The 43,648-nt window shown below is 70.0% G+C and carries 42 protein-coding genes and 1 tRNA gene; 35 read left to right on the top strand and 8 right to left on the bottom strand.

Annotation, left to right across the window (positions count from 1 at the left end; all coding sequences use genetic code 11):
* A partial coding sequence (locus EYW49_RS18985) for a D-alanyl-D-alanine carboxypeptidase family protein (RefSeq protein ID WP_165498334.1) occupies positions 1-1,439 on the bottom strand: 1,439 nt, incomplete at its 3' end.
* Positions 1,440-1,705: 266 nt separating this feature from the next.
* Here EYW49_RS18985 and EYW49_RS18990 point away from each other — a divergent pair.
* From EYW49_RS18990 to ureC, 7 genes are all read left to right on the top strand, one after another.
* Positions 1,706-2,563 (top strand): urease accessory protein UreD, encoded by an 858-nt coding sequence (locus tag EYW49_RS18990; protein WP_131311209.1) that lies wholly within the window; start codon positions 1,706-1,708, stop codon positions 2,561-2,563.
* A 97-nt stretch (positions 2,564-2,660) separates the two neighbouring features.
* Entirely contained in the window at positions 2,661-2,963 is a 303-nt protein-coding gene (locus EYW49_RS18995) for an urease subunit gamma (protein ID WP_131311210.1), read from the top strand.
* A 12-nt stretch (positions 2,964-2,975) separates the two neighbouring features.
* Positions 2,976-3,227, top strand: a complete 252-nt coding sequence (locus EYW49_RS19000; RefSeq protein ID WP_131311211.1) for a DUF1272 domain-containing protein — start codon at positions 2,976-2,978, stop codon at positions 3,225-3,227.
* An 18-nt stretch (positions 3,228-3,245) separates the two neighbouring features.
* On the top strand, positions 3,246-3,551 hold the full coding sequence (locus EYW49_RS19005) for an urease subunit beta (protein ID WP_131311212.1): 306 nt from the start codon (positions 3,246-3,248) through the stop codon (positions 3,549-3,551).
* 55 nt (positions 3,552-3,606) lie between these two features.
* Positions 3,607-3,879 carry an AbrB/MazE/SpoVT family DNA-binding domain-containing protein gene (locus tag EYW49_RS19010; RefSeq protein WP_131311213.1) on the top strand — a complete coding sequence of 91 codons (273 nt, stop codon included), beginning with the start codon at positions 3,607-3,609 and terminating at the stop codon, positions 3,877-3,879.
* On the top strand, positions 3,876-4,271 hold the full coding sequence (locus EYW49_RS19015; RefSeq protein WP_131311214.1) for a PIN domain-containing protein: 396 nt from the start codon (positions 3,876-3,878) through the stop codon (positions 4,269-4,271). The genes EYW49_RS19010 and EYW49_RS19015 overlap by 4 nt, the downstream gene beginning before the upstream one ends.
* Positions 4,272-4,295: 24 nt before the next feature.
* Positions 4,296-6,008, top strand: coding sequence for an urease subunit alpha (gene ureC, locus EYW49_RS19020; protein WP_131311215.1), 1,713 nt, complete (start codon positions 4,296-4,298; stop codon positions 6,006-6,008).
* Between the two features lie 7 nt (positions 6,009-6,015).
* Here ureC and EYW49_RS23630 read toward each other — a convergent pair whose 3' ends face one another.
* Positions 6,016-7,740 carry a methyl-accepting chemotaxis protein gene (locus tag EYW49_RS23630; RefSeq protein ID WP_131311216.1) on the bottom strand — a complete coding sequence of 575 codons (1,725 nt, stop codon included), beginning with the start codon at positions 7,738-7,740 and terminating at the stop codon, positions 6,016-6,018.
* 225 nt (positions 7,741-7,965) lie between these two features.
* On the opposite strand from EYW49_RS23630, the gene EYW49_RS19030 reads away from it, so the two are divergent.
* The 4 genes from EYW49_RS19030 (at position 7,966) to EYW49_RS19045 (ending at position 10,562) form a co-directional block, all read left to right on the top strand.
* Positions 7,966-8,793, top strand: coding sequence for an urease accessory protein UreE (locus EYW49_RS19030; protein ID WP_131311217.1), 828 nt, complete (start codon positions 7,966-7,968; stop codon positions 8,791-8,793).
* Positions 8,786-9,520, top strand: coding sequence for an urease accessory protein UreF (locus tag EYW49_RS19035; RefSeq protein WP_131311218.1), 735 nt, complete (start codon positions 8,786-8,788; stop codon positions 9,518-9,520). The genes EYW49_RS19030 and EYW49_RS19035 overlap by 8 nt, the downstream gene beginning before the upstream one ends.
* Positions 9,517-10,152 (top strand): urease accessory protein UreG, encoded by a 636-nt coding sequence (gene ureG, locus EYW49_RS19040; RefSeq protein WP_131311219.1) that lies wholly within the window; start codon positions 9,517-9,519, stop codon positions 10,150-10,152. Before EYW49_RS19035 ends, ureG begins: the two co-directional genes overlap by 4 nt.
* A 140-nt stretch (positions 10,153-10,292) precedes the next feature.
* Positions 10,293-10,562, top strand: a complete 270-nt coding sequence (locus EYW49_RS19045) for a hypothetical protein (protein WP_131311220.1) — start codon at positions 10,293-10,295, stop codon at positions 10,560-10,562.
* A gap of 25 nt (positions 10,563-10,587) precedes the next feature.
* Here EYW49_RS19045 and tlpA read toward each other — a convergent pair whose 3' ends face one another.
* Positions 10,588-11,265 (bottom strand): thiol:disulfide interchange protein TlpA, encoded by a 678-nt coding sequence (tlpA, locus tag EYW49_RS19050; RefSeq protein WP_131311221.1) that lies wholly within the window; start codon positions 11,263-11,265, stop codon positions 10,588-10,590.
* A 50-nt stretch (positions 11,266-11,315) separates the two neighbouring features.
* On the opposite strand from tlpA, the gene argH reads away from it, so the two are divergent.
* The 3 genes from argH to EYW49_RS19065 all read left to right on the top strand — a co-directional run bounded on the left by argH (position 11,316) and on the right by EYW49_RS19065 (position 15,590).
* Positions 11,316-12,713, top strand: a complete 1,398-nt coding sequence (gene argH, locus EYW49_RS19055) for an argininosuccinate lyase (RefSeq protein ID WP_131311222.1) — start codon at positions 11,316-11,318, stop codon at positions 12,711-12,713.
* A gap of 65 nt (positions 12,714-12,778) precedes the next feature.
* On the top strand, positions 12,779-13,006 hold the full coding sequence (locus EYW49_RS19060; protein ID WP_131311223.1) for a lipoprotein: 228 nt from the start codon (positions 12,779-12,781) through the stop codon (positions 13,004-13,006).
* Between the two features lie 100 nt (positions 13,007-13,106).
* A complete protein-coding gene (locus EYW49_RS19065; RefSeq protein ID WP_131311224.1) occupies positions 13,107-15,590 on the top strand; it encodes a TIGR02302 family protein in 2,484 nt (827 codons plus the stop codon).
* 12 nt (positions 15,591-15,602) lie between these two features.
* Here EYW49_RS19065 and EYW49_RS19070 read toward each other — a convergent pair whose 3' ends face one another.
* The 3 genes from EYW49_RS19070 to EYW49_RS19080 are packed head-to-tail and all read right to left on the bottom strand — an operon-like array spanning position 15,603 to position 17,567.
* Positions 15,603-15,992 carry a response regulator gene (locus tag EYW49_RS19070; RefSeq protein WP_131311225.1) on the bottom strand — a complete coding sequence of 130 codons (390 nt, stop codon included), beginning with the start codon at positions 15,990-15,992 and terminating at the stop codon, positions 15,603-15,605.
* Between the two features lie 4 nt (positions 15,993-15,996).
* A complete protein-coding gene (gene hpt / locus EYW49_RS19075; RefSeq protein WP_131311226.1) occupies positions 15,997-16,572 on the bottom strand; it encodes a hypoxanthine phosphoribosyltransferase in 576 nt (191 codons plus the stop codon).
* Positions 16,569-17,567 carry a zinc-ribbon domain-containing protein gene (locus EYW49_RS19080; RefSeq protein WP_131311227.1) on the bottom strand — a complete coding sequence of 333 codons (999 nt, stop codon included), beginning with the start codon at positions 17,565-17,567 and terminating at the stop codon, positions 16,569-16,571. Before EYW49_RS19080 ends, hpt begins: the two co-directional genes overlap by 4 nt.
* Positions 17,568-17,765: 198 nt before the next feature.
* Between EYW49_RS19080 and ftsE the strand changes: the two genes are divergently transcribed.
* From ftsE to EYW49_RS19120, 8 genes are all read left to right on the top strand, one after another.
* Positions 17,766-18,425: a cell division ATP-binding protein FtsE gene (ftsE, locus tag EYW49_RS19085; RefSeq protein WP_131311228.1), complete on the top strand. Its 660-nt coding sequence runs from the start codon at positions 17,766-17,768 to the stop codon at positions 18,423-18,425.
* 8 nt (positions 18,426-18,433) lie between these two features.
* Entirely contained in the window at positions 18,434-19,687 is a 1,254-nt protein-coding gene (locus tag EYW49_RS19090) for a cell division protein FtsX (protein WP_131311229.1), read from the top strand.
* Positions 19,688-19,751: 64 nt separating this feature from the next.
* Positions 19,752-20,486: a YdcF family protein gene (locus EYW49_RS19095; protein WP_131311230.1), complete on the top strand. Its 735-nt coding sequence runs from the start codon at positions 19,752-19,754 to the stop codon at positions 20,484-20,486.
* Between the two features lie 36 nt (positions 20,487-20,522).
* The gene (locus tag EYW49_RS19100; protein WP_131311231.1) at positions 20,523-21,335 is read left to right on the top strand and encodes a lysophospholipid acyltransferase family protein; all 813 of its coding nucleotides are present in this window, start codon (positions 20,523-20,525) and stop codon (positions 21,333-21,335) included.
* Between the two features lie 43 nt (positions 21,336-21,378).
* Positions 21,379-21,735, top strand: a complete 357-nt coding sequence (locus EYW49_RS19105; RefSeq protein WP_131311232.1) for a hypothetical protein — start codon at positions 21,379-21,381, stop codon at positions 21,733-21,735.
* A gap of 109 nt (positions 21,736-21,844) precedes the next feature.
* Entirely contained in the window at positions 21,845-22,885 is a 1,041-nt protein-coding gene (locus EYW49_RS19110) for a DUF2125 domain-containing protein (RefSeq protein WP_131311233.1), read from the top strand.
* Positions 22,886-23,035: 150 nt separating this feature from the next.
* Entirely contained in the window at positions 23,036-23,920 is an 885-nt protein-coding gene (locus EYW49_RS19115) for a pirin family protein (protein WP_228259682.1), read from the top strand.
* Between the two features lie 235 nt (positions 23,921-24,155).
* The gene (locus tag EYW49_RS19120; RefSeq protein ID WP_165498335.1) at positions 24,156-24,617 is read left to right on the top strand and encodes a MerR family transcriptional regulator; all 462 of its coding nucleotides are present in this window, start codon (positions 24,156-24,158) and stop codon (positions 24,615-24,617) included.
* 9 nt (positions 24,618-24,626) lie between these two features.
* On the opposite strand, the gene EYW49_RS19125 is transcribed toward EYW49_RS19120, so the two are convergent.
* Complete coding sequence (locus EYW49_RS19125; RefSeq protein WP_131311235.1) at positions 24,627-26,606, bottom strand: protein meaA; 1,980 nt, start codon at positions 26,604-26,606, stop codon at positions 24,627-24,629.
* Between the two features lie 312 nt (positions 26,607-26,918).
* On the opposite strand from EYW49_RS19125, the gene ccrA reads away from it, so the two are divergent.
* Both ccrA and EYW49_RS19135 read left to right on the top strand, forming a co-directional pair.
* The gene (gene ccrA, locus EYW49_RS19130; protein WP_131311236.1) at positions 26,919-28,199 is read left to right on the top strand and encodes a crotonyl-CoA carboxylase/reductase; all 1,281 of its coding nucleotides are present in this window, start codon (positions 26,919-26,921) and stop codon (positions 28,197-28,199) included.
* 152 nt (positions 28,200-28,351) lie between these two features.
* Complete coding sequence (locus EYW49_RS19135) at positions 28,352-29,269, top strand: glycosyltransferase family 8 protein (RefSeq protein ID WP_165498336.1); 918 nt, start codon at positions 28,352-28,354, stop codon at positions 29,267-29,269.
* Positions 29,270-29,273: 4 nt separating this feature from the next.
* On the opposite strand, the gene EYW49_RS19140 is transcribed toward EYW49_RS19135, so the two are convergent.
* The gene (locus EYW49_RS19140) at positions 29,274-30,212 is read right to left on the bottom strand and encodes a YihY/virulence factor BrkB family protein (protein ID WP_131311238.1); all 939 of its coding nucleotides are present in this window, start codon (positions 30,210-30,212) and stop codon (positions 29,274-29,276) included.
* A 193-nt stretch (positions 30,213-30,405) separates the two neighbouring features.
* On the opposite strand from EYW49_RS19140, the gene EYW49_RS19145 reads away from it, so the two are divergent.
* From EYW49_RS19145 to EYW49_RS19195, 11 genes are all read left to right on the top strand, one after another.
* The gene (locus tag EYW49_RS19145; protein ID WP_131311239.1) at positions 30,406-32,940 is read left to right on the top strand and encodes a DUF3772 domain-containing protein; all 2,535 of its coding nucleotides are present in this window, start codon (positions 30,406-30,408) and stop codon (positions 32,938-32,940) included.
* 33 nt (positions 32,941-32,973) lie between these two features.
* A complete protein-coding gene (locus EYW49_RS19150) occupies positions 32,974-33,492 on the top strand; it encodes a CAP domain-containing protein (protein WP_131311240.1) in 519 nt (172 codons plus the stop codon).
* 85 nt (positions 33,493-33,577) lie between these two features.
* Positions 33,578-33,652 (top strand) — tRNA-Val (locus tag EYW49_RS19155).
* 661 nt (positions 33,653-34,313) lie between these two features.
* The gene (locus EYW49_RS19160; protein ID WP_228259683.1) at positions 34,314-35,519 is read left to right on the top strand and encodes a LacI family DNA-binding transcriptional regulator; all 1,206 of its coding nucleotides are present in this window, start codon (positions 34,314-34,316) and stop codon (positions 35,517-35,519) included.
* Between the two features lies 1 nt (position 35,520).
* A complete protein-coding gene (locus tag EYW49_RS19165) occupies positions 35,521-37,008 on the top strand; it encodes a sugar ABC transporter ATP-binding protein (protein WP_131311241.1) in 1,488 nt (495 codons plus the stop codon).
* A gap of 14 nt (positions 37,009-37,022) precedes the next feature.
* Complete coding sequence (locus EYW49_RS19170; protein ID WP_131311242.1) at positions 37,023-37,955, top strand: ABC transporter permease; 933 nt, start codon at positions 37,023-37,025, stop codon at positions 37,953-37,955.
* A 25-nt stretch (positions 37,956-37,980) separates the two neighbouring features.
* Positions 37,981-38,982: a substrate-binding domain-containing protein gene (locus EYW49_RS19175; protein ID WP_131311243.1), complete on the top strand. Its 1,002-nt coding sequence runs from the start codon at positions 37,981-37,983 to the stop codon at positions 38,980-38,982.
* Between the two features lie 395 nt (positions 38,983-39,377).
* A complete protein-coding gene (locus tag EYW49_RS19180; RefSeq protein ID WP_228259685.1) occupies positions 39,378-40,595 on the top strand; it encodes a lytic murein transglycosylase in 1,218 nt (405 codons plus the stop codon).
* A 60-nt stretch (positions 40,596-40,655) separates the two neighbouring features.
* The gene (locus EYW49_RS23675) at positions 40,656-41,543 is read left to right on the top strand and encodes a LuxR C-terminal-related transcriptional regulator (protein WP_131311245.1); all 888 of its coding nucleotides are present in this window, start codon (positions 40,656-40,658) and stop codon (positions 41,541-41,543) included.
* Between the two features lie 307 nt (positions 41,544-41,850).
* Positions 41,851-42,972, top strand: a complete 1,122-nt coding sequence (locus EYW49_RS19190; RefSeq protein ID WP_165498337.1) for an acyltransferase family protein — start codon at positions 41,851-41,853, stop codon at positions 42,970-42,972.
* A gap of 344 nt (positions 42,973-43,316) precedes the next feature.
* Positions 43,317-43,648: FGGY family carbohydrate kinase (locus tag EYW49_RS19195; RefSeq protein WP_265937404.1), on the top strand; the 332-nt coding region annotated here is incomplete at its 3' end.

The raw sequence follows: 43,648 nt of genomic DNA on the forward strand, positions 1-43,648 counted from the left end.
GGGGGCATGCCGGCGGCGGCGGGCACGCCGATGATCATCGGGGCGCCGTCGGCGGGGGGCAGGGAGGCGGCGACGCCGGCCCCGGCGCCCGGACCGGTCGGCGGCATCGCGCGGGCGCCGCCGTCGGCATCGCTGCGGAACAGCGCGAAATTCTGCGGATGGCCGACCGCGCCGGGGGCGGGGGCGCGCAGGGTGCCGGCCGGCAAGGGCGGGACCACCGCCGGCGCCGGGGCGGCGTCGGGACCCAGCGCCAACATGCCGCCGGCATCGGGCGGCGCGGCTTCGACGCCGCCGAGCCAGATGCGCACCGGCGGACCGATGTCGAAGCGCGGCGACAGCCAGGAGACCCGGCGTTCCCCGGCTTGCGCGGCCCCGGGCGGGACGACACGGCCGGCGCTGCGGGCCTCCGGCACGGTGCCGGGCTCGTCGCCGAGATCCTCGACGTCGGGCGCCTCGCCGCGCTTGCGGCCGCAGATCTCCTGCTTGACGTCGCGCACCGGGTTGCTCGCCTCGGGGCCGAGGGGCAGCTGATCGAGGGTCGCCGGTGCCGAAAAGGCGGCGAACAATCCGCCGCCGCCGCTGTGGTCGAAGCCACGGGTGAACAGTTCGGCGGCGAGCTCGGCACGTTGGCGGGCGGAGCGCGAGCCGAGCACCACCGCCACCAACCGCCGCGAGCCGCGGCTCGCCGTGGCGACCACGTTGAAGCCCGAGGAACAGATGAAGCCGGTCTTCATGCCGTCGCTGCCGGGGTAGTGGTCGATCAGATGATTGTGATTGCGGATGACTTCGTTGCCGTACTGGATGCCCGGCAGATGCCAGAGTTCGTCGGCTTCGGGGTATTTGCGCAACAGGGCGCGCGCCAACAGGCCGAGATCGCGGGCGGTGGTGACCTGGGTCGGATCGGGCAGGCCGTTGGGATTGCCCCAATGGGTGCGGGTCATGCCGAGGCGGGCGGCCTCGGCGTTCATCCTCTCGACGAAGGCCTCCTTGGAGCCGCCGACCGTCTCGCCCAGCGCCCAGGCGACGTCGTTGGCCGACTTCACCATGATGATCTTCAGGGCGTTGTCGACGGTCACCACCTGCCCGGGGGCGAAACCCATCTTGCTCGGCGGCTCGCGGGCGGCCCGCGCGCTCATGGTCACCGGCGACGACAGGCTGAGACGCCCGGCACGGATCGCCTCGAGCGTCACCCAGGCGGTCATCAGCTTGGTGATCGAGGCCGGATACCAGCGCTGGTCGGCGTTGCGGTTGGCGACGACTTCGCCGGTGCGGGCGTCGAACACCAGATAGGCGCCGGCGGCGGGGGCCGCGGCGGCGGGCACGGCCGAGATCCAGGGCAGGAGCGCGGCGAGGACGACCAGCGCCGTGAGGCGTCGCGGCGTCCGGGCCGCGGAAGGGGCGGCGAGCGTGGCCGGCAGGGTCGGAGCTTGCGAGGTCACTGTCCGGCTTGTCTCCGATGGATCGGTCGTCGGGCTTCGGTGCAGCGCGACGACGACGTCATTCGATACCCCATTTCGGGGGGCGAGGCCAAGTCCGGCTTCGGCGGCGCAAGGGGGTGCGCGCGGGCTCGGCCCGGCTTCGCGGCGGACTTCGTCCGCGCCCGACCTTGCTCGAGCCCGACCTTGCTCGAGAATGAGTCGACATCGCGGCGGGGGCTTGGCACGGCGCGGCGCGACCGTGTAGCGATGACGGCGGAGATCCCGCCATGACGCCCGTCGACGCCCCGCCCTTCGCTTCCGTCCCGCTCGTCCTGGAGCGGGCGCGCGGTCGCGCCGAGATCGGCTTCGCGCAAACCGACGGCGTGACGCGGCTCGATCGGCTCTACCAGGAGGGCCAGGCCAAGATCCGGCTGCCCAAGAGCCACGGCGGCGTGCCACCGACCGCGGTGTTCATCAACACCGGCGGCGGCATCGCCGGCGGCGACCGGCTCGCCTGGAGCGCCGATTTCGGGCCCGGCACCCGGGCGGTGGTGACCAGCCAGGCGGCCGAGCGGGTCTATCGCTCCTCCAAGACCGACGGATCGCTGGCCGGCGAGATCGACAACCGCATCACCGTGGCCGCCGGCGCCGAAGCCGAGTGGTTGCCCCAGGAGACCATTCTGTTCGAGGGTGCGGCGCTGACCCGCCGGCTGGAGGTCGACGTGGCCGCCGACGCGCGGCTGCTCGCGGTCGAATCGACGGTGTTCGGGCGCAGCGCGATGGGCGAGGAGGTGACGGCCTGCCGGCTCGTCGACCGCTGGCGGCTGCGTCGCGCCGGGCGGCTGGTGTGGGCCGACACGTTTCGGGTCGAAGGGGCGGCGCGCGACATCCTGGCGGGGACGGCGACCGGCGCGGGGGCGCGGGCCTTCGCGACCATCGTGATGGTCGCGCCCGACGCCGAGGCGCGGCTCGACGGGGTGCGCGAAGTGCTCGAGACCGAGACCTGCGGCGCCGGCGCCAGCGCCTTCGACGGGCTCCTGCTGGTGCGGATGGCCGATCCGTCGGCGCGGGTGTTGCGTGACGCGCTGATTCGCACCGTCGTGCATATTCGGCAGGCAGAAATGCCGCGTGTCTGGTCTTGCTGACGGCGGATCTTCTCGACAGACTGCGGCGGATCGTATCCGATACCGACGTCGCCGCATCGGCCGACCGGTCGATCGGATCTCTCGGGGACAGACCGCGATGAACCTCACGCCGCGTGAAAAAGACAAGTTGCTGATCGCCATGGCGGCGATCGTCGCCCGCCGTCGACTGGAGCGCGGGGTCAAGCTCAACCACCCGGAAGCGATCGCGCTGATCACCGATTTCGTCGTCGAAGGGGCCCGCGACGGCCGCACCGTCGCCGACCTGATGGAGGCGGGGGCCCATGTGATCACCCGCGATCAGGTGATGGAGGGGATCTCGGAGATGATCTACGACATCCAGGTCGAGGCGACCTTTCCCGACGGCACCAAGCTCGTGACCGTGCATCATCCGATAAGGTGAAGGAGGCACGTCGTGCTCGAGCTGCGGCCCAACTGCGAATGCTGCGACGTCGATCTGGCCCCGAGCGCGCGGGCCTTCATCTGCTCGTTCGAATGCACCTATTGCGAGGCCTGCGCCACCGACACGCTGAAAGGTGTCTGCCCCAACTGCGGCGGCGAGCTGGTGCGTCGTCCGGTGCGGCCGGCGGGCAAACTCGCCAAGAATCCGCCGTCGACGGTGCGCGTCGTCAAGGCCGAGGGCTGCGCGCCGCGCAGCGCCGCCTGAACCCATCTGGAGGAAGCGATGATCCCCGGGGAAGTCTTCGCCGCCGACGGCGACATCGAACTGAACGCCGGCCTCGCCGTCACCGAGCTCGAGGTCGCCAATACCGGCGATCGGCCGATCCAGGTCGGCAGCCATTATCACTTCGCCGAGACCAATCCCGGCCTCGCCTTCGATCGGGTGGCGGCGCGCGGCCAGCGCCTCGACATCCCGGCCGGCACCGCGGTGCGCTTCGAGCCGGGGCAGACCCGCGCGGTGCGGCTGGTGCCGTTCCGCGGCCTCAGGGTCGTCCACGGCTTCCGCGGCGAGGTCGAGGGGGCGCTGTGATCGCCTTACCTTTCGTGGTATCGTAAGGAGCCTTCGGGTTCGGTAAGGAGATGCCATGAACCACTTCATTCTGACGGTGTCGTCGAAGGGGCAGGTGACGCTGCCCGCCGAACTGCGCCAGAAGCTCGGAATCGAAACGGGGACGAAGCTGACCCTGGCGGTCGACGACGCCGGCGAGGTGCGACTGCGCAAGAGCAAGTCGTTGCTCGAGCTGGCGGGATCGATGGCCCACGTCGGTCGCGAGCTCGGACGACCCTTGACCCAGGACGACATCGACGCGGCGATCACCGTGGCGGTCGGCGAGAAGGAGGCGCGGTCGCGCCGATGATCGGGATCGACACCAACGTCCTGCTGCGCCTGTTGATCCGCGACGACGAGGTGCAATTCGCGCGTCTGGTGGCGCATATCGAGGCGGGCGCCTGGGCGGGCGGCGTGGTGGTCAATCTGGTGGTTCTGGTCGAAGCCGTGTGGGTGCTGACCAAGCAGCTCCGGCGGCCGAAGCCGGAGGTGATCGGCTTCATCGAGGACCTGCTCGCCACCGACGGCCTGTCCCTCCAGCAGGAATCGCTGGTGGTGCGGGCGCTGGCGATCTGGCGCACGGCGAAATGCGACTTCGCCGATTGCCTGATCGCCGAACTCGACAGGGAGGCGGGGGCCACCACCACGCTGACCTACGACGAAGATGCTCTGCTGCTGCCGGCCTTTTCGCCGGTTCCCTGAAGTCCCGAGGTCGATGAGGGTTCGATGTCCACCAAGATCAGCCGCGCCGCCTATGCCGACATGTTCGGGCCGACCACCGGCGACAAGGTCCGGCTCGCCGACACCGATCTGATCGTCGAGGTGGAGAAGGACTTCACCATCTACGGCGAGGAGGTGAAGTTCGGCGGCGGCAAGGTGATCCGCGACGGCATGGGGCAGGCCCAGACCACCCGGGCGCAAGGGGCGGTCGACACGGTGATCACCAACGCCCTGATCATCGACGCCAAGCTCGGCATCGTGAAGGCCGACGTCGGCCTCAAGGACGGGCGCATCGTCGGCATCGGCAAGGCCGGCAACCCGGACGTCCAGCCGGGCGTCACCATCATCATCGGACCGGGCACCGAGGCGATCGCCGGCGAGGGCAAGATCCTCACCGCCGGGGCGCTCGACACCCACATCCATTTCATCTGTCCGCAGCAGATCGACGACGCGCTGATGTCGGGGGTCACGACCATGCTCGGCGGCGGCACGGGACCGGCGACCGGCACCGCGGCGACCACCTGCACCCCCGGCGCCTGGCATCTCGCCCGGATGTTGCAGGCGGCGGAAGCCTTCCCGATGAACCTCGCCTTCACCGGCAAGGGCAACGCGGCGCTGCCCGGCGCGCTGGTCGAGCAGGTGCTCGGCGGGGCGGCCGGGCTCAAGCTGCACGAAGACTGGGGGACGACACCGCAGGCGATCCGCAACTGCCTCGACGTCGCCGACCAGTACGACGTCCAGGTGGCGATCCACACCGACACGCTCAACGAATCGGGCTTCGTCGAAGACACCATCGCCGCCTTCGGGGGGCGGACGATCCACGCCTATCACACCGAAGGCGCCGGCGGCGGCCATGCCCCGGACATCATCCGGATCGCCGGCCTGCCCAACGTCATCCCGTCGTCGACCAATCCGACCCGGCCCTACACCCGCAACACGCTCGACGAACATCTCGACATGCTGATGGTCTGCCATCACCTCGACGGCTCGATCCCCGAGGACGTGGCCTTCGCCGAGAGCCGCATCCGCCGCGAAACGATCGCCGCGGAGGACATCCTGCACGACATCGGCGCCTTCTCGATCATCTCGTCGGACAGTCAGGCGATGGGCCGGGTCGGCGAGGTGATCATCCGCACGCTGCAGACCGCCCACAAGATGAAGGTCCAGCGCGGCCGTCTGCCGGGCGAGAGCGGCGACAACGACAACCTGCGGGTCCGCCGCTACATCGCCAAGGTGACGATCAATCCGGCGATCGCCCATGGGCTGTCGAAGCACATCGGCTCGGTCGAGGTCGGCAAGTTCGCCGATCTGGTGCTGTGGTCGCCGGCCTTCTTCGGGGTCAAGCCGGACCTCGTCCTGAAGCTCGGGACGATCGCCGCGGCGCCGATGGGCGATCCCAACGCCTCGATCCCGACGCCGCAGCCGGTCCACTACCGGCCGATGTTCGGGGCCTTCGGCAAGGCGCTGTCGGCGTCGTCGATCACCTTCGTGTCGAAGGCGGCCTTCGAGGGCGGCATCGCCGACCGGCTCGGCCTCGACCGCGTCGTGCTGCCGGTGGAGAACTGCCGGACGATCGGCAAGGCCGACATGGTGCTGAACGACGCGACGCCGTTGATCGAGGTCGATCCCGAGACCTACGAGGTGCGCGCCGACGGCGAGCTGCTGACCTGCGAACCCGCCGACGTCCTGCCGATGGCGCAGCGGTACTTCCTGTTCTGAGGGGTCCTCACGCCCGGATGCGGGCGACGAAGGCGCCGGAGTCCTCGCGCAGGCGGCCGGCGACGGCGGTCAGGCGATCGGAGGCGCCGACCATCGACACCACCGCAGCGGTGGTGCGGTGGGTGCTGTCGTCGACCGCGGCGATGTCGGCGACGACGCCGCGGGTGTCGCGGCTGGCCTCGCCGATCGAGCGGGAGATCTCGCGGGTCGCGGCGCCCTGCTCCTCGACCGCCGCCATGATCGCCCGGGTGATCTCGGTGATCTCGGCGACGGTGCGGCCGATCTCGTCGATCGCCGTCACCGCGCTGCCGGTGATGGTCTGGACCGAGCCGATCTGGGCGGCGATCTGTTCGGTGGCGTGCGCGGTCTGCGACGCCAGCGCCTTGACCTCCGAGGCGACCACCGCGAAGCCGCGACCGCTCTCGCCGGCGCGGGCCGCTTCGATGGTGGCGTTGAGCGCCAGGAGATTGGTCTGCGCGGCGACGGCGTTGATCAGGCCGACGATCTCGCCGATACGGGCGGTGCTGGCCGACAGGGCGCGGACGATCTCCTGGGTGCGCCCCGCCTGGGCGCCGGCGACGCCCGAGATCTCCTCGGCGCGCTGCATGCGGCGTTCGACCTCGCCGATCGCCCCGGACAGGGTGTCGGCGGCGGCGGCGACGGCGGCGACGTTGCCGTCGGTGCGGCCGACCGCGGCGGCGGCCTCGCCGGCCCGGGTGGCGGCGGTGCGGGCGATGGTGTCGACCGCCCGGGCGTCGCGGCCGATGTGCAGGGCGGCTTCGTCGAGGGATTCGACGGCGGTGGTGATCGTGGCGGCGAAGCCGTCGGCCAGCGTCTGACGGTCGCGGCGACGCTCGGCGCGATTGCGCTCGTCCTCGGCGGCGCGTTCGTGCTGCAAGGCCTCGCGCTGTTCGATCGCCTCGCGGAACACGTCGGTGGCGCGGGCGATGGCGCCGATCTCGCCGCTGGCGCCCGTGAAGGGCACGGCGAGGCCGCGGCGGCCGGCGGCCAGCCCCTCCATCACCGCGGCGAGGGCGGTGATCGGCCGGACGATGTTGCGCAGCGCCACCAAGGCCCAGGCGAAGGACACAAGCACGACGATGCCGGCGGTGGCGGCGGAGGCGAAGGTCGCCGCCGAGAAACCGGCGTCGAGGTCGTCGAGCTCGCGCGCCACGGTCGCCGAGGCTTCGGCGAGCAAGTGGTCGCGGATCTCCAGCAGAGCGGCGACATGGCCCTGGAGGGCGTCGGCGCGTTCGTCGAAGCCGGCCATCATGGCGTTGCCGGCCTTGGTGCCGCCCTCGGCATAGGTGGTGGCCATGCGGCGGCCGGTCTCGAAATAGGGGCCGAAGGCGGAGGCGGCCTCGGCGAGTTTGGCGGCGAGGTCGCGGCGGTGGATGGCCTCGGCGATGGCGGTGGCGGCGGCGACGTCGACGCGGAACTTGGCGGCGGACTTGCCGGCCTCTTCCAGGCCGTCGCCGAGACCGTCCTCGCCGCGGGTGGCCGAATAGTCCTGGAGAAACTGCTGAACCTGGATCACGTCGATGTGGATGTCCTTGATCAGCCCTCCGAGCGGGGCGATCTGCTTGGTCAGCAGTTCGTTGCTGGCCGACACCGTGTCGATCCGCGTCTTGTTGTGGCTTGCCGAGGTCATCAGGAAACCGAGCGCCGCAACATTACTCAACGTAAGCAGGGATGCGAAAATTATAGTGGTCAGTTTGATCGAACGAAACATGCCGGCCCCCGCGTTCTACGCTCCTGAACAGCTGGACATGATTTGGTCAACGAAAGCTTAACGGTGCCCCATCCGACCGCCGCGACCCCGCGCCCGGCGCGGCGCGGGCGCCGAGCGGCGCGGCGCGGGCTTGCCCTGGCCGGCGATCGGGGCGAATGTCGGCACCCACCGCACCACGGGCGGCCGTCGGTCGCGGACGGCGTCCCCTGCTTTCGAGGTCGATCGATGATCCGTGCCACCCGCGTTCTTCCCGCCGGCTCCTATCCCGCCCAGGTCGTGCGCGACCGGGTGATCCTCGACTTCGACGACCGCCGGCGGCGGCGCGGGGTGGTGATGGGCGAGGCCGGTGTGGAGTTCCTGGTCGATCTCGCCGAGACCCCGGCGCTCGCCGACGGCGACGCCTTCGAGCTCGAGGACGGGCGGCTGGTGGCGATCGCCGCCGCGACCGAGCGGCTGGTCGAGTTCCGGGTCGCCGACCCCGACGCCTTCGTGCGGCTGGCCTGGCACCTCGGCAATCGCCACACGCCGACCCAGATCCTCGCCGGCGCCCTGCGCATCCGCGACGACCACGTCCTGGTCGAGATGGTCAAGAAGCGCGGCGGCGCCGAGATCGCCTTCGTCGAAGCGCCGTTCGATCCCGAGGGCGGGGCCTATGGCCACGGCGCCACGACGGGGCACGATCACGGTCCTGCTGCCGCCGAGGATCCGGCGATCGCCGCGGCGGCGGCGCGACGGGCCAAGCGGCGGGCGGAGCGCGAAGCGGTGCCGCACGTCCACGGCCCCGGCTGCGGCCACGATCACGATCATGGGCACGATCACGGCCATGATCACGACCATGGCCACGACCACGGGCACGATCATTCTCACGACCATGAGCACGGTCCCGGGCATGCCCAAGTCCACGGCCATGACCACGGTCATGCCCATGCCGACCCGCACGACCATGATCACGGCCATTCCCACGATCACGATCACGATCACGATCACGACCATGGGCATGACCATGGACACGAGCACGGCGCGCCCCATCGTCACGGATCCGGGCATGACTGATTCCGGCGGATCGGCGGCGACCGACGACGGGGTCGACGATCTCCTGACCCTGCAGGTGTGGCTGTCGCCGGCCTTTCCGGTCGGCGGCTTCTCCTACAGTCACGGCCTGGAATGGGCGATCGAGGCCGGCGCGGTGACCACCGCGGCGGGCCTCGCGGCCTGGCTCGGCGACGTGCTGGTGCATGGTGCGGGGCGCAACGACGCGATCCTGCTCGCCGCCGCCCATCGCGCCACGGTCGCCGACGACGTCGAGCGCCTGGCGGAGGTGGTCGAACTCGCCGCCGCCTCCCAGCCGTCGCGCGAACGCCGGCTCGAGGCCACCGCCCAGGGCGCCGCCTTCGTCCGCGCCATCGCCGACACCTGGCAGACCCCGCGATTTGCGGAGCTCCTCGACCGCCTCGCCGCGCGGATGGCGCCGGCGACGCCGACCTGGACCCATGCGGTGGCGGTCGGCACGGCGGCGGGCGCCCACGGTCTGGCGCTCGATCGGGTGCTGCCGGCCTTCCTGCAGGGCTTTGCGGCGAGCGTGATCTCGGCCGGGGTGCGGGCGGTGCCGCTCGGCCAGAGCGACGGGCTCCGGGTGCTGCGTTCGCTCGGGCCGACGCTGCGAGCGGTGGCGGCGGCCGGCGCCGGCGGTGATCTCGATCTCCTGGGCGGTGCGGCAGTTCTCGCCGACATCGCCTCGATGCGTCACGAAACCCAGTACACGAGGCTGTTCCGCTCATGACCACCGCCGCTTCCGCCAAGTCTCCCAACGGTCCCCTGCGGCTCGGCGTCGGCGGGCCGGTCGGCTCGGGCAAGACGGCGCTGATGGACGTGCTGTGCAAGGCGCTGCGCGAGCGCCACCAGCTGGCGGCGATCACCAACGACATCTACACTCGCTGGGACGCCGACTATCTGGTGCGCTCCGGGGCGCTGCCGGCCGATCGCATCGTCGGGGTCGAGACCGGCGGCTGTCCGCACACGGCGATCCGCGAGGACGCCTCGATCAATCTGGCGGCGGTCGCCGATCTGCGCGCGACCTTCCCCGATCTCGACCTGATCCTGATCGAATCGGGCGGCGACAATCTCGCCGCGACCTTCTCGCCGGAACTCGCCGACCTGACGATCTATGTGATCGACGTGGCGGCCGGCGAGAAGATCCCGTCCAAGGGCGGGCCGGGCATCACCCGCTCCGACCTGCTGGTGATCAACAAGATCGATCTGGCGCCGCTGGTCGGGGCGAGCCTCGAGGTGATGGCCCGCGACGCGGCGCGGATGCGTGGGGCGCGGCCCTTCGTCTTCACCAACCTGAAATCCGGCGAGGGAACGCAGGCGGTGATCGACTTCGTCGAGCGGCGCGGCGGTCTCGTCGACTGAGCGGCGACGATTTCGGCGCCGCCGCGCGGGGTCGCAAGACTTCCTTTACCCTGGCGGTGGCATGGTCGTCCCGCGGGGTTCGACAGTGCCGAGTGCCCCCGCCCCCACCTCCCTTCCGGGAGGGGACGAGGAGCGGTGACATGGTCGGTTCCATCTCGAAGTCGAAGTCCGGTACCGCCCATCACGCGGCGCCGCAGACCCTGATCAACCGTCGGGCCATCTCCGGCGCGCCCAGTGCCGCCAAGGCGACCGCGGCGATCGGCCTGTCCGGTGCGGCGATCCTCGGCGACGGCATGTCGAACATGGCCCAGATCACCGCGACGACGTCCACGTCCGATCCAACCGATCTGTTCGCGACCGGCGGCGCCGACCTGTTCGGCAACGGCACGTCGGTCAACATCTTCGCCTGACCGGTTCGGCGCGATCGACGACGGATCAGCGCTTCAGTGCCTCGCCGATCAGCGCCCGCGCGTCGGCGCCGTCCCATTCGGCGGGACCGGCCATCGATCCCAGTTCACATCCCTCCCGCGACACCAGCACGGTGGTCGGCAGACCATGGGCGAGCCCGATCTTCTGCATCTCGCGGAAGATGCCGAGGCTCGGATCGGCGTAGGCGGCGAGCGCCCGGATCCCGGTCTCGTCGCGGAAGCGGCGCGGCTTGTCGGGATCGCGCTGATCGAGATTGACCGCCACCACCTCGAAGTCGGGCGATCCCACGGCGCTCTGGAGCCGGTCGAGGGCCGGCATCTCCTTGCGACAGGGCACGCACCAGGTGGCCCACAGGTTGAGCAGCACGACCCGACCGCGCCGGGCGGCCAGCGTGGTCGGGCGGCCGTCGGGCTCGGCGAAGGCGAGATCGCCGAGGGCGTGCGACGGGGCGGCCGGGGCGAAGGCGGCGACCTCGCCGATCGACCGTGCCGTCAGCCGATCGACCAGGGCGCGGTCGAGGGCGCATTTTCCGGCGTCTTGCGCGTTGCCTCCGAACCCGCCGACCGCGTATACCGCGCCGACGCCGAGGATCACGCCGGCGACCAGGGCGACGGCTGCGAGCCGGCGACGGTCGCGCGGGGCGGGCTCGGGCTGAGAAGCGGTGAGGGGCTCGGGCTCGGTCACCGGTAAACTCCGTGGGTCATTCGCGGGCACTGTCGTCGAGGATCGTCATCATGTCCAATCGCATGTGGGGGGGACGTTTCGCCACCGGCCCCGCCGCCATCATGGAGGAGATCAACGCCTCCATCGGCTTCGACCGCAAATTGTGGGCCCAGGACATCGCCGGGTCCAAGGCCCATGCGGCGATGCTGGCGGCGCGCGGCATCCTCTCGGCCGAGGACGAGGCGGCGATCCGCACCGGGCTCGACGAGATCGCCGCCGACATCGAAGAGGGGCGTTTCGTCTTCGAACGCTCGCTCGAAGACATCCACATGAACATCGAGGCGCGGCTCGGCGAGAAGATCGGCCAGGCGGCGCGGCGGCTGCACACCGCCCGCTCGCGCAACGATCAGGTGGCGCTCGACGTCAAGCTGTGGGTGCGCGACACGATCGATCATCTCGACGGCCAGTTCCTCGATCTGATGCGGGCGCTCGCCGACAAGGCGGGATCCCACGCCGGCGCGGTGATGCCCGGCTTCACCCATCTGCAATCGGCGCAGCCGGTGACCTTCGGCCATCATCTCCTCGCTTATGTCGAGATGTTGGCGCGCGACCGCGGCCGCTTCCGCGACGCCCGCGCCCGGCTCAACGAATGCCCGCTGGGAGCGGCGGCGCTGGCCGGCACGTCCTTCCCGATCGATCGCGAGATGACCGCCAAGGCGCTGGGCTTCGACCGGCCGACCGCCAATTCGATGGATTCGGTGGCCGATCGCGACTATGCGCTGGAAGCCCTGGCGGCGGCGTCGATCGCTGCGGTGCATCTGTCGCGGCTGGCCGAAGAGATCGTGATCTGGACCTCGGCGCAGTTCCGCTTCGTGCGCCTGTCGGATGCCTTCACCACCGGCTCGTCGATCATGCCGCAGAAGCGCAATCCCGACGCCGCCGAGCTGGTGCGGGCCAAGACCGGGCGCATCGCCGGGTCGCTGCTGGCGCTCACGATGGTGATGAAGGGCCTGCCGCTGACCTACCAGAAGGACATGCAGGAGGACAAGGAACAGATCTTCGACGGTCTCGAGTCCCTGTCGCTGGTGCTGGCCGCCACCACCGGCATGGTGCGCGATCTCGAACCCGACCTCGCGGTGCTGAAGCGGGCGGCCGGATCGGGCTTCTCGACCGCCACCGACCTCGCCGACTGGCTGGTGCGGCGGCTCGGCATCCCGTTCCGCGACGCCCATCACGTGACCGGATCGATCGTGGCGATCGCCGCGGCCAAGGGCATCACCCTCGATCGCGTCCCGCTCGCCGAGATGCAGGCGGTGCATGCCGGCATCACCGAGGAGGTGTTCTCGGTGCTGTCGGTGGCCAAGTCGGTGGCCAGCCGGGTCAGCTACGGCGGCACCGCGCCGAAGAACGTCCGCGCCCAGGCCAAGCGCTGGCAGAGCCGTCTCGCCCGGGAAAAATCCCCCGAGTGAGGCGGGCGCGCCACGCGATTTCCGCTATGATTCAGACCGTCGTTCCGCAACCGGTGGGCCCTGCCTTGAATCGCAAGTCGAACTCGTCTTCTCGCGTGGCGGCGGCGGTGGCCGTCGGGGTCCTGCTGCTGGCGGTCGCCGGCTGCGGCCGCAAGGCCGATCCGGAGGTGCCGGTGGTCGGTGCGGCGCCGGCGGCGAGCGTACGGCCGATCGGCATTCCGATGGGGCCGACCCCGGTGGCGCCGGCGCCGAAGCCGCCGTCGCGGCCCTTCGTGCTCGATCCGATCCTCTGAGCCGCGGATTGAACCGGGCACGCGCTCGTGCGTTGCCGGGACGGCGCCGGCGTGGGACAGTCGGTGAACCGCGATCGGCGGGCGGGAGACGCGGCCGAGGATGACCGACGGCGATCATCACCAGGAACGGCAGACGGCGTCGGCGACGCCGGAGCGTCGCATCGCGCGGGTGATTGGCCGCGCCCGCCTCGTCGCCTTCCTCGAACATCTGTGGCTGCGCCTGTGGATCGTCGGCGGGGTCGCCGGCGTCTTCGTCGCGGCGGCCTGGCTCGGATTGTGGGCGGCGCTGCCCGACGGGTGGCGCCTCGCCGGGGTCGGGCTGTTCGCCCTCGCCGGGGTCGCGGCGACGGTCCACGGCGCCCTGGCGCTCTCCCGCGAGCGTGCGGCGTGGTCGCGGACGGCGGCGCTGCGGCGCATCGAACAATCTTCCGATCTCCACGAACGGGAATTGACCGGCTGGGTCGACCGGCCGGCGAGCGACGGCGACGGCCGCACCGCGGCGCTGTGGGCGGCCCATCGGGCCCGGCTCGCGGTGCGGCTCGGCCGCCTGTCGGCCGGGGTGCCGCACCCCGATCTCGGACGCCGGGACACGTGGGCGCTGCGGCCGGCGCTCGGCCTCGTGCTGTTCGTCGCGTGGTTTGCCGCCGACGGCCAACACGGCAGCCGCCTCGCCGAGACGCTGCGTGGGCCGACGGCGGTCGCGACGGCGGAGGATCGGCTCGACCTGTGGATCGATCCGCCAGCCCATACCGGACGACCGCCGATCGTCCTCGGGGTCGAAGGCCGATCGCCGAGCCCGGAGTCCGGCCCGGTGGTGGTGCCGGCGGGCTCGCGGCTGGTGGCCCGCGCGGCGAGCGGGACGAGCGAATCGCCGCCGCCGACGCTCGATCTCGCCCTGCGGCGCGCCGACGGGACGGTGGTCGCGGCGAGCGGGACGGAGCCCGAGGCGTCGGCGGGAGTTGCGCCGGCGCGGGTGCGCGAACGCCGTCTGACCCTCGACGGCGACGGCATCGCGACCGCGACGGTGGCCGGCCGGGTGCGGCTGAGCCGCGCGATCAGCGTGGTCGCCGACCGGCCGCCGACGGTGCGGCTGATCGGCGTGCCGGAGGCGACGCCGGCCGGGGCCCTGCGGCTGACCTACGAGGTCGGCGACGACTGGGGGGTCAGCGACGCCGAGGCGCGGCTCGCCAGACCGCCCGAATCGACCGCGCGACCGCTCTATGCGGCCCCGAGCTTCCCGCTGGTGCTGCCGCCGGGCCGCGCCGAGGTCGGGCGGGCGCGCACCCTCCGTGATCTCTCGGCCCATCCCTTTGCGGGTGCGAAACTGCAACTGCAGCTGGTGGTGCACGACGCGATCGGTCAGGAGGGGGCGAGCGAACCGCTCGATCTGGTGCTGCCGCAACGCCGCTTCACCGATCCGCTCGCCCGGGCCCTGATCGAACTGCGGCGGCGCCTGGCGCTCGACGCCGGGGCGGCGCCGGTGGTGGTCCAGGCGCTGCGCGCCCTGACTCTGCAGCCGGACCGTTTCGCGGTCGCCGCCTCGACGCACCTCGGCCTGCGCTTCGCCCTGCGCCGGGCGGCGGCGGCGCGTAGCGACGACGATCTGCGCGAGGTCGTCGATCTGCTGTGGACCGCGGCGACGACCATCGACGCCGGCCTCGCCTCCGACACCGAGAAGGCGTTGCGCGACGCCGAAGAGGCCCTGCGCGCGGCGCTGGCGGCCGGCGCGCCGGACGCGGAGATCGCCCGGCTGGTCCAGGAATTACGGGCCGCGATGGCTCGCCATCTGGCGGCGCTCGCCGAAGAAGCCCGCCGCGATCCGCAGCGCCGCGCGCCGCCCGGTCGCGAGCGGCGGCGGATCGGCGAACGCGATCTGGCGAAGATGCTCGACCGGATCGAATCGCTCGCCCGCACCGGCGCGCGCGACGCCGCCGAACAGCTGCTGTCGGAGTTGCGCGACGTGATGGCGGCGCTCAAGGCCGGGCGTTCGGGCGAACCGGGCGAAGGCGGCGGCGACGACCCCACCGCGGCGCTCGGCGACATGATCCGCCGCCAACAGAAACTGATGGACGAGACCCATCGTGCCGGCCGCGGCGGCGATCCCGGCGCCCTGAAGGGCCAGCAGAAGGCCCTGCGCGACGCGCTGCGCGGGCTCGGTCAGGGGGGGCGTGGGCGCGAGCCCGGGCCGGGCGGTGGTGAGGGCTCGAGCGAGGATCTCGACGCCGCCGGCGAGGCGATGGACCGAGCCGGCGAGGCCCTGGGATCGGGCGCGACCGAGGAGGCGCTCGACGCCCAGGCGCGGGCGATCGAGGCGCTGAGGTCGGAAGCGCGTCGGCTCGACGGTCAGGCGGCCAAGCCCGGCGGGCGCGGCGAACCCGGCGAGGGCGACGAATACGGCGACGAGGATCCGGCCGGACGGCGTCGCAACGGCGCCGATCTGGGGCGCGGCGGGGTCAAGGTGCCCGGCGAGATCGAGGTCGAGCGAGCCCGGCGGATCCTCGACGACATCCGGCGGCGTCTGGCCGAGCCGGAGCGGCCGCGCATCGAGCACGACTATCTCGATCGTCTGCAGAGACTCGATTGACCGAAGGCTCGTTCAGCCGGCGAGACGCGGGGCGGGGGCGAGCCCCAGGGCGGCGGCGACGGCGCGGCGGATGTCGGCGAGGGTGAAGGGCTTCAGCACCACGTCGCGGACGATCTGGTCGAGGCCGTGGGCGCGTTCGCGCTGGTCGGCATAGCCGGTCATCAGCAGGATCGGCAGGCTCGGGCGGTCGCGGGCGACGTTGAGGGCCAACGCGATGCCGTCCATCACCGGCATCTTGATGTCGGAGACCAGGAGATCGAAGGGCACTTCGTCTTCGCCCAGGACCTCGAGGGCGATCGACCCGTCTTCGACCGCGACGATGGTGTGGCCGTCGAGCTCGAGCGCCCGGCGCACGAAGGCACGAACCGAATCGTCGTCTTCAGCGATGAGGATACGCGCCATCGGGTTACTCTCCCTGGGGGCCCGGGGCGGCCGGACCGCGGTCGTCGCCCGCGACCACATGGCCGATATAGGGCAACTCGCGGTAGGCGTGACCCATGTCCATGCCGTAGCCTACCACGAACAGGTCGGGACAGACGAAACCGACGAAATCGCCCTCGAAGGGCACGGCGCGGCGGCCATGCTTGTCGAGCAGCACGGCGATGCCGACCCGGGCGGCGCCGCGATCGATCATCAATTGCCGGGCGAAAGCCAGCGTCCGGCCGGACTCGAGGATGTCGTCGACCAACAGCACGTTGCGGCCGACCACGTCGGTCTCGAGATCGCGCAGCACGGTGACGTGGCCGCTCGATTCGGTGCCGGCGCGATAGCTCGACAGCGACATGAAGTCGACTTCCGGCGAGATGCCGGCGCCGTGCAGCGCGCGGATCAGATCGGCGGCGAAGACGAATCCGCCCTTGAGGACCGCCACCACCAGCACGTCGTCGCGAAATCCGGCGTCGCGGATCTCGGCGGCGAGCGTTCGGTTGCGCTCGGCGATCGCCTCGGCGCTGAAGAGAATGTCGATTCGTCGAGCGGTCATGGAAGTCCTGCCTGGAGATTGCGTCGTTCGACGAAACGGACCTGCACGTCGGTCGCCTGATCGGGCGGGGCGGCGAGTCGGGTGCGGAAACGGATGCTGTCGCCGGCGGCCAGCGCCGTGGCCTTGGGTTCGACCGACCACGCGTAGAGTTCCTGCGAATCGCCGCCGCGCAGCGCGAAGCGCAGGGCGGGGACGTCGCGGGTGTCGCGGGTGGTGTTGGTGACCGAGCCCTCGACCACCAGCACGGTCTGGCCGTTCTCGATCTCGCGCAGGGTCGAGATGCGGTCGAAGGCGAGGCCGCGCAGATTGACCTCGAGGCCGAGGGTCGCATAGAGGCCGGCGAGATCGGGGCGGGCGGCGACGATCGCGCCGCGGAAGGTCACCAGCCCGGCGATCACCAGACAGGCGGAGACGAAGATCAGCGGCCCGACGAAGGGCGAGAGCCGGGCGAACAGGCGCGACGGATCGGGCCAGGCGATGGACGGCAGCTTCAGGCGCGGCAGTCGCGAGGTCTTCGACTTCGATTTGACCCTGACGCGCGGCGGCTCGGCCGGATGGACCGGGGCGGTCGGTTCGTCGGGTTCGTCGAAGGCGTCGAACGCGGGCGATGCGGCGGCCGCCGCGAGGGGTGGGGCTGCGGCGGGTGCCGGGGGCGCCGGTTCGGGATCCCGCGACGCGGCGGTGACGGGTTCTCCGAAGAGATCGTCCACCTCGACGCGGGCGGCGGCCGAGGGCGGGGCGACCGGTTCGGCGGGCGGCGCGGCGCCGGCGCGCGGCGCCGGGCGCTCGAAGTCGGGTTCGGGTTCGGGCGTGGGCACCGCCGCGTCCGGTTCGGCCAGGGTCACGCGCCATTCGTCGCCGCACTTGGTGCAACGGACCTTGCGACCCTTCGGACCGATGCGGTCGTCGGGGATCGTGTAACCGGTGTCGCAGGTCGGGCAATGGGCGCGCATGATCACTTCGCGGGTGGCGGGGCGGGAACCACCATCGGTCATCCGTCTGAACGGCACGTAAACCCCCGGGGCGAGGACCGACGCCCCGGGGGCGGACGATGACGGCGATGGTCAACACATCCTAAACTCGACAAGGTGCAGAATCGCAGAGAATCACGTCCGTCGCATCCCCGATCTCGAGATCGCCGGCGGCGCGGACCAGAGGCCGGGTGCGGACGCCGGATCGGAAAGCACAAAGGCTTGATCAAGTTCGAGAATGTCGGCCTCAGATACGGCATGGGACCGGAGGTGCTGCGCGACCTCACCTTCGAGATCGCGCCGAGCTCCTTCCAGTTTCTGACCGGCCCTTCGGGGGCGGGCAAGACCAGTCTGATTCGGCTGCTGTTCATGTCGCTGAAGCCGACGCGCGGGCTGATCTCGGTGTTCGGCCGCGACACGGCGCGGGTCGGGCGCAGCGACCTGCCGTCGCTCCGGCGGCGAATCGGCGTGGTGTTCCAGGACTTCCGGCTGCTCGACCACCTCACCACCTACGAGAACGTGGCGCTGCCGCTGCGGGTGCTCGGCAAGTCGGAAGCCGGCTACCGCGCCGACGTGGTCGATCTCTTGCAGTGGGTGGGGCTCGGCGAGCGCATGCACGTGCTGCCGCCGGTCCTGTCGGGCGGCGAGAAGCAGCGCGCGGCGATCGCCCGGGCGCTGATCACCAAGCCGGAGATCCTGCTCGCCGACGAACCGACCGGCAACGTCGATCCGCCGCTCGCCCGCCGGCTGCTGCGCCTGTTCATCGAACTCAATCGCCTGGGCACCTCGGTGCTCATCGCCACCCACGATCTCGCGCTGATGGATCAGGTCGATGCCCGTCGCATCGTCCTGGCCGACGGCCGGATCGAGATCTACGAGTGAGGGGAGCGATGACCGCCGACGACCGCCTCGAACCGCCGCCGCTCGATCCGCCGCCGTCCTTCGGGCCGCGGCGGATGCGGGCGTCGCTGTCGTCGTCGCTGGGGCGCCCGACGGCGGCCCGCGATCTCGACGGCGCGGGACGGCGCGAGCCGACCATCGCCCCGTCCGCGCCGGAGGTCACGGTGTCCGTCGCCGCACCCGCTTCGCCGGAGCCGGCGCCGGAGGTCCTGCCGCGAGATGCGCCGGCCGTGAACGCCGCGGCGAGCGGCGGCGCACCGTCGGGCGGCCATCGGCCGGCCGCAGCACGACCGAGCGCCGCGCGCGCCGGCGGCCGGGCGCCGAAGCCGAAGGGGCCGGCGCGGCCGCCACCGGGCAAGACGATCGTGCCGCCGCAGGCGGTGGCCGGGCGGGCGCTGGTCTCGGTGGTGGCGATCATGTGTTTCCTCGCCGCGCTGGCGGTCGGCGTGCTGACCCTGGTGGTCGCCGCCGCCCAGGACTGGCAACTCGACGTCAGCCGCGAGGCGACGATCCAGGTCAAGCCGATCGACGGGCAGGCGATCGAGCCGCGGCTGGCCAAGGCGCTCGACATCGCCCGGGCGACCCGCGGGGTGCGCTCGGCGCGGCTGGTCGACGAACGCGAGAGCGCGGCGCTGCTCGAACCCTGGCTCGGGCGCGGGCTCGACCTGTCGTCGCTGCCGATCCCGCGGCTGGTGGTGGTCGACCTCGCCGATCCGGCGACCGCCGATCTCACCGGGCTCCGGCTGCGGATCGCCGCCGAGGTCGCCGGCGCAGCGGTCGACGACCATGCGGTGTGGGCGGCGCGGCTGCGCACCATGGCCGGGGCGATGGTGGTGGTCGGGGTCGGCGTGGTCGGACTGATGCTGGCGGCGATGGTGCTGTCGGTGGTGTTCGCGACCCGGGCGGCAATGGCCGGCAATCGCGAGGTGATCGAAGTGCTGCACTTCGTCGGTGCCGAGGATCGCTTCATCGCCCGGCAGTTCCAACGCCATTTCCTGCTGCTGGGCCTGCGCGGCGGGGCGATCGGCGGCTCGGCGGCGGCGGCGGCCTTTCTGATCGCCGACTTCGCGACCCGCAGCGGTCGCGCCGATGGGCTCGCCGATCAGGCGCAGGCGCTGTTCGGCGGCTTCTCGGTCGGGCTCGCCGGCTACGCCGCGGTGATCGGGTTGGTCGCCGTGGTCGCGGCGCTGACGGCGATCACCTCGCGGGCGACGGTGCTCGGTCATCTCGGCCGGCTGGATTGATCGCGATGGGGCTCGAAATCACCCGGTGGATCCCGCGGATCGTGGATTCTGGTAGACTGCGCAGATGAAGGACAGATCGGCACGGTCGCGCCCGGGCGACCGCGACAAGGGCGCCGCCGGCGGGACGTCCGGGTCTCCGCAGCGGCGGCACGGCCCCCTGCGGGCGGTGGCGACGGTGGCGATCGGCGCGGTGGTGGCCCTGGCGGTCGCGGCGGCGCTGTTCGCGGCCGGCTTCGTGCGCTTCGCGGTGGTGGTGGCCGGATCCGAGCCGGCCGAGGACGTGCGCGCCGATGCGATCGTCGCCCTGACCGGCGGGCGCGACCGGGTCCAGGGGGCGGTCGATCTCCTGGAGGCGGGCCGTGGCCGGCGGCTGCTGATCTCCGGCGTCCACCCGATGACCACCGCCGACGACATCGCCCGGGCGACGGAATCCGACCGGCGGATGTTCGGCTGCTGCGTCGATCTCGGCCATCGCGCCGAATCCACCGCCGGCAATGCCCGCGAAGTCGCCGAGTGGGCGCGGGCGCGCGGCTTTTCCAGTCTGGTGGTGGTGACCAGCGCCTACCACATGCCGCGGTCGTTGGTGGAACTGGAACGCGCCGCGCCGGGGATCCGCATGGTGCCCTATCCGGTGATGCGGCCCGATCTCCATCTCGACCGCTGGTTTCTGCATCCGGCGACGACCAAACTTCTCTTGCACGAGTACCTGAAGTATATGGGCGCGAGGTTCGGTCTGGCGACGCCCCACGGCCAGCCGACGATGGTCGCCCAGGCGACCGCGAGCGGAGCGACGCGCTGACGTCGGCTCGGCGATCGCTGCGAGGACGACGACCGCATGCTCATTCTCCGAAGTCTGGCCTTCAATGCCTTCTTCTATCTCCACACCATCGCCTGGCTGATCGGCATGTTGCCGACCCTGCTGATGTCGAAGGCGGTGACGCTGGCCTGCGTCAAGCAGTGGGCGCGGATCAATCGCTGGTCGCTGGGGGCGATCGCCGGGGTCAGAGTGGAGATCCGCGGGCTCGAGAACGTGCCGACGACCGGGGCGATCATCGCCTCCAAGCACCAGTCGACCTTCGAGACGGTGGCGCTGCTCGATCTGTTCCGCGATCCGACCTACGTCCTGAAGCGCGAACTGCTGAGGATCCCGCTGTTCGGGCGCTATGCGCAGATGGCCGAACAGATCGCCGTCGACCGCACCGCGGGCCGCGCGGCGCTGACCGAGATGGCGGCGCGGGCCAAGGCGGAAGCCACCAAGGGTCGGCAGATCATCATCTATCCGGAAGGCACGCGGCGTCCGGCCGGAGCGCCGCCGGCCTACAAGCACGGCGTCGCCCATCTCTACCGCGAACTCGGGGTGCCGATGGTGCCGGTGGCGCTCAATGCCGGTCTGTTCTGGGGGCGGCATCAGTTCCTGCGCCATCCCGGCACTCTGGTGCTGGAGTTCCTGCCGGCGATCCCGCCCGGGCTGCCGATGAAGGTGGCCTTCGCGGCGATGTGCGCGGCGATCGAGACCGGCTCCGACCGGCTGATCCGCGAGGCGCTGGCGGCCGACGATCCGCCGCCCTTGCCGCCCGAGGGGCGCGATTTCCTCGCGCGAACCGCTGCCGCGACGACCGCCGCGCGGGGACTTGTGGACGACGCGTAAACGTTCTATGTATGTTCCTGTGGACAGGGACGCGAGGACGACGATGCGCGGCAGGGCACCCAGACTCGACGACGGCGACACCAGTCTTCCGGTGGCGGGCGGTCTGGCGCGGCGCTTTCGGGCGTGGCGCGGCGCCTCGGGTCGGCGCTACGTCTTCACCCGAATCGAAGGCCGCGACCTGCCCCAGGGCGACCTCGACGACGCGGTGGTGGCGGTGCGCTGCGGATCGATGGTGCCGGCGACCTTCGCCGAGGCGCGGGACCTGACGCCGGCGACGCGGGCCGGCGATTGCGAGATCTTCGCCCATTATCTGGCGCCGACCGCCGCCGACCGGCTGGCGGTGTTGGCCGATCTCGACCGGGCGACCGCCTTCTTCGGCGGTTCGCTCCTCCCGGACTGACATCATCCCGACGCACCCGCGACGACGCGGCAGAGTCCCGGCGGCCTCGACAGGGCCGCAGCGGTCGCCGAAGCTCGGCCGGCGATTCGCGGACGGCCGGAGGCGAGACATGACGGAGACGGGCGGGCAGACGGCGTCGCGGCGCAGGCGGCGTCTGTCGACGATGATGATCGGGCTCCTGGTGATCGGCGCGGTGGCGTGGTCGGCGCTGTGGTACGTCGGTCGCGCCCAGGCGCTGGCGCGGGTCGACGCCGGTCTCGCCGAGCTCGCGCGCCGCGGCGTGGTGGTGACGTGCCCCGAGCCGGTGATCGGCGGCTATCCCTTCCGCATGGAACTGGCGTGCGCCTCGCCGAGCCTGGCGCTTCCCGCCGCGGGCGTGGTCGCCTCGGGGGCGGCGCTGCGACTGGTCGCCCAGGTCTGGGATCCCTTCCTGGTGATCGCCGAGATCGACGGGCCGATCGCCGCCGAGGACGGGCGCGGCGGCGATGTGGCGACGACCCTCAAGGCGCTTCAGATTTCGCTGCGGTGGTCGCCGAGCGGGGTCGAGCGCCTGTCGCTGGCGATCGACGAGGCCGACGCGACCTTCCGATCGGCGACTGGCCCGGCGATCCGCGCGGTTGCGACGCGGTTCGAGGCGCACGGCCGGCGCAGCGGCGCGCAAGGGCAGGATCTCGATCTGGCGATGACGGCGACGGCCGGGGCGGTGACCGTCGACGGCCGACGGGCGGGGCCGCGCCGCGCCGATCTGACGATCGCCGCGACCCTGGTCGGAGCGGCGGTGCCGGGGCCGGGCGATCGTCTCGCGGCTTTCGTCGCCGCGGGCGGACGGATCGAGCCGCTGCATCTCGGCCTCGGCGCGAGCGGCGTGACCATCGACGGGGACGGCGCTCTGCGGCTCGGGGCCGACGGGCTCCTTCAGGGGACGATCGCCACCACGGCGAACGGGCTCGCGCATCTGGTGACGGCGCGCGACGATCTCGGACCGGAACTGACCGCGGCGATCGGCTCCTATGGCCTGTTCGGCCGCCCGTCGACCGACCCGGCGCGACCGGGGCGTCGCCTCGATCTGGTGATCGAGGCCGGTCAGGCGCGGCTCGGCCGGCTGGTGATCGGCCGGATTCCACCGATCCTCCCGCCGGCCGGGCGCTGAGGCGGGAAACGTCGAACGGCGTGTTCGCCGATTCGGGCATCGACAAATCGATTCGGCTCCCCAGATCTGCTCCCCGAACGGTCGCTCGAGCGACCCACCCGATCCCGACCGGCCGCCGTGGCGACCCGGTCCGCTCCCGAGGAGACCCCTTTGACCGCCAAGTCCGTCGCCCGCGTCGTCGCCGTCCGCAGCACCCATTGGGTCGGCGACGGTTTCCTGGTCCGTCCGATGTTCGGCGATCTCGCCTTCACCGCCGCGCTCAGCCCGTTCCTGATGTTCGACTGGGCGGCGCCGACCCCGTTCGCGCCGTCGCCGGTGCCGCGCGGCGTCGGCGCCCATCCCCATCGCGGCTTCGAGACCGTGACGCTGGTCTACGACGGCGTGGTCGAACACCGCGATTCGGCCGGACACGCCGGGGCGATCGGTCCGGGCGACGTGCAGTGGATGACCGCCGGATCGGGCGTGCTGCACGAGGAGAAGCACGGCCGGGCCTTCGCGGCACGCGGCGGCACTGCCTCGATGGCCCAGCTGTGGGTCAATCTGCCGGCCGCCGCCAAGATGACCGCACCGCGCTATCAGGCGATCGTCGCGGCCGAGATCCCGACCGTGACCACCGCCGGCGGCCGGGTGCGGGTGGTCGCCGGCACGCTCACCGATCCGGCCGGCACGGTCCATGTCGGCCCGGCCGCGACGGTCACGCCGCTGTCGGTGTGGGACGGCACGCTCGGCGCCGACGAGGTCTTCGCGGCGCCGGTGGCGGCCGGATGGACGACGCTGGTGGCGGTGCTCGACGGCGCGGTCAGGGTCGGCGGCAGCCGGGTGGCGGGCGGCACGGTGGCGCTGCTGGCCTCCGACGGCGACGGTGTGGCGATCGCCGCGGAGGGCGAGGACGCGCGCTTCCTGGTGCTGGCCGGCGAGCCGATCGCCGAACCGATCGCCCACTACGGTCCCTTCGTGATGAACACCCGCGAAGAACTGTGGATGGCGATGGACGATTTTCAGAGCGGCCGGATGGGCGTCCTCGAAGACGTCTGACGTGGGTTTCTCTGCCGGTGCGGCCGACTCCACGATCGCGCCGCCTCCCTGTTCGTCCGAAGGTCGGGCATTTGCTCGAGATCTCCGCAGATGCGAGCCTCTAGGCAGCGGCCGCGTTTGTGGCAAGATGGGCGGACGGGATCGGCGTCGTGTGGCAAATCGCCACATGCGTTTCGGCCTCCCGACGCGCGAGGCCGCGGGGCAGGGTTCCCGCGGCTCATCCGTGAGGGGCACCATGAGCGAGATCAACGTCACTGCGAGCGAAACCAGCGTCACGTCCGAACTGTGTCGCAAGCTGCGATCGATCATGCGCTTCGCAGCGATCGACCAGGGAGCGACCTACACGATCGGCCAGATGTCGAGCCATCTCGGGGTGTCGCTCAGGACGTTGCGCTTCTACGAGCAGGCGGGGCTGCTGTCCCCCGACCGCAACGGCCAGCGCCGGCTCTATTCGCCGGCCGATCTCGAGCGGCTGGAGATCATCGTCACCCTGCGCGAGCTGGAAGTGTCGCTGGCGGCGATCCGGCAGTTGTTCGGGGCGATCGACGAACAGGACCCGAGCGCGCTGGCGCTGGTCGAGACGGCGATCGCCGGCACGCTCGAATCGCTGCTGCGCGACAACGTCGCGCGGATCAACGAACTCGAGGGCATCAACCGGCGCATCGCCGATGTCCGGGTCGGGCTCGCCCAGGACTGAGGCGCGGCCTCAGGCGGCGAGCGCCCGGCGCTCGTCGACGATCCGCACCACGTCGGCGATGATCTCGGTGATCTGGAAATCCTTCGGCGTGTAGACGCCGGCGACCCCCAGGGCGCGCAGCGCCGCGGCGTCTTCGGCGGGAATGATGCCGCCGACCACCACCGGCACGTCGTCGAGCCCGGCCGCCTTCATCCGCTGCAGCACGTCCTCGACCAGGGCGAGATGCGACCCCGACAGGATCGACAGGCCGACGGCGTGCACGCCCTCCTCGAGGGCGGCGTTGACGATCTGCGCCGGGGTCAGGCGGATACCCTCGTAGACCACCTCCAGGCCGCAGTCGCGGGCGCGCACGGCGATCTGCTCGGCGCCGTTCGAATGGCCGTCGAGGCCGGGCTTGCCGACCAGGAACTTGAGGCGACGGCCGAGCCGGGCGGAGACCGCGTCGACGGTCGCGCGCACCGCGGCGAGATCGCCGCCGCCGTCCTGGGCGGCGCGGCCGACGCCGGTCGGGGCGCGATATTCGCCGAACACGCCGCGCAGCGCCGCGCCCCATTCGCCGGTGGTGACTCCGGCCTTGGCGGCGACGATCGACGGTTCCATGATGTTGCGGCCTTCGGCGGCGGCGGCCTGGAGGTCGGCGAGCGCGGCGGCGACGGCACTGGGATCGCGGGCGGCACGCCAGGCGGCGAGGCCGGCGATCGCTTCGGCCTCGACATGGGCCGGCACGGTGAGGATCGAGCCTTCGCCGGTGGTCAGCGGCGAGGGTTCGGTCTCGCGGAAGCGGTTGACGCCGACCACGGTCGCGGTCCCGGCCTCGATCGCCTCGAGCCGGCGGGTGTTCGATTCCACCAGCTTCTGCTTCATGTAGCTCGATTCGACCGCGGCGACGGCGCCGCCCATCGCTTCGATCGCCGCCAGCTCGGCCCGTGCTTCGGCGACCAGGGCTTCGACCTTGGCCTCGATCTCGGTCGATCCGGCGAAGATGTCGGCATATTCGAGCAGGTCGGTCTCGTAGGCGAGGATCTGCTGCATCCGCAACGACCACTGCTGGTCCCAGGGACGCGGCAGGCCGAGCGCCTCGTTCCAGGCCGGCAATTGCACGGCGCGGGCGCGGGCGTCGCGCGACAGGGTCACGGCGAGGGCCTCGATCAGGATGCGGTAGACGTTGTTCTCCGGCTGCGGTTCGGTCAGGCCGAGGGAATTGACCTGGACGCCGTAGCGGAAACGGCGGTTCTTCTCGTCGGTGACGCCCCAGCGCTCGCGGGTGATCTCGTCCCACAGGCGGCCGAAGGCGCGCATCTTGCAGAGCTCGGTGACGAAGCGCATGCCGGCGTTGACGAAGAACGAGATGCGGCCGACCGCCTCGCCGAATTCTTCCTCCGGAATCGCGCCGGTGCGGCGGACGTCGTCGAGCACGGCGATGGCGGTGGCCAGCGCGAAGGCCAGTTCCTGGACCGGCGTCGCCCCGGCCTCCTGCAGATGGTAGGAGCAGACGTTCATCGGGTTCCATTTCGGCATGGCCGAATAGGTCCAGGCGATGACGTCGGTGGTCAGCCGCATCGACGGCGCCGGCGGGAAGACGTAGGTGCCGCGCGACAGATATTCCTTGATCAGATCGTTCTGGGTGGTGCCCGCGAGCAGCCGCCGATCGGCGCCTTGTTCGTCGGCGACGGCGACGTAGAGGGCGAGCAGCCACGGCGCCGTGGCGTTGATGGTCATCGAGGTGTTCATCTGGTCGAGCGGAATGCCGTCGAACAGGGCGCGCATGTCGCCGAGATGGCTGACCGGCACGCCGACCTTGCCGACCTCGCCGCGCGACAGCGGGTGATCGGCGTCGTAGCCGGTCTGGGTCGGCAGGTCGAAGGCCACCGACAGACCGGTCTGACCCTTGGCCAGATTGGAGCGGTAGAGCCGGTTGGAGGCCGCCGCCGTCGAATGGCCGGCATAGGTCCGGAAGAGCCAGGGCTTGTCGGGGGTGGCGAGCGGCATGACGGAGCGTCCGATGACTGGGGGAAGGATCTCAATCGATTGGATACCGCAGCGCAACAGCGGAGTCAGCCCACACGATGGTAGGGCGGGCGACGGGGCCGGACGCCCGTCCGGGCGGGCGCGGAGGTCCGGAAGTCGAAGAACGGCGAAACGATTTCAATCCTTTAGTATTATGGAAAACTCCGGTGTTCCGGGAGGATAGTGCGGCCGACGGTCGCAGTGCGGCATGAGCTCGCGAAGCGCTGCTGCGCTGCAATATCGACGCTGCGGTCCCGCGAGTGGCCGCCGACGAAGCCACGAGGACAGACGGTCATGGGCGGGAACGACAGGGCGGCCGACGAACGGCCGGTGAAGGACCTCTACGCGGTCGGCGAGATCCCGCCGCTCGGACACGTGCCCAAGGACATGTGGGCCTGGGTGATCCGTCGCGATCGCCACGGGCCGCCGGAAGAGGCGATGAAGCTCGAGGTGGTGCCGACCTGGGAGATCGACAGCCACGACGTGCTGGTCCTGGTGATGGCGGCGGGCGTCAACTACAACGGCGTGTGGGCCGGCCTCGGCCAGCCGATCTCGGTGTTCGACGTCCACAAGCAGCCCTACCACATCGCCGGTTCGGACGCCGCCGGCATCGTCTGGAAGGTCGGCTCGAAGGTCAAGAACTGGAAGATCGGCGACGAGGTCGTCATCCACTGCAATCAGGACGACGGGGACGACGAAGAGTGCAACGGCGGCGATCCGATGCTGTCGTCGTCGCAGCGGATCTGGGGCTACGAGACCCCGGACGGATCCTTCGCCCAGTTCGCCCGCGTCCAGGCGCGCCAACTGCTGCCGCGGCCGCAGCACCTCAGCTGGGAGGAGAGCGCCTCCTATACGCTGACGCTGGCGACCGCCTATCGCATGCTGTTCGGCCACGAGCCGCACGAGTTGAAGCCCGGCATGAACGTGCTGGTGTGGGGCGCCTCGGGCGGGCTCGGGGTGTTCGGCGTGCAACTCTGCGCGGCGGCCGGGGCCAATGCGATCGGGGTGATCTCCGACGAATCCAAGCGCGACTACGTGATGAGCCTCGGCGCCCGCGGCGTCATCAACCGCAAGGACTTCGACTGCTGGGGACAGCTGCCCAAGGTCGGCAGCCCCGAGTACGACAAGTGGTTCACCGAAGTCCGCAAGTTCGGCAAGGCGATCTGGGACATCACCGGCAAGGGCAAGAACGTCGACATGGTGTTCGAGCACCCCGGCGAGACGACCTTCCCGACCTCGACCTTCGTGGTCAAGCGCGGCGGCATGGTGGTGTTCTGCGCCGGTACCTCGGGCTTCAACATCACCTTCGATGCCCGTTACGTGTGGATGCACCAGAAGCGCATCCAGGGGTCGCATTTCGCCCATCTCAAGCAGGCCGCCGCCGCCAACCGCTTCGTGCTGGAGCGGCGGGTCGAGCCCTGCATGTCGGAAGTCTTCGTCTGGGACGAAGTGCCGCTGGCCCACACCAAGATGTGGAAGAACCTGCATCAGCCCGGCAACATGGCGGTGCTGGTGTCGTCGCCGAAGCTCGGGCTGAAGACCCTCGACGACGCGATCGAGGCCGGCCGCGGCTGAGCCGCGGCGCGGGCGTCTCGGTGGGTGAACGGCGGCGCGATCGGCGCCGGCGGCGGAACCGGACCGGCACGACGGCCGTTGCCGGGAGGGCGACGGCGGACTAGGGTCCGGAGCCCTCCGCCCGTCGGGCGGGCGAGCCTCCGGGGATGGCGATGAAGTTCAAGCTCTGCTGCGCGACCGACGAGAACTACACGCAGATGACCAGCGTGATGATCGTCTCGGCGCTGGCCAACAGCCGAGAGGACATCTCGGAGATCCACGTCTTCTGCCATCGCCTGGCGCCGGCGAGTCTCGACCTGTTGCGGCAGTTGGCGCCCGATCTGGTCCACATCCACGATCACCGCCGGATCCCGCCGATGATCGCCGCGGTGCCGCTGGCGGTGCGGCCGAGCGCGGCGATGTGGATGCGGGTGATGGCCCCCGACGTGATTCCGGTGAGCGACGAGCGGATCGTCTATCTCGACTGCGACGCGGTGGTCGACCGGCGGCTCGACGCTCTGACCCGGCTCGACCTCGAGGGGCGGGTGGTGGCGGCGGTCGAGGACTTCGCCAAGGCCAAGCACGCCGGCTGGAACGAGCGCCTGGGGCTGCCGCTCGACACGCCCTATTTCAATTCCGGGGTGCTGGTGATCGATCACCGGCGCTATGTCGAAGAGGGCTGGTCGCAGCGGATCACCGACATCTCCCGCGAGATGCCGGACAAGCTGGTGCGGGTCGATCAGGACGCCTTCAACATCGCCTGCGCGCGAGCCGGCGGCTGGACCAAGCTCGATCCGACCTACAACGCCCACGCCAGCTCGGCGCGCACCAAGCGCGGCGGCGTCGCCGAGGTGTTCGCCGGCGCCCACGTGATCCATTTCGTCGGCCGCCGCAAGCCGACCGACGTCGACTGCACCCATGCCGCCAAGGACGTGTTCCTGCGCTACCGGGCGATGAGCCCCTATGCCGACGTACCGCTGCGCGGAGTGATGGCGCGCGAGGTCTACAATCGGCTGCGGGCGACCTGGGAGGCGATCCGGCTCGCCGCCTGGACGGTGACCGCACCGGTGATCCGCCGCCTGCGCGGCTGAGCCGTCAGGCGGCGCCGGGCGCCTCTTCGCCCGCGCGGCGGGCGGCGAAGGCGCGGCGCAAGGTCTCGATCGAGTGGTTGATCTCGGCGCCGAGCAGGAAGATCAAGCCGATGATGTAGAAGAACAGCATCGAGGCGATGGCCCCGCCGAGCCCGGCGTAGGTCTTGGCGTAGCCGGAGAAGTGCGACAGGTACCAGGAGAACACCAGACCGGCGACGAACCACAGGGCCAGCGTCACCAGGATCCCCGGCAGGACTCCCGAAATGGTCTGGCGGCGGGCCGGCAGCCAGAGATGGGCCGAGATCAGGAACATGAAGACGCCGAAGGTGAAGAACACCAGCGGCAGCCGGTTGAAATAGGACCAATAGGGGCCGATCTCCGGGGCGTGCGGCAGCAGGAGCCCCCACAGCACCGGCAGCACGACGACCAGAAATCCCAACCCCAGGATGACGATCCCGCCGATCAGCATGAAGAACGTGCCTTCGAGGCGGCGGATCAGGAAGTGGCGGTCGTCGTAGGAGCGATAGGCGTAGTTCAGGCCCATCCGCAGGCTCTCGACGAGACCCGTCACGATCACCCCGAGCAACAGGGCACCGATGGTCAGCACCCGGCTCTGGGAGGTCGACAACACCGCCGAGACCTCCGGCCGCAGGATCTTGGCGACCTCGTCGGGCAGTACCGCGAAGATGCCGCCGGTGCCCTGGGTGGCGGCTTCGGCGAGCTCGGCGCCGCCCCAGTAGCCGGCCAGGCCCGTCACCAGAATCATGAAGGGAAACAGCGAGAACAGGATCGCGAAGGCGATGTTGGAGGCGTGGGCGAAGGATTCGTTGCGGAACAGCCCCCAGTAGATCGCGTCCCAGACCACGTGACCGATCGCGCGCCAAGGCCCGCGCGGCGGCAGCGGTGTCGGGGCAGTGGGGGGCAAGGTGTCCAGTTGCGACATGGCGCGAAAGTTAGGGGAGGGGAAGGACCGAGACAATCGCCTTTTTCGCGGATCCGAAGCGGGGCGAGAGGGTGGCTCGACGCGAATCGGGGAGCGAACTGTGCTTTCGCCGCATTCGGCGGGCACTGGTCGGTCCGCCGCGTTCGTGCGATTCTCGCCGTCGGTCCCACCCGAGACACCGGAACCCCGAGCCGTGATCCTGTCCTTCGCCCGCGCGTTCGCCGCCGCCACCCTGTTGCTCGCGCTGGTCGCGGTCCCGCTCTCCGGTTCGCACGCCCAGGGCGGCCCGCCGCCGACGATCACCGTGGCGCCGCCGGCCGCCGCCAAGGCCAAGCCCGACGAGACCCAGGTCAAGCTCGACGCGCTGAAGACCGAGATGGAGCAGATCGCCACCTGGGTGGTGCGCGACGGCCAGAGCGACAAGCGGCTCGCCGAAATGCGCGCCCGGATCGACGAATTGCGCAAGGCGGCCGAGGAGATCGACGCCCAGGACAGCCCGCGGCGGACGGCGATCGAGGCGCGGCTGAAGCAGCTCGGGCCGGCGCCGCAGGCCAAGGAGGACGAGCCGGCACCGGTCGAGGCCGATGCGCTGAAGACCGAACGCGAAGAGCAGCAGAAGCTGGCCGCGGCGGTCGAGGGGCGGGTCAAACAGGCCCAGCTCTTACAACTGCGCGCCGACGAGATCGTCCGGACGATCGCCGACATCCGCCGCAAGCGCTTCACCAGCCAGCTGTTCGACCAGTCGCGCTCGCTGCTCGAGCCGGCGCTGTGGGGCGAGGCGGCGCAGGCGGTGCCGACCACCGTGTCGTCGGCGAGCTATCTGTTGCGCGACTGGTTCGGGCTCCTGGTGTCGCGCGGCGGCGAGACGGCGCTCGCCGTCGGACTGGCGCTGGCGGCGATCGGCGCGCTGCTGCTCGGCATGCGCCATCGGCTGATTCGCCTGACCACCCGCGAAGCGACGGTCGAACAACCGCCGGCGTTGCGGCAGGCGGCGGTGGCCACCGGCATCGTGATGCTCAACATGGTGGTGCCGCTGTTCGGCCTGTGGGCGGTGACCCGGGCGCTGACTCTGTTCGATCTCAATCCGACGCGGGTCGATCACTTCCTCGAGGCGATCGTCCAGGGTCTCGCCGCGGCGATGACCATCTACGGCATTTCGCTGGCGCTGCTGGCGCCGGGCAAGCCGCAATGGCGGCTGGCGGCGGTCGGCGACGCCACGGCGACGCGGGTGCTGCGGCTCCTGTCGATCCTGGCGGTCAGCCATGGCCTCGGCATCACCGCCGAGCGGATGTTCGACGTGCTGTCGGCGCCGGTCGCCGAGATCATCGCGGTGACCGGGCTGTTCGCGGTGGGCGATTGCGTGCTGGTGATGATGGTGCTGCGGGCGGTGGCGCGGTCGCTGTCGCACGAGGACGAGCCGGCGGCGCAAGCGGCGGGCGAGGCCGAGGTCTCGGAGGCGGCGACCCGGCGCAGCTCGCTGTGGCGCTGGGTGATCCCGGTCGGCTGGCTGGTGGCGATCGGCGCGCTGGTGGCGCTGGCCGCCGGTCACGTCGCGCTGGCCGCCTTCATGACGCAGCAGTTGGTGCGCGGCGGCGCGGTGCTCGGCCTCCTGTCGCTGCTGCTGCTGCTCGCCGACGAGGTGATCGTCGCGACCTTCGACGTGCGCACCCGGGTAGGTACGATGCTGGTGCGCTCGATGGGCTTCTCGCGGGAGACGGTCGAGCAGATCGGCGTGATCCTGTCGGGGGCGGCGCGGCTGTTCCTGATCGCCCTCGGCACGCTGCTGGTGCTGACGCCGATCGGCCTCGATTCGCAGGACCTGCTGGCCGACGCCAAGGTGGCGTTCTTCGGCTTCAAGATCGGCAGCTTCACCTTCTCGCCCTCGGCGATCCTCAGCGGCGTGGTGTTCCTGGCGGTCGGCATCGCCCTGACCCGCGGCATCCAGGGCTGGCTCGACCAGAAGCTCCTGCCGCGCACCCGGCTCGACGTCGGCCTGAAGAATTCGATCCGCACCTCCTTCGGCTATGTCGGGGTGGTGGTGTCGGTGATGCTGGCCTTCTCGGTGGTCGGGCTCGATCTGCAGAATCTGGCGATCGTCGCTTCGGCCCTGGCGGTCGGCGTCGGCTTCGGCCTGCAGTCGATCGTCAACAACTTCGTCTCCGGACTGATTCTGCTCGTCGAACGCCCGATCAAGGCCGGCGATCTGGTCGAGGTCGGCACCGAGAAGGGCTTCGTGCGCAAGATCAACGTGCGCTCGACCGAGATCGAGACCTTCGATCGGGCCAGCCTGATCGTCCCGAACTCGACCCTGATCTCCGGCAACGTCAAGAACTGGATGCACCGCGACCTCACCGGGCGCTGCGTGGTCGACGTCGGGGCGGCCTATGACGCCGATCCGGACAAGGTGCGGGCGGCGCTGCTCGACTGCGCCCGGGAACACGCCAAGGTGCGGACCTTCCCGGCGCCGGGGGTGTTCTTCGTCGGCTTCGGCGACAACGCCCTGGAGTTTCGCCTGATCTGCACGGTCGGCAACGTCAACGACGCCTTCTCGGTGGAGAGCGATCTGCGCTTCTCGATCGTCCAGCGGCTCCGCGCCCTCGACATCACCATTCCCTTCGCCCAGCGCGACATCAACATCCGCCAGCTCGACGACCTGCAGGGCCTGATGGCGCGCTTCGTGCCCCCCGCCCCGCGCGGCGGCGGCGGACTTCCCGAGACCGACGCCTGAGCGCCGGTCGCCCCTCTCGTCCCAGGAGATCCGATGTCCCGGTCCTTCGCCGGCCGCATCCCGGCCGTCGCCACCCTCGTCCTCGCGCTCGCCGCCTGTTCCCGGCCGCCGGCGACGGTGGAGAACGTCCCGCCCTTCTACCAGCGCCTCGACATCTCGGGCCGTTCGGTCGATCCGGCCTCGTCCTTGTCGATGATCAACCAGTACCGCGGCAATCACGGCCTCGCGCCGCTGACCTGGGATCCGGCTCTGGCCCGGGTGGCGCAGAGCCAGTCTTCGGCGATGGCGGCGAGCGATCGGGTCCATTCGGTCGCCGACGCCGGGCTCGACGGCCAACTCGCCGGCGCGGGCATCGGCTACAAGATGTTCCTCGCCAATTTCTCGGCGGGCTACCGGACCTTTGCGGAGGCCTTCTCGGGCTGGCGCGAATCGAAGATCCACGACGCGACGATGCTGTCGCCGACCGCGACCCGGGTGGGTCTGGCGACCGCCCAGGCGCCGAACTCGAAGTACCAGATCTTCTGGACGCTGGTGGTGGTCGAGCCGCGCTGAGCGGCCGGCCGCGGCAGGGGGAAAGGGGGGCGAGCGGCTTGACTTGCCCCTCGCCCGCCCGTTATATCGCCCCGGTTCCGCATGGGGGCGCGTAGCTCAGCGGGAGAGCACCTCGTTCACACCGAGGGGGTCACAGGTTCGATCCCTGTCGCGCCCACCATTCCCCAAGTCCTTGTTTCGTCTGGCGTAAAACGCAGATCGAGGACTCCGCTCTCCCGTCCGATCGGTCAGGCTCGTCACGACGCCGTCACGGCGAGGGCGACGTCATGGCGACGATTCGAACGCGGGGCGACGACTGGCGAGCTCGAATCCGGCGAAAAGGACGGGCCTTGCAGACGCGGTCGTTCCCATCGCGGAAGGATGCGGGGGCGGGGGGCGCGGCAGATTGGAGGCCCTAACCGATCGCGGTGGCCTCTTCGCGGATCGAGATCTCACCGCGTAGATCGATCCGCCCGAGACCGGCACCGGAGACCCGTCCACAGGCTCCGGCGATCTCGAACTCGGTAAAGGGCGCGCAGCCGCCTTCGATGGCCGAGACCCCGGCGGCATGGACGGGGGCCGAATGTCTTCGCGATCCGTTGCTCCGAACCCGGCCGCGCGTCGTCGTCGTCGAACCCCGCGTCTCGGTTCCTCGGATCGATGCCGGTCGCCGGGACAAGGATCCGCCGGACCCGATCCATCGGGTCGGCCCGAACCGCTCGTGATCGCGTCCGCCCTTGCCCGTTCGGGATGCCGTTGGCGAACCGGCTCCGGCGCAACGCGTCCTGCGGCAGCGTCGGTCGCGGTCGGCGGGTGACCCGAGGCCGTCGCGACAAAAGCGCTTGCGCAAGCGCTTCGATGGCCGTAATCATAGCAAACAAGAAGAAAATGGGAGGATCGAAGGTTCTCATGAATATCAGAGCAGGATAGCTGCGCCACCTGACGTGGCGATGGCGCCTCGCGCCCTTCGTGAAGGGCGAAACGTGAGATCTTCCGAGTTCGGTTGCTCGTCGTGGCGACCGACAACCGACAGATTTGGCAAAATGGCAACCATGATCGACGTCGCGCGTGTCGCCGGCGTTTCCGTATCGACGGTCTCGCACGTGGTGAACGGCACTCGCCACGTCAACGAAGAAACCGTCGCGCTCGTCCAAGGGGCGATCGAACAGCTCGGGTTCGTGCCGAATGCGGTGGCGCGCTCGCTCGCCCGATCGTCGACCGACGCCATCGGCATCGCGATCTCGATCAGTACCAACTACTATTTCAACGACATCGTCTCGTCGATCGAGCGGGCCTGCTCGAAGATCGGTCGGCTGGTCTTCCTCTGCGACACCCAGAACGATCCGGAACGGGAGCTGAAGGTCGTCCGCGAGTTCGCGCACCGACGTGTGGACGGCGTGGTCCTGGCGCCGTCGGCAGACCCCGACAATCGCGCGATCGACTTCCTGTTCGCCAACAAGATGCCGTTCGTGCTGGTCGATCGTCTCACTTCGCCGCGCGCCGACGGCGTCTGCCTGCACAACCGTAAAGCCATGGAACTGCTGGTCGATCATCTTGTCGGCCACGGTCACGCGCGCATCGGTCTGGTGCCCGGCGAGCCCGGCCTCCAATCCACGGTCGAACGTATCGACGGCTATGTCCGCGCCCACGAGAAGCACGGCCTCGTCGTCGATCCGACGTTGATGAACGAGGGCAATGCCTCGAGCGAAGAGGCGCGTGTGGCGACCCGGCGGCTGCTCGAGCGTCCGGACCGGCCGACCGCCATCGCCGCGGGCAACAACCTCGCCACGGTGGGCGTGATGAAGGCGGTTCGCGAAACCGGGCTCTCCGTCCCCGACGATCTCGCGCTGATCGGCTTCGACGACTTCGAATGGGCCGATTGCTTCGAGCCGCGGCTGACCGTGATCGCCCAACCGAGCGAGACGATCGGGATGCGCGCCGCCGCGCTGTTGGCGACCCGCATCGCCGCGCCGGACGGACCGGTGAAGCAGGTCAGGGTCGCCCCGTCGCTGATCATCCGACGGTCCTGCGGGTGTGGGAGGAGCTGAGATGACCGCCGCCCTGAAGCTCGAGCACATCTCCAAGTCCTTCCCCGGCGTCCGCGCGCTCGCCGACGTGTCCTTCTCGCTGCGGCCGGGTGAAATCCGCGCCCTCGTCGGGGAGAACGGCGCCGGCAAGTCGACCTTGATGAAGATCCTCTCCGGCGCCTATTCCGCCGACGAGGGGCGCATCGAACTGTTCGGCGAACACGTCGTCGACCCGACGCCGGCCTCGATGATCGGGCGCGGCGTGGCGGTGATCTACCAGGAACTGGCGCAGGCGCCGCATCTGACGGTGACCGAGAACGTCCTGATGGGCCGCCTGCCGATGCGGGCGGGGCTCGTCGACTGGCCGCGGGCCCACCGCACGACCGCCGAGGTGATCACCCGCCTCGGCTTCGAGGTCGATCCGCGGGCCCGGATCGGCGATCTCTCGGTGGCCAAACGGCAGATGGTCGAAATCGCCAAGGCGATCGCCCGCAACGCCCGGATCATCGTGTTGGACGAACCCTCCGCCGTCCTGGCGCAGGCCGAGATCGATCAGTTGTTCCTGATCATCCGACAGTTGGCCGCCGAAGATGGCGTCGCCTTCGCCTACATCTCGCACCGCCTGCGCGAGGTCTTCGAGATCAGCGACACCGTCACCATCCTGCGCGACGGCAAGGTCGTCCATGACGGACCCTCCGCGGCGATGACCACCGACGGACTGATCCGGAGCATGGTCGGACGCGAGGTCGGCGACGTCTTCCCGACCCGCCATCCGCGCATCGGTGCCGAGGCGCTGGCGGCGACCGGCCTGACCACCCGCACGATGCTGAAGAACGCCGGCATCACCCTGCGACAGGGGGAGATCGTCGGGCTGTTCGGCCTCGCCGGGGCCGGCCGGACCGAACTCCTGCGGGCGATCTACGGCGCCGACCCGGTCGAGAGCGGCGAGCTCCGGGTCAAGGGACGGACCGTGACCACCGGCAGCCCGCGCCGGGGCATCGCCCTCGGCCTCGGTCTGGTGCCGGAGGATCGCAAGACCGAGGGCCTGTTCCTCATCCAGAGTGTCGGATTCAACATCATGTCGGCGAGCCTCGGCCGGATCCTGAGGCGCGGCCTGCTGTCGAGCCTGCTCGAGAAGCAGATCGTCCGCGGTCTGATCGACCGCCTGCACATCAAGACACCGAACGCGGCGACGGCCGCCCAGAACCTGTCCGGCGGCAACCAGCAGAAATGCGTGCTGGCCCGACTGGTCAGCGCCGGCTGCGAAATCCTGCTCGCCGACGAACCGACCCGCGGCGTCGACGTCGGCGCCAAGCGCGAGATCTACGATCTGTTGGTCGAACTCGCCGAGAGCCGCGGCCTCGCCATCCTGATGGCCTCCTCCGAGCTGCCGGAGATCCTCGGTCTGTGTGACCGGGTCTATGTGCTGCGCGAGGGCGAGGTCACCGCCGAACTCGATGCGCGGCGGACGACAGAGGAAGAAGTCATGCACTTCGCAGCGTTGCACTGATGATGGGGGCTTTCATGAAGAACCTGCCGCGTGGCGCGGGACTGGCGGGTGCCCTGGTGGTGCTGATCGTCGCCGCTTCGTTCATCTCGCCGCACTTCCTCAACCCGATCAACATCCTGAACGTCCTGCGTCAGGTCGCGCTCTACGGCATCCTGGGCGTCGGCATGACCTTCGTGATCCTGACCAAGGGAATCGATCTGTCCTTCGGCTCGACGGTGGCGCTGACCGGGGTGGCGGGCGCGCTCCTGCTCGAACAGGGCGTACCGATCGCGTTGATGGTACCGGCCTGCCTCGCCCTCGGGGTGGCGATCGGCGCGGCCAACGGCTTCGGCGTCTCCTACTGGCGGATCCCGGCCTTCATCGCGACGCTCGGCACCATGGTCATGGTCCGCGGTTTCGCGCTGATGCTCGCCGACGGCGGCACGGTCAATCCGGGTCGACACGCCGACACGTTCTTCTTCCTCGGTGGCGGCTATCTGTTCGGCGTTCCGACCCCGATCTACGTCTTCGCCGTGGTCTGCGCGGTCGCGGCGATCGTGCTCGGCTACACGCCCTTCGGCCGGGCGATCTATGCGGTCGGCAGCAGCGAGGAGGCGGCGCGGCTCTCCGGCATCAACGTGCCGCTGGTTACCTTCGGCGTCTATGCCATCGGCGGTTTCCTGGCGGCGCTCTCCGGGCTGATCTTCCTGTCGCGTCTGTCGGTCGGCGATCCGAACTCGGGCCTCGGGCTGGAGCTCGAAGCCATCACCATTGCGGTCATCGGCGGAACTTCGTTGTTCGGCGGTGAAGGAACCGTCCTGGGCACGATCGGCGGCGCCATGGTGCTCGCCATCATCGCCAATGTCCTCAATCTTGCTGGAGTCTCACCCTTCTCTCAGCAAGTCGTCAAGGGTGCAATAATAATTCTTGCGGTCCTTCTGGAGACCGGGAGAAGATCCAATAAATAACCAGTGGTCAAATGGAGGAATCTTCATGTCTAAGCTCATCGGACGCACGGTTGCACTGTTCGCCGGCATCGCTTTGGTCTACTCGGCTCTGCCGGCGATGTCTGCCGATCAGATCGTCATCGGCTTCTCGCAGGCGAGTTCGAATTCCGCCCATCGCAATACGATGACCAAGCGCAATCAGAGCTACGCCGCCGAGAACTTCAAGGACGTCAAGCTGGTCGTCACCAACGCCGAAGGCAAGTCCGCCAAGCAGATCTCCGACGTGGAGAGTCTGATGGTCCAGGGCATGAAGGTGCTGATGATCTCCGCGCAGGACAGCGCGGCGATCGCCCCGACGATCAAGCAGGTGATGGCGGCGGGCATCCCGGTGGTCACGCTGGAGCGCAGCCTCGACACCCCGGTGACGTTGCACGTCGGCCCCCACAACAAGCCGATCGGCAAACTCGCCGGCAAGTTCATCGTCGAGAAGCTGGGCGGCAAGGGCAACGTGGTCGAGATCAAGGGTGACCCGGCGGTCGCCCCGGCGGTCGAGCGCCACGACGGCTTCGCCGAGGCCATCGCCGGCACGGCGATCAAGGTCATCGCCGAGACCCATGCCGACTGGGATCAGGAGAAGGCGCTGAAGTTCATGGAAGACACCCTCCAGCGCTTCCCCGCCGGTCAGATCCAGGCGGTGTTCACCCACAACGACAACATGGCCTTCGGCGCCCTGCGCGCCATCCAGGCCGCGGGCCGTGCCAAGGAAGGCATCCTGATCATCGGCATCGACGGCGAGAACGCCGCCATCCGCTCGGTGGACAAGGGCGACCTGACCGCGACCTTCACCTACTCCACCGTCGCGCCGGAAGGCGTGATCGCGGCGCATGCCCTGGCCACCAAGGACACGGCGGCGCTCGAGAAGCTCGGGACGCTGACCAAGAAACCCGACGGCTCGATGGAGATCGAGATCGCCTCGAACATGATCACCAAGGCCAACGCGACGCAGTTCTTCTGCAAGGGCTTCGGCGACGATCCGGAATGCAAGTGACGGCGACGTCCGATCGGCCGACCCTCCGCGGCCGCTCGGATGCGAGCGCCCTTCGGGCGTGATCGAACGTGACCTTCGACGGCCGGGCGCTGCGGCGTCCGGTCGTCGGGCTTCCGACCGCGAACCCCGGGCGAAGCTCGAGGCCCGCCCTCGTCGGGATCCGGGCTCACCGTCGGGGCCGGAGCCCGTTCCCACCAGACTTGCGCCGCCCCGCAACGATCCACGGGCGCCCCCTCACCTCGGCGCCCCGTCGCCCGTCACCCGACGCGCCACCGGTGTCGAGGCGCATGCGGCCGACCGGCGGCGCGTTCGCGATCGTCCGTCGCCGTGCTAGCGTCGGACGGTACGGCCTCGCCAATCGAAACCCGGGTGGTCCCTTGCGCTTTCCTTTCAGCCTGCTCGCCCTCGGCCTGCTTTTCGCGACGTCGGCGTTTCCGGCACCGGCCCGCGCCGCCGACGCCGCCTTCGGGCAATTCGTCGCGTCCCTCTGGCCCGAAGCCGAGGCGGCGGGTGTCTCGCGCGAGACCTTCGACCGCGAAACGCGCGGTCTCGAGCCCGATTACAAATTGCCCGATCTCGCCCTGCCGGGGCGGCCCGAAACCGGGGCCGCCGCGCAGCCGGAGTTCGTGCGGACGCCGGCCGACTACGTCAAGGAAGCCACCATCGCCCGCCTGGCGCGTGACGGGCAGCGGCTGGCGCGCGAGCACCGTGCCGCCCTCGATCGGATCGAAGCGCGATTCGGTGTCCCGGCGACGATGGTGCTGGCGATCTGGGGCCGCGAGACCGACTACGGCCACGCCGCCGATCGCCTCGATGCGCTGCGGGTCGTCGCGACCCAGGCCTATGCCGGCCGGCGCAAAGATCAGTATCGCGCGGAGTTCGTTCTGGCGCTGAAGATCCTCGGCGAGGGGGCGGTGACGCGGAAGGAGTTCCGCTCCTCCTGGGCCGGTGCCACCGGCCTCACCCAGTTTCTGCCGTCCGAATATTACGCGCACGGCGTCGATCTCGACGGCGACGGCCGCGTCGACATCTGGCATTCGGTGCCGGATGCGCTGGCCTCCGCCGCCAAACAGCTCGCCGACAAGGGCTGGCAACCCGGCGTGCGCTGGGCCTGGGAGGTGCGGGCTCCGGGAAACGCCGACTGCACCCTGGGCATCCCCGAGGTCCGGAAGCCGATCGGCGCCTGGCTCGGGGCCGGTTTCACGCCGGTCCGCGGCCGAACGCCGTCGCCCGCCGAGCGCGCCGAGCCCGCCTCGCTGCTGCAGCCGGAGGGGGTCTACGGACCGTCGTTCCTCACCACCCGGAACTACTTCGTGATCAAGGAATACAATTTCTCCGACCTCTATGTGCTGTTCGTCGGCCATCTCGCCGACCGCATCGCCGGTGCGGAGCCCTTCGCGACGCCGTGGTCGGCGTCGGCGCAATTGCGGACGGCGTCGGTCGAAGCCATGCAACGTCACCTGACCCGCCTCGGCTTCTACAAGGACAGGATCGACGGCAAGGCGGGCATGCTGACCCGCGCGGCGCTCGGGGCCTACCAGAAGTCGGCCGGACTGAAGGTCGACTGTTGGCCGAGCGAAGCGGTGTTGCAGTCGTTGAGCGCGCCGCGGTGAGCGGGTGAACCGGGGGGGCGACCCGTTCGATCGGCTCGACGCGGCCGATAGTGTCGCACCATGCGCAAAATTCTTGCTGCGGTGGCCGCGACCCAGCATGATGAAATCATGTGGAACGCGGGCCGAAACGACGCTCTTCTGCCGCGAAGACCGATCGATCGCCTGTCCGGGAGCGACGCCCTGCTGCTCCTGGAGGTCATCGAAGCCTGCGTCGGTGCGGAAGAGGACGGCGCCTTCCGCGCTTCGATCTGGCCGAAGCTCGAGGGTCTGTTCGACTTTCGCTTTGCCTATGCCACCGCGGCCTTCGGACCGAACGGCGCGGATCGCCGCGGCATCACCCTGCAGCGCTTCGTCAACTACAACGTCCCCGACGATGTCCGCGTCGCCTATGGCGAATGCGGTTGGGAGACGAACGACCTGGTGATCGAGGAGCATTTCCGGAGCTTCCAACCGCAGTATTGGTCCGGCGGCGAATTGGAGCATCTGTTGCTCGGAACCGGTGAGAAGCGGACGATCCCGATCTCCAATCCGTGCAGCGCGGTCCTCATGGACTGCGGGATCCGCTCCGGTTACATGTGCGGCGTTGCGCCGATGTCGCCGAACGAGCCGGGCAGCATCCTGTGTTTCTCCTCGCCCGGGCAGCGGACCTACGATCCTCGGGTCGATCGGATCCTCCACCTTCTGGCCCCGCACCTGCACTGCGCTCTCCTCCGCGTGACGCAGCGCGACGCCGGCGACGATCGCGCGGTGACCCTGTCCGGGCGCGAACGTCAGGTTCTCGGCTGGCTGAAGGCCGGCAAGAGCTCGTGGGACATCTCGGTGGTGCTGGGCATCAGCGAGCGCACCGTCAACTTCCACGTCTACAACGTCTTGCGGAAACTCGGCGCGATCAATCGCCCTCAGGCCGTGGCCATCGCTCTGCGTCGGGGCCTGATCTCGCTCGACTGATCGGACATGCGGCCCGCGCAGGGTACGCGACGGCCTTCGGCGTTGCGTCGGGTGGCAATGACCTCGACGGTTTCGGCGAGGTGCGCGTCGCCGCACGCGGACGGGCGGCTCGGCCGGCCTGTCAGTTCTGACAGCTGACAAGGCCGGCGTTTGCGAGACAATTCCGCCACTCACCGGCCCGCCTTCGGCTTGGAAACGCCCCGTCTTCATCGCACACCATCGATCGGTGGAGGAAGAAATGCGTGTAGTCACACCGGAACAACACGCCGATAGGCAGGATGCGGCGGATCATGGACGCATTCACTATTTGGATAATCTGAGGTCGTTCATCGTCTGCATCGTCGTGGTCTTCCACGCCGCACTGGCCTTCATGATCTTCTGCCCCGAGTGGTGGCCGGTCGCCGATCCCCAGCAGAACCTGTTCTTCACCGGGGTGGTGCTGCTCACCGATGTCCCGATCATGCCGATCATGTTCCTGTTGGCCGGTTACTTCGGCCTGGAGTCGCTGCGTCGGAGGGGGCTCGGCGACTTCTGGCACGACAAGTTTTGGCGGATCGTCGTGCCGTGGCTGCTCGGCATCGTGGTGATCGCCCCGTTCTGCCCGTACTTCCTGCTGCTCAGCCGTGATGCGAATCCGCCGAGCTTTCTCCACGTCCTGACCGATCTGTATTTCACCGAGCGCTACAACACCCAGGGCGCGCTGTGGTTTCTCGGGGTGCTCACCGTCTTCTTCGGTGCTCTGTCGCTCGTCTGGGCGGCCTGGCCGGCCTTGCGCCGCGTCGACGAGCACCCCGGACGGCCGACCGCGGCCTTCTGGGTCGGGTTCAGCGCCGTGGTGATGGTCGTCTTCCTGGCGGTCAACCAGTTCTGGTTTGACTTCCAATGGGTTCCGATCGACTACGTGCTGTGGGTTCAGCCGACCCGGGTGTCGCTCGAGGCGTTCTACTTCGTCCTCGGCGTCCATGCCTGCCGTGGTCGGTGGTTCGTCGCCGGCGGTTATCGACCGAACGTCGTGGTCTGGTTGCCCGTCGCCGTCGCCGCCGGCGCGCTGCTGTTCGTCTACAAGATGTGGGTCGGCTTCCTGATGCCCGAATTGTGGATGCGGGCCGGCCATGCGGTCCTGCACTGCCTGTTCTGCCTCGCCACGACGCTCGCCCTCATCGGCCTCTTCCAGGCCCATGCCGACCGGACCGGCGCCTTTCTGGGACGACTGGCGGCCGCCTCCTTCGGAATTTATTGGGTGCACATGCCCATAGTCTTCGCGTTCAACCTGCTCGTGCGCGGATACGACTGGAACATCTACGTCAAATACCTCGTGGTGAGCGCCCTGGCGTTGGTCGTGAGCCATCTCGTCGCCTCGCGCGGACTGCTCCTGCTGCCCATCTTCGGCGGTAGGCGGCTCACGTCTCCCCGCCTTCTCGCCCGTTAGACCGCAATCGCACTCGATCTGCCGGCCAAGAACCGATCGCCCTCGTCGGAGAGCGAGACGGCGGCTCCCTCTCGTCCCGAAACTTCGGGACGCCCCCCAGACGCGGGGAGGAACCGAGTTGCGCGAGACCCACCACGACCCGATCGACACCGCTGCGGGGATCCGCGGAAACCGGCCGATGCGCGCGGCGGCATGGTGCCGGTCGCCGGGCCCGAGGGCGCGGACCACCGCTTTCCGGCCGGCGCGGCCGCGCGGTCGCCGCGGTCCCAAGGAACGAGCGCCGCCGCCGGGTTCGCGACGGGCCTTCGAAAATTCGAATCAAGCAAAGTGTTCGGAGAGGAAACATGTCAACTTACATCGGTGCAATCGACCAAGGGACGACGAGCTCTCGCTTCATCGTCTTCGACAAGACCGGCCGTATCGTCAGTGTCGCGCAGAAGGAACACGAGCAGATCTTCCCGAAGCCGGGTTGGGTCGAACATGATCCGGCGGAGATCTGGCGGCGTGTCGAAGAAGTGGTCGCCGAGGCGATGGAAGCCAAGGGCCTGAAGCCCAGCGATCTCGCCGCGATCGGCATCACCAACCAGCGCGAAACCACCGTCGTGTGGAACAAGAAGACCGGCAAGGCCGTCTACAACGCGCTCGTCTGGCAGGACACCCGCGTCGGCGACGTGGT

It is taken from the genome of Siculibacillus lacustris (assembly GCF_004328075.1).
Taxonomy (GTDB): domain Bacteria; phylum Pseudomonadota; class Alphaproteobacteria; order Rhizobiales; family Ancalomicrobiaceae; genus Siculibacillus; species Siculibacillus lacustris.

Excerpts from the sequence above, each read along its gene's own strand:
- EYW49_RS18990 (WP_131311209.1), top strand. The coding sequence starts at position 1,706 with ATGACGCCCGTCGACGCCCCGCCCTTCGCTTCCGTCCCGCTCGTCCTG.
- EYW49_RS18995 (WP_131311210.1), top strand. The coding sequence starts at position 2,661 with ATGAACCTCACGCCGCGTGAAAAAGACAAGTTGCTGATCGCCATGGCG.
- EYW49_RS19005 (WP_131311212.1), top strand. The coding sequence starts at position 3,246 with ATGATCCCCGGGGAAGTCTTCGCCGCCGACGGCGACATCGAACTGAAC.
- EYW49_RS19010 (WP_131311213.1), top strand. The coding sequence starts at position 3,607 with ATGAACCACTTCATTCTGACGGTGTCGTCGAAGGGGCAGGTGACGCTG.
- EYW49_RS19015 (WP_131311214.1), top strand. The coding sequence starts at position 3,876 with ATGATCGGGATCGACACCAACGTCCTGCTGCGCCTGTTGATCCGCGAC.
- ureC (WP_131311215.1), top strand. The coding sequence starts at position 4,296 with ATGTCCACCAAGATCAGCCGCGCCGCCTATGCCGACATGTTCGGGCCG.
- EYW49_RS23630 (WP_131311216.1), bottom strand. The coding sequence starts at position 7,740 with ATGTTTCGTTCGATCAAACTGACCACTATAATTTTCGCATCCCTGCTT.
- EYW49_RS19030 (WP_131311217.1), top strand. The coding sequence starts at position 7,966 with ATGATCCGTGCCACCCGCGTTCTTCCCGCCGGCTCCTATCCCGCCCAG.
- EYW49_RS19035 (WP_131311218.1), top strand. The coding sequence starts at position 8,786 with ATGACTGATTCCGGCGGATCGGCGGCGACCGACGACGGGGTCGACGAT.
- ureG (WP_131311219.1), top strand. The coding sequence starts at position 9,517 with ATGACCACCGCCGCTTCCGCCAAGTCTCCCAACGGTCCCCTGCGGCTC.
- EYW49_RS19045 (WP_131311220.1), top strand. The coding sequence starts at position 10,293 with ATGGTCGGTTCCATCTCGAAGTCGAAGTCCGGTACCGCCCATCACGCG.
- argH (WP_131311222.1), top strand. The coding sequence starts at position 11,316 with ATGTCCAATCGCATGTGGGGGGGACGTTTCGCCACCGGCCCCGCCGCC.
- EYW49_RS19065 (WP_131311224.1), top strand. The coding sequence starts at position 13,107 with ATGACCGACGGCGATCATCACCAGGAACGGCAGACGGCGTCGGCGACG.
- EYW49_RS19070 (WP_131311225.1), bottom strand. The coding sequence starts at position 15,992 with ATGGCGCGTATCCTCATCGCTGAAGACGACGATTCGGTTCGTGCCTTC.
- hpt (WP_131311226.1), bottom strand. The coding sequence starts at position 16,572 with ATGACCGCTCGACGAATCGACATTCTCTTCAGCGCCGAGGCGATCGCC.
- EYW49_RS19080 (WP_131311227.1), bottom strand. The coding sequence starts at position 17,567 with ATGACCGATGGTGGTTCCCGCCCCGCCACCCGCGAAGTGATCATGCGC.
- EYW49_RS19090 (WP_131311229.1), top strand. The coding sequence starts at position 18,434 with ATGACCGCCGACGACCGCCTCGAACCGCCGCCGCTCGATCCGCCGCCG.
- EYW49_RS19095 (WP_131311230.1), top strand. The coding sequence starts at position 19,752 with ATGAAGGACAGATCGGCACGGTCGCGCCCGGGCGACCGCGACAAGGGC.
- EYW49_RS19100 (WP_131311231.1), top strand. The coding sequence starts at position 20,523 with ATGCTCATTCTCCGAAGTCTGGCCTTCAATGCCTTCTTCTATCTCCAC.
- EYW49_RS19105 (WP_131311232.1), top strand. The coding sequence starts at position 21,379 with ATGCGCGGCAGGGCACCCAGACTCGACGACGGCGACACCAGTCTTCCG.
- EYW49_RS19110 (WP_131311233.1), top strand. The coding sequence starts at position 21,845 with ATGACGGAGACGGGCGGGCAGACGGCGTCGCGGCGCAGGCGGCGTCTG.
- EYW49_RS19120 (WP_165498335.1), top strand. The coding sequence starts at position 24,156 with ATGAGCGAGATCAACGTCACTGCGAGCGAAACCAGCGTCACGTCCGAA.
- EYW49_RS19125 (WP_131311235.1), bottom strand. The coding sequence starts at position 26,606 with ATGCCGCTCGCCACCCCCGACAAGCCCTGGCTCTTCCGGACCTATGCC.
- ccrA (WP_131311236.1), top strand. The coding sequence starts at position 26,919 with ATGGGCGGGAACGACAGGGCGGCCGACGAACGGCCGGTGAAGGACCTC.
- EYW49_RS19135 (WP_165498336.1), top strand. The coding sequence starts at position 28,352 with ATGAAGTTCAAGCTCTGCTGCGCGACCGACGAGAACTACACGCAGATG.
- EYW49_RS19140 (WP_131311238.1), bottom strand. The coding sequence starts at position 30,212 with ATGTCGCAACTGGACACCTTGCCCCCCACTGCCCCGACACCGCTGCCG.
- EYW49_RS19150 (WP_131311240.1), top strand. The coding sequence starts at position 32,974 with ATGTCCCGGTCCTTCGCCGGCCGCATCCCGGCCGTCGCCACCCTCGTC.
- EYW49_RS19165 (WP_131311241.1), top strand. The coding sequence starts at position 35,521 with ATGACCGCCGCCCTGAAGCTCGAGCACATCTCCAAGTCCTTCCCCGGC.
- EYW49_RS19170 (WP_131311242.1), top strand. The coding sequence starts at position 37,023 with ATGAAGAACCTGCCGCGTGGCGCGGGACTGGCGGGTGCCCTGGTGGTG.
- EYW49_RS19175 (WP_131311243.1), top strand. The coding sequence starts at position 37,981 with ATGTCTAAGCTCATCGGACGCACGGTTGCACTGTTCGCCGGCATCGCT.
- EYW49_RS23675 (WP_131311245.1), top strand. The coding sequence starts at position 40,656 with ATGCGCAAAATTCTTGCTGCGGTGGCCGCGACCCAGCATGATGAAATC.